60 protein-coding genes and 1 pseudogene (1 of these 61 running past the window's edge) are annotated in these 55,388 nt (G+C 75.3%); 34 read left to right on the top strand and 27 right to left on the bottom strand.

Annotation, left to right across the window (positions count from 1 at the left end; translation table 11 throughout):
* Positions 1-183 carry the 3' portion of a hypothetical protein gene (locus ACI782_RS09920; protein WP_456908604.1) on the top strand. It extends 174 nt beyond the left edge of the window, so the window shows 183 of its 357 coding nt (coding positions 175-357); the start codon falls outside the window, past its left edge; its stop codon occupies positions 181-183.
* Here the strand turns inward: ACI782_RS09920 and ACI782_RS09915 are convergent.
* Together ACI782_RS09915 and clpS are read right to left on the bottom strand one after the other, a co-directional pair.
* Positions 122-619, bottom strand: a complete 498-nt coding sequence (locus ACI782_RS09915) for a DUF2017 family protein (protein WP_456908603.1) — start codon at positions 617-619, stop codon at positions 122-124. The two genes, ACI782_RS09920 and ACI782_RS09915, sit on opposite strands and share 62 nt — an antisense overlap.
* On the bottom strand, positions 616-912 hold the full coding sequence (clpS, locus tag ACI782_RS09910; RefSeq protein ID WP_456908601.1) for an ATP-dependent Clp protease adapter ClpS: 297 nt from the start codon (positions 910-912) through the stop codon (positions 616-618). The genes ACI782_RS09915 and clpS overlap by 4 nt, the downstream gene beginning before the upstream one ends.
* 67 nt (positions 913-979) lie before the next feature.
* On the opposite strand from clpS, the gene ACI782_RS09905 reads away from it, so the two are divergent.
* Positions 980-2,263: a nicotinate phosphoribosyltransferase gene (locus ACI782_RS09905; protein WP_456908599.1), complete on the top strand. Its 1,284-nt coding sequence runs from the start codon at positions 980-982 to the stop codon at positions 2,261-2,263.
* A gap of 16 nt (positions 2,264-2,279) precedes the next feature.
* Complete coding sequence (locus ACI782_RS09900; protein ID WP_456908597.1) at positions 2,280-2,855, top strand: nicotinamidase; 576 nt, start codon at positions 2,280-2,282, stop codon at positions 2,853-2,855.
* A gap of 194 nt (positions 2,856-3,049) precedes the next feature.
* On the opposite strand, the gene serB is transcribed toward ACI782_RS09900, so the two are convergent.
* From serB to ACI782_RS09880, 4 genes are all read right to left on the bottom strand, one after another.
* Complete coding sequence (gene serB, locus ACI782_RS09895; protein WP_456908595.1) at positions 3,050-4,306, bottom strand: phosphoserine phosphatase SerB; 1,257 nt, start codon at positions 4,304-4,306, stop codon at positions 3,050-3,052.
* A gap of 132 nt (positions 4,307-4,438) precedes the next feature.
* Complete coding sequence (gene ctaD / locus ACI782_RS09890; protein ID WP_456908593.1) at positions 4,439-6,190, bottom strand: aa3-type cytochrome oxidase subunit I; 1,752 nt, start codon at positions 6,188-6,190, stop codon at positions 4,439-4,441.
* A 104-nt stretch (positions 6,191-6,294) separates the two neighbouring features.
* On the bottom strand, positions 6,295-7,125 hold the full coding sequence (locus ACI782_RS09885) for a putative RNA methyltransferase (RefSeq protein ID WP_456908591.1): 831 nt from the start codon (positions 7,123-7,125) through the stop codon (positions 6,295-6,297).
* A 41-nt stretch (positions 7,126-7,166) separates the two neighbouring features.
* Entirely contained in the window at positions 7,167-7,670 is a 504-nt protein-coding gene (locus tag ACI782_RS09880; protein ID WP_456908589.1) for a metallophosphoesterase family protein, read from the bottom strand.
* Between the two features lie 82 nt (positions 7,671-7,752).
* Between ACI782_RS09880 and ACI782_RS09875 the strand changes: the two genes are divergently transcribed.
* Entirely contained in the window at positions 7,753-9,348 is a 1,596-nt protein-coding gene (locus tag ACI782_RS09875) for an MFS transporter (protein WP_456908587.1), read from the top strand.
* A 58-nt stretch (positions 9,349-9,406) separates the two neighbouring features.
* Here the strand turns inward: ACI782_RS09875 and ACI782_RS09870 are convergent, their stop codons facing one another.
* The 3 genes from ACI782_RS09870 to ACI782_RS09860 form a co-directional block, all read right to left on the bottom strand.
* Positions 9,407-10,372 (bottom strand): cytochrome c oxidase assembly protein, encoded by a 966-nt coding sequence (locus ACI782_RS09870; protein ID WP_456908585.1) that lies wholly within the window; start codon positions 10,370-10,372, stop codon positions 9,407-9,409.
* Between the two features lie 121 nt (positions 10,373-10,493).
* On the bottom strand, positions 10,494-11,411 hold the full coding sequence (locus tag ACI782_RS09865) for a cation diffusion facilitator family transporter (protein ID WP_456908583.1): 918 nt from the start codon (positions 11,409-11,411) through the stop codon (positions 10,494-10,496).
* Between the two features lie 298 nt (positions 11,412-11,709).
* On the bottom strand, positions 11,710-12,804 hold the full coding sequence (locus ACI782_RS09860) for a M23 family metallopeptidase (RefSeq protein WP_456908581.1): 1,095 nt from the start codon (positions 12,802-12,804) through the stop codon (positions 11,710-11,712).
* 291 nt (positions 12,805-13,095) lie between these two features.
* Here ACI782_RS09860 and ACI782_RS09855 point away from each other — a divergent pair, with 291 nt between their 5' ends.
* The 4 genes and pseudogenes from ACI782_RS09855 to ACI782_RS09840 all read left to right on the top strand — a co-directional run bounded on the left by ACI782_RS09855 (position 13,096) and on the right by ACI782_RS09840 (position 16,546).
* Entirely contained in the window at positions 13,096-14,277 is a 1,182-nt protein-coding gene (locus ACI782_RS09855; RefSeq protein ID WP_456908578.1) for an alcohol dehydrogenase catalytic domain-containing protein, read from the top strand.
* 164 nt (positions 14,278-14,441) lie between these two features.
* Positions 14,442-15,641, top strand: coding sequence for an MFS transporter (locus ACI782_RS09850; RefSeq protein ID WP_456908576.1), 1,200 nt, complete (start codon positions 14,442-14,444; stop codon positions 15,639-15,641).
* Positions 15,642-15,744: 103 nt separating this feature from the next.
* Positions 15,745-16,080, top strand: a pseudogene (locus ACI782_RS09845) (aldo/keto reductase); the annotation flags it as partial.
* Between the two features lie 58 nt (positions 16,081-16,138).
* Entirely contained in the window at positions 16,139-16,546 is a 408-nt protein-coding gene (locus ACI782_RS09840) for an aldo/keto reductase (protein WP_456908812.1), read from the top strand.
* A 4-nt stretch (positions 16,547-16,550) separates the two neighbouring features.
* Here ACI782_RS09840 and ACI782_RS09835 read toward each other — a convergent pair whose 3' ends face one another.
* The gene (locus tag ACI782_RS09835) at positions 16,551-17,885 is read right to left on the bottom strand and encodes a D-arabinono-1,4-lactone oxidase (RefSeq protein ID WP_456908574.1); all 1,335 of its coding nucleotides are present in this window, start codon (positions 17,883-17,885) and stop codon (positions 16,551-16,553) included.
* A 113-nt stretch (positions 17,886-17,998) separates the two neighbouring features.
* Here ACI782_RS09835 and ACI782_RS09830 point away from each other — a divergent pair, with 113 nt between their 5' ends.
* A complete protein-coding gene (locus ACI782_RS09830) occupies positions 17,999-19,219 on the top strand; it encodes an amino acid deaminase/aldolase (protein WP_456908572.1) in 1,221 nt (406 codons plus the stop codon).
* Between the two features lie 36 nt (positions 19,220-19,255).
* Here ACI782_RS09830 and ACI782_RS09825 read toward each other — a convergent pair whose 3' ends face one another.
* The 3 genes from ACI782_RS09825 to ACI782_RS09815 all read right to left on the bottom strand — a co-directional run bounded on the left by ACI782_RS09825 (position 19,256) and on the right by ACI782_RS09815 (position 21,628).
* Complete coding sequence (locus ACI782_RS09825) at positions 19,256-19,654, bottom strand: hypothetical protein (protein ID WP_456908570.1); 399 nt, start codon at positions 19,652-19,654, stop codon at positions 19,256-19,258.
* A 116-nt stretch (positions 19,655-19,770) separates the two neighbouring features.
* A complete protein-coding gene (locus ACI782_RS09820; protein WP_456908568.1) occupies positions 19,771-21,390 on the bottom strand; it encodes an ABC-F family ATP-binding cassette domain-containing protein in 1,620 nt (539 codons plus the stop codon).
* 43 nt (positions 21,391-21,433) lie between these two features.
* A complete protein-coding gene (locus tag ACI782_RS09815; protein ID WP_456908565.1) occupies positions 21,434-21,628 on the bottom strand; it encodes a three-helix bundle dimerization domain-containing protein in 195 nt (64 codons plus the stop codon).
* A gap of 191 nt (positions 21,629-21,819) precedes the next feature.
* On the opposite strand from ACI782_RS09815, the gene ACI782_RS09810 reads away from it, so the two are divergent.
* Both ACI782_RS09810 and ACI782_RS09805 read left to right on the top strand, forming a co-directional pair.
* On the top strand, positions 21,820-23,115 hold the full coding sequence (locus ACI782_RS09810) for a phosphoribosyltransferase family protein (protein ID WP_456908563.1): 1,296 nt from the start codon (positions 21,820-21,822) through the stop codon (positions 23,113-23,115).
* A gap of 7 nt (positions 23,116-23,122) precedes the next feature.
* Positions 23,123-24,244: a CapA family protein gene (locus ACI782_RS09805; RefSeq protein WP_456908561.1), complete on the top strand. Its 1,122-nt coding sequence runs from the start codon at positions 23,123-23,125 to the stop codon at positions 24,242-24,244.
* Here ACI782_RS09805 and ACI782_RS09800 read toward each other — a convergent pair.
* Genes ACI782_RS09800 through ACI782_RS09785 form a run of 4 tightly spaced genes read right to left on the bottom strand, consistent with a single transcriptional unit; the run spans position 24,229 to position 26,168 of the window.
* Entirely contained in the window at positions 24,229-24,660 is a 432-nt protein-coding gene (locus ACI782_RS09800) for a DUF1801 domain-containing protein (RefSeq protein WP_456908559.1), read from the bottom strand. The two genes, ACI782_RS09805 and ACI782_RS09800, sit on opposite strands and share 16 nt — an antisense overlap.
* A 10-nt stretch (positions 24,661-24,670) precedes the next feature.
* Positions 24,671-24,796, bottom strand: a complete 126-nt coding sequence (locus tag ACI782_RS09795) for a hypothetical protein (RefSeq protein ID WP_456908557.1) — start codon at positions 24,794-24,796, stop codon at positions 24,671-24,673.
* Between the two features lie 30 nt (positions 24,797-24,826).
* The gene (locus ACI782_RS09790) at positions 24,827-25,405 is read right to left on the bottom strand and encodes a class I SAM-dependent methyltransferase (RefSeq protein WP_456908555.1); all 579 of its coding nucleotides are present in this window, start codon (positions 25,403-25,405) and stop codon (positions 24,827-24,829) included.
* Between the two features lie 13 nt (positions 25,406-25,418).
* The gene (locus ACI782_RS09785; protein ID WP_456908553.1) at positions 25,419-26,168 is read right to left on the bottom strand and encodes an SDR family NAD(P)-dependent oxidoreductase; all 750 of its coding nucleotides are present in this window, start codon (positions 26,166-26,168) and stop codon (positions 25,419-25,421) included.
* Between the two features lie 322 nt (positions 26,169-26,490).
* Here ACI782_RS09785 and ACI782_RS09780 point away from each other — a divergent pair, with 322 nt between their 5' ends.
* The 6 genes from ACI782_RS09780 (at position 26,491) to ACI782_RS09755 (ending at position 33,144) form a co-directional block, all read left to right on the top strand.
* Positions 26,491-27,396 carry a hypothetical protein gene (locus ACI782_RS09780; protein ID WP_456908551.1) on the top strand — a complete coding sequence of 302 codons (906 nt, stop codon included), beginning with the start codon at positions 26,491-26,493 and terminating at the stop codon, positions 27,394-27,396.
* Between the two features lie 88 nt (positions 27,397-27,484).
* Complete coding sequence (locus ACI782_RS09775) at positions 27,485-29,005, top strand: hypothetical protein (RefSeq protein WP_456908549.1); 1,521 nt, start codon at positions 27,485-27,487, stop codon at positions 29,003-29,005.
* Between the two features lie 101 nt (positions 29,006-29,106).
* The gene (locus ACI782_RS09770; RefSeq protein ID WP_456908547.1) at positions 29,107-29,643 is read left to right on the top strand and encodes a GNAT family N-acetyltransferase; all 537 of its coding nucleotides are present in this window, start codon (positions 29,107-29,109) and stop codon (positions 29,641-29,643) included.
* 35 nt (positions 29,644-29,678) lie between these two features.
* Positions 29,679-30,740 (top strand): winged helix DNA-binding domain-containing protein, encoded by a 1,062-nt coding sequence (locus tag ACI782_RS09765; protein ID WP_456908544.1) that lies wholly within the window; start codon positions 29,679-29,681, stop codon positions 30,738-30,740.
* A 49-nt stretch (positions 30,741-30,789) separates the two neighbouring features.
* Complete coding sequence (locus ACI782_RS09760) at positions 30,790-31,761, top strand: aldo/keto reductase (protein WP_456908542.1); 972 nt, start codon at positions 30,790-30,792, stop codon at positions 31,759-31,761.
* 78 nt (positions 31,762-31,839) lie between these two features.
* Complete coding sequence (locus ACI782_RS09755) at positions 31,840-33,144, top strand: MFS transporter (RefSeq protein ID WP_456908810.1); 1,305 nt, start codon at positions 31,840-31,842, stop codon at positions 33,142-33,144.
* Here ACI782_RS09755 and ACI782_RS09750 read toward each other — a convergent pair.
* A complete protein-coding gene (locus ACI782_RS09750; protein ID WP_456908540.1) occupies positions 33,059-33,544 on the bottom strand; it encodes a hypothetical protein in 486 nt (161 codons plus the stop codon). The genes ACI782_RS09755 and ACI782_RS09750 overlap by 86 nt on opposite strands.
* A 252-nt stretch (positions 33,545-33,796) precedes the next feature.
* Here ACI782_RS09750 and ACI782_RS09745 point away from each other — a divergent pair, with 252 nt between their 5' ends.
* Positions 33,797-35,227, top strand: coding sequence for an FUSC family protein (locus tag ACI782_RS09745; protein ID WP_456908538.1), 1,431 nt, complete (start codon positions 33,797-33,799; stop codon positions 35,225-35,227).
* Positions 35,228-35,236: 9 nt separating this feature from the next.
* On the opposite strand, the gene ACI782_RS09740 is transcribed toward ACI782_RS09745, so the two are convergent.
* The 4 genes from ACI782_RS09740 to ACI782_RS09725 form a co-directional block, all read right to left on the bottom strand.
* Positions 35,237-36,199 (bottom strand): ABC transporter substrate-binding protein, encoded by a 963-nt coding sequence (locus ACI782_RS09740; RefSeq protein ID WP_456908536.1) that lies wholly within the window; start codon positions 36,197-36,199, stop codon positions 35,237-35,239.
* Positions 36,200-36,267: 68 nt separating this feature from the next.
* On the bottom strand, positions 36,268-36,717 hold the full coding sequence (locus tag ACI782_RS09735) for a nitroreductase family deazaflavin-dependent oxidoreductase (protein WP_456908534.1): 450 nt from the start codon (positions 36,715-36,717) through the stop codon (positions 36,268-36,270).
* Positions 36,718-36,726: 9 nt separating this feature from the next.
* Positions 36,727-37,971: a glutathionylspermidine synthase family protein gene (locus tag ACI782_RS09730; RefSeq protein WP_456908807.1), complete on the bottom strand. Its 1,245-nt coding sequence runs from the start codon at positions 37,969-37,971 to the stop codon at positions 36,727-36,729.
* Positions 37,972-38,104: 133 nt separating this feature from the next.
* A complete protein-coding gene (locus ACI782_RS09725) occupies positions 38,105-38,500 on the bottom strand; it encodes a hypothetical protein (RefSeq protein ID WP_456908532.1) in 396 nt (131 codons plus the stop codon).
* Positions 38,501-38,642: 142 nt separating this feature from the next.
* On the opposite strand from ACI782_RS09725, the gene ACI782_RS09720 reads away from it, so the two are divergent.
* The 3 genes from ACI782_RS09720 to ACI782_RS09710 all read left to right on the top strand — a co-directional run bounded on the left by ACI782_RS09720 (position 38,643) and on the right by ACI782_RS09710 (position 41,324).
* On the top strand, positions 38,643-39,500 hold the full coding sequence (locus ACI782_RS09720) for a formate/nitrite transporter family protein (protein WP_456908530.1): 858 nt from the start codon (positions 38,643-38,645) through the stop codon (positions 39,498-39,500).
* A gap of 76 nt (positions 39,501-39,576) precedes the next feature.
* Complete coding sequence (ypfJ, locus tag ACI782_RS09715) at positions 39,577-40,491, top strand: KPN_02809 family neutral zinc metallopeptidase (RefSeq protein WP_456908528.1); 915 nt, start codon at positions 39,577-39,579, stop codon at positions 40,489-40,491.
* Between the two features lie 71 nt (positions 40,492-40,562).
* Positions 40,563-41,324, top strand: coding sequence for an enoyl-CoA hydratase/isomerase family protein (locus tag ACI782_RS09710; protein ID WP_456908526.1), 762 nt, complete (start codon positions 40,563-40,565; stop codon positions 41,322-41,324).
* 166 nt (positions 41,325-41,490) lie between these two features.
* Here ACI782_RS09710 and ACI782_RS09705 read toward each other — a convergent pair whose 3' ends face one another.
* Positions 41,491-42,330 carry a siderophore-interacting protein gene (locus ACI782_RS09705; protein ID WP_456908524.1) on the bottom strand — a complete coding sequence of 280 codons (840 nt, stop codon included), beginning with the start codon at positions 42,328-42,330 and terminating at the stop codon, positions 41,491-41,493.
* Positions 42,331-42,721: 391 nt separating this feature from the next.
* Here ACI782_RS09705 and ACI782_RS09700 point away from each other — a divergent pair, with 391 nt between their 5' ends.
* From ACI782_RS09700 to ACI782_RS09645, 12 genes are all read left to right on the top strand, one after another.
* Complete coding sequence (locus ACI782_RS09700) at positions 42,722-43,603, top strand: hypothetical protein (protein ID WP_456908522.1); 882 nt, start codon at positions 42,722-42,724, stop codon at positions 43,601-43,603.
* A 3-nt stretch (positions 43,604-43,606) separates the two neighbouring features.
* The gene (locus ACI782_RS09695) at positions 43,607-44,182 is read left to right on the top strand and encodes a phage holin family protein (RefSeq protein ID WP_456908520.1); all 576 of its coding nucleotides are present in this window, start codon (positions 43,607-43,609) and stop codon (positions 44,180-44,182) included.
* A gap of 38 nt (positions 44,183-44,220) precedes the next feature.
* Positions 44,221-44,919 carry a DUF3618 domain-containing protein gene (locus tag ACI782_RS09690; protein WP_456908517.1) on the top strand — a complete coding sequence of 233 codons (699 nt, stop codon included), beginning with the start codon at positions 44,221-44,223 and terminating at the stop codon, positions 44,917-44,919.
* 243 nt (positions 44,920-45,162) lie between these two features.
* Complete coding sequence (locus ACI782_RS09685; RefSeq protein ID WP_456908515.1) at positions 45,163-45,552, top strand: response regulator transcription factor; 390 nt, start codon at positions 45,163-45,165, stop codon at positions 45,550-45,552.
* Positions 45,549-46,805, top strand: coding sequence for a sensor histidine kinase (locus tag ACI782_RS09680; protein WP_456908513.1), 1,257 nt, complete (start codon positions 45,549-45,551; stop codon positions 46,803-46,805). The genes ACI782_RS09685 and ACI782_RS09680 overlap by 4 nt, the downstream gene beginning before the upstream one ends.
* A 175-nt stretch (positions 46,806-46,980) precedes the next feature.
* Positions 46,981-47,592: a TasA family protein gene (locus tag ACI782_RS09675; protein WP_456908511.1), complete on the top strand. Its 612-nt coding sequence runs from the start codon at positions 46,981-46,983 to the stop codon at positions 47,590-47,592.
* A 41-nt stretch (positions 47,593-47,633) separates the two neighbouring features.
* Positions 47,634-48,260 (top strand): signal peptidase I, encoded by a 627-nt coding sequence (locus ACI782_RS09670; RefSeq protein WP_456908509.1) that lies wholly within the window; start codon positions 47,634-47,636, stop codon positions 48,258-48,260.
* Complete coding sequence (locus ACI782_RS09665) at positions 48,257-48,931, top strand: response regulator (RefSeq protein ID WP_456908507.1); 675 nt, start codon at positions 48,257-48,259, stop codon at positions 48,929-48,931. Before ACI782_RS09670 ends, ACI782_RS09665 begins: the two co-directional genes overlap by 4 nt.
* Positions 48,932-49,215: 284 nt before the next feature.
* The gene (locus tag ACI782_RS09660) at positions 49,216-49,830 is read left to right on the top strand and encodes a TasA family protein (protein WP_456908505.1); all 615 of its coding nucleotides are present in this window, start codon (positions 49,216-49,218) and stop codon (positions 49,828-49,830) included.
* A gap of 41 nt (positions 49,831-49,871) precedes the next feature.
* Positions 49,872-50,486: a signal peptidase I gene (locus tag ACI782_RS09655; RefSeq protein ID WP_456908504.1), complete on the top strand. Its 615-nt coding sequence runs from the start codon at positions 49,872-49,874 to the stop codon at positions 50,484-50,486.
* Between the two features lie 124 nt (positions 50,487-50,610).
* The gene (locus tag ACI782_RS09650; RefSeq protein ID WP_456908502.1) at positions 50,611-51,207 is read left to right on the top strand and encodes a hypothetical protein; all 597 of its coding nucleotides are present in this window, start codon (positions 50,611-50,613) and stop codon (positions 51,205-51,207) included.
* 68 nt (positions 51,208-51,275) lie between these two features.
* Complete coding sequence (locus ACI782_RS09645) at positions 51,276-51,710, top strand: fibronectin type III domain-containing protein (protein ID WP_456908500.1); 435 nt, start codon at positions 51,276-51,278, stop codon at positions 51,708-51,710.
* 66 nt (positions 51,711-51,776) lie between these two features.
* Here ACI782_RS09645 and ACI782_RS09640 read toward each other — a convergent pair whose 3' ends face one another.
* Positions 51,777-52,475, bottom strand: coding sequence for a response regulator (locus tag ACI782_RS09640; protein WP_456908498.1), 699 nt, complete (start codon positions 52,473-52,475; stop codon positions 51,777-51,779).
* Positions 52,476-52,724: 249 nt separating this feature from the next.
* Between ACI782_RS09640 and ACI782_RS09635 the strand changes: the two genes are divergently transcribed.
* Positions 52,725-53,984, top strand: coding sequence for an acyltransferase family protein (locus tag ACI782_RS09635; RefSeq protein WP_456908496.1), 1,260 nt, complete (start codon positions 52,725-52,727; stop codon positions 53,982-53,984).
* Positions 53,985-54,039: 55 nt separating this feature from the next.
* On the opposite strand, the gene ACI782_RS09630 is transcribed toward ACI782_RS09635, so the two are convergent.
* Genes ACI782_RS09630 through ACI782_RS09620 form a run of 3 tightly spaced genes read right to left on the bottom strand, consistent with a single transcriptional unit; the run spans position 54,040 to position 55,249 of the window.
* Positions 54,040-54,582: a class I SAM-dependent methyltransferase gene (locus tag ACI782_RS09630; protein WP_456908494.1), complete on the bottom strand. Its 543-nt coding sequence runs from the start codon at positions 54,580-54,582 to the stop codon at positions 54,040-54,042.
* 5 nt (positions 54,583-54,587) lie between these two features.
* Positions 54,588-54,728: a hypothetical protein gene (locus tag ACI782_RS09625; protein ID WP_456908492.1), complete on the bottom strand. Its 141-nt coding sequence runs from the start codon at positions 54,726-54,728 to the stop codon at positions 54,588-54,590.
* Entirely contained in the window at positions 54,725-55,249 is a 525-nt protein-coding gene (locus tag ACI782_RS09620; RefSeq protein WP_456908489.1) for a hypothetical protein, read from the bottom strand. The genes ACI782_RS09625 and ACI782_RS09620 overlap by 4 nt, the downstream gene beginning before the upstream one ends.
* Between the last annotated feature and the right edge of the window lie 139 nt (positions 55,250-55,388).

Below are 55,388 nucleotides of genomic sequence, written 5' to 3'. Positions count from 1 at the left end.
TTCGCGCTCTCGGTGATCGTGCTGGTCTCCACGGTCGGCGCACTGGTCCGCGGCGTGGAGCTGCACGGGATGGTCTCGGTCCTGTTCGCCCTGGACGCGCTGCTCGTCGCGCTGGTCCTGCTCACCTTCGGCCGGCGCGACCGGCGGCGAGTGCGTCGACGAGTGACCCCTGCAGGCCGGTGAGCCAGTAGTAGACCGCCAGCTGCTGGCCCTCGTCGCTGCCGAGGTCCTCCGGCGGCTCGGTGTCCTCGGTGACGTCGAGCCGGGTGCCCAGCGCCAGCCGGAGGTCGTTGCTGGTGCGCAGCCACGCCGCCGCCTGGTCGGGGTCCAGCCGCACCGGCCCGCCGTCGGGCGGCAGGGTGGCGCGCACCGTGGCCAGGTCGTCGGCCTTCCCCGAGCGCAGCCCCGCCTCGGTCATCTCCCGGTAGTCGGCGGACAGCTCCGGGTCCCCGCGGTGCCCCTCAGGGAGCAGCCGGGCGATCACCGGGTCCCCGCTCACGTCACCGGCGTCGGCGGTGAGCAGCTGCTCGAGCTGGTCGAGGAGCAGCGCGACGATGTGGGCCTCGGCCGGTTCCAGCCGGGCCACCACGTCGTCCCCCTTGCGGCGGAACGGCCTCATGAGTCCCGCTGGAAGCTGGCCCACAACCCGTAGGCGTGCAGCCGGCTGGTGTCGTGCTCCATCCGCTCCCGGGGCCCGGAGCTGACGATGGCCTTGCCCTCGTGGTGCACCTGGAGCATGAGCGTGGTCGCCGTCGGCTCGTCGTAGCCGAACAGCTCCTGCAGCACGTAGGTCACGTAGCTCATGAGGTTGACCGGGTCGTTCCAGACGATGGTCACCCAGGGCCGATCGAGGTCATCGCGCTCCTCGACGGTCTCTTCGGGCGTCCGTGCTGGCGCGAGGGGTCCGGCCACGCCCTCACCTTAGGACGCGGGCCGCTCGGCGGGTCGGCACCGCCCCACCGGCCTAGGCTCCGAAGCCATGTCGACGGGTTCTGCCCTGCTCACCGACCGGTACGAGCTCACGATGGTCGCCGCCGCGCTCGCCGACGGCACCGCCGACCGCGACTGCGTCTTCGAGGTGTTCGCCCGCCGCCTGCCGCACGGCCGCCGTTACGGCGTGCTGGCCGGGACCGGGCGGCTGCTCGAGCAGCTCCCCCGCTTCTGCTTCTCCGACGAGGACCTCGTGTCGCTGCGGGACCAGGGCCTGACCGACGAGCGGCTGCTGGACTGGCTGGCCGACTTCTCCTTCAGCGGGGACGTCGAGGGCTACGCCGAGGGCGAGCTGTTCTTCCCGACCTCCCCCGTGCTCACCGTCCGGGCGTCGTTCGCCGAGGGGGTGCTGCTGGAGACGCTGATCCTGTCGGTCCTCAACCACGACAGCGCGATCGCCTCGGCCGCCGCCCGGATGGTCGGCGCCGCCTGCGAGCGGCCCTGCATCGAGATGGGCTCGCGGCGCACCCACGAGGAGGCCGCCGTCGCCGCCGCGCGCGCCGCGCACCTGGTCGGCTTCACGGCGACGTCCAACCTCGAGGCGGGCCGCCGGTACGGCGTCCCCACCACCGGCACCAGCGCGCACGCGTTCACGCTGCTGCACGACGACGAGGTCGCCGCCTTCCGCGCGCAGGTCGCCGCCCTCGGCGTGGGGACGACCCTGCTGGTCGACACCTACGACGTCGACCAGGGCATCCGCACCGCCGTCGAGGTGGCCGGGCCCCGGCTCGGCGCGATCCGGCTGGACTCCGGCGACCTGCCCACCCTCGCAACGCACGCGCGGGAGCTGCTGGACTCCCTGGGCGCGACCGGCACACGGATCATCGTGACCAGCGACCTCGACGAGTACGCCATCGCCGGGCTCATGGCCGCGCCGGTCGACGGCTACGGCGTGGGCACGTCCCTGGTCACCGGCTCGGGCGCCCCCACCGCCGGGATGGTCTACAAGCTGGTCGAGCGCGACGGGGTCCCGGTGGCCAAGAAGGCGGAGGGCAAGTACTCCGTCGGCGGCCGCAAGAACGCCGTCCGCCGGCACGACGAGTCCGGGACGGCGACGGCGGAGGTCATCAGCAGCGCGCCGATCACACCCCGGGACGGCGACCGGGACCTCGTCGTCCCGCTGGTGAAGGGCGGCACGGTGCTGAGCTCGGCCACGCCGGCCGAGGCGCTGGCCGAGGCGCGCGCCCACCACGAGCGGGCGCGCGCGGCCCTGCCGCAGGAGGCCTGGGCGCTCTCCCGCGGGGACTGCGCCATCGAGACGGTCACGTCCTGACCGGGGAGGTACCACGATGACCCGCGCACTGGTGGTCGTCGACGTGCAGAACGACTTCTGCGAGGGCGGCAGGCTCGCCGTCGCCGGCGGGACGGCGGTCGCCGACGCGATCAGCGCCCACGTCCGGGCGCACGCCGGCGAGTACGCCCACGTCGTCGCCACCCGGGACCACCACGTCGACCCCGGCGACCACTTCCACGAGCAGCCGGACTTCGTCGAGACCTGGCCGGCCCACTGCGTCGCCGGCAGCGAGGGTGTCGAGCTGCACCCCCGGCTGGACCGGGAGCCGATCGCGGCGGTCTTCGACAAGGGGCACTACTCCGCGGCCTACTCCGGGTTCGAGGGCAGCTCGGGGGGCGTCGCCCTGGCCGACTGGCTGCGCGAGCGCGGGGTCGACGCCGTGGACGTGGTCGGCATCGCCACGGACCACTGCGTCCGGGCGACCGCGCTCGACGCCGTCCGCGAGGGCTTCGCCACCCGGGTGCTGCTCGCCCTCACCGCCGGCGTGGCCCCGGAGACCACCGACGCCGCCCTCGAGCAACTGCGGACCGCGGGCGTCGAGCTCGAGGGGAAGGTCCACCAACCCGGCTGAGCGAGGCGACTGACGCTCGGCAAGAGGGGAACGGCAGGCAGCCGTGTGGACCGGTCGCGGGGGCCCGGAGGGCCGCCCGACCGGGACACGGGCAGCGGCTCCACGGCGCAGGGCACGGCACCTGGCCGCGGTGTCGCCCGGAGGGCGACGATGTGATCGCCGCGGTGTCGCCCGGAGGGCGACGGTGTCGTCGCTCAGGTCGCGTCGAGGACCTCGTCCCGCGTGAAGCCGAGCACCTGCAGGACCGCGTCGAGGTAGGGCTGGTTGAGCGCGGTGTGCGCCTGCTCGCGGACGTAGGGCTTGGCGTTGAAGGCGATGCCCAGCCCGGCCGCGTTGAGCATGTCGAGGTCGTTGGCGCCGTCGCCGACGGCCACGGTCTGGTCGAGCGGGATGCCGTACTCGTCGGCGAAGCGGGCCAGCGCGCGGGCCTTGCCGGCGCGGTCGACGATCTCCCCCACCAGACCGCCGGTGAGCTTCCCGTCGGCCACCTCCAGGGTGTTGGCCGCGGCGAAGTCCAGGCCGAGCTGCTCGGCGAGCGGTTCGGTGATCTGGGTGAAGCCGCCGCTGACGATGCCGCAGCGGAAGCCCAGCCGCTTCAGGGTCCGGATCAGCGTGCGCGCCCCCGGGGTGAGCACCAGGGCCTCGCGCACCTCGTCGAGCACCTCCACCGGCAGTCCGGCGAGGGCGGCCACCCGCGCGCGCAGCGACTCGGCGAAGTCGAGCTCGCCGTTCATCGCCGCGGCGGTGAGGCGCGCGACCTCGGCCGCCCGGCCGGCGCGCGCGGCCAGCTCGTCGATCACCTCCCCGCGGACCAGGGTGGAGTCGACGTCGAGCACGATGAGCCGCTTGCTCCGCCGGGTCAGGCCGACCTGCTCCACGGCGATGTCCGCGCCGGTCCGCGCCGCCACCGAGCCCAGCGCCGTGCGCAGCTCGGTGGCCTCCGCGCCGGAGACGGTCAGCTCGAAGCTCACCACCGGGTAGTCCGACAGCCGGCGGATGGCGTCGATGTTGCCGCCGAGGCCCGCGACGGCCGAGGCGGCCCCGGCGACCGCGGCCGGCGGGACCGGCCGGCCCAGCACGATCACGTGGTGCGCGCGGCTGTTGGACCGCTTCTCCTCGTCCACCGAGTCGACCTGCACCTGCATGCCCGTGGCGTCGGCGACCTCGGCGGCCAGGCGGGCCAGGCGGGCGAGGAACTCGGCGTCGTCGACCGGCGGCCCGCCGTCCAGCCGCACGGCGGTGACCTCCACGCCGAGCACCAGCTGGCCGTGGACGACGACCTGCTCCACGTCGACCACCTCGATGGCCCGCCGCCCGTCCCCGGCCTCGGCCAGCGCGGTGAACAGCCGCGCGGTGACACCGGGCCGGTCCAACCCGGTGACGGTCAGCAGGGCGCGCGGCGTCTCGGGTCGGGGGTCCGGCGGCGTGCGGGGGGCGGGGTCGAGCGGCACTGCCCCATCGTGCCGCACACGCGGCGACGCCCCGCCGGCCGGGCCGACGGGGCGTCGCTGTGGATCGTGAAGGGCCTGGCCCCCTGCAGGGTCCCGACGCGAGCCTGCGAGCGGCGGGGGGCAGGGGTCTTCTCAGGTGGGGTCGGGGTCCCTGCTCCCCTGCCGAGCGCCACCGGTGAGGCCGATCTCGCCGGCGTACGGCTCGTGCCGGCCGCCGACGTGCTTCTCCCGCTCGAGCCGCTCGAGCAGGTGCGGGTAGTGCGCCTCGAACGCCGGGCGCTCGGAGCGGATCTTCGGGATCTCGGTGAAGTTGTGCCGCGGCGGCGGGGACGACGTCGCCCACTCCAGCGAGTTCCCGTGGCCCCAGGGGTCGTCCCGCAGGGCCAGGGGCCCGAACCGCCAGGACTTGAAGACGTTGTAGAGGAACGGGATGGTCGAGGCGCCGAGCACGAACGAGAAGATCGTCGAGACCGTGTTCAGCGTGGTGAACCCGTCGGTGGGCAGGTAGTTGACGTACCGGCGCGGCATGCCCTCGTTGCCCAGCCAGTGCTGCACCAGGAACGTGCCGTGGAAGCCGATGAAGGTCAGCCAGAAGTGCAGCTTGCCGAGGCGCTCGTCCATCATCCGGCCGCACATCTTCGGGAACCAGAAGTAGATGCCGGCGTAGGCGGCGAACACCACGGTCCCGAAGACGACGTAGTGGAAGTGGGCCACGACGAAGTAGCTGTCCGAGACGTGCCAGTCCAGCGGCGGGCTGGCCAGCAGCACACCGGTCAGACCGCCCAGGAGGAAGGTGACCATGAAGCCGACGGAGAACAGCATCGGCGTCTCGAAGGTCAGCTGCCCCCGCCACATGGTGCCGATCCAGTTGAAGAACTTGATCCCGGTCGGCACGGCGATGAGGTAGGTCAGGAACGCGAAGAACGGCAGGAGGACCGCCCCGGTCGCGTACATGTGGTGCGCCCACACCGTCAGCGACAGACCACCGATGGCCAGGGTCGCGAAGACCATGCCCTTGTAGCCGAACAGCGGCTTGCGGGAGAACACCGGGATGATCTCGGTGACGATGCCGAAGAACGGCAGCGCGATGATGTAGACCTCGGGGTGCCCGAAGAACCAGAACAGGTGCTGCCACAGCATGGCGCCCCCGTTCTCCTCGGAGTACACCAGCGCCCCGAGCTGGCGGTCGGCCAGCAGCGCGAACAGCGCGGCGGTGAGGATCGGGAAGGCCAGCAGGATCAGGACGCTGGTGACGAGCGTGTTCCAGGTCATGATCGGCATCCGGAACAGCGTCATGCCCGGCGCCCGGAGGCAGACGATCGTGGCGATGAAGTTGACGCCACCGAGGATCGTGCCCAGACCGGAGACGGCCAGGCCCGCGATCCACAGGTCGGCGCCGGCACCGGGGCTGTTGGTGACGTCGGACAGCGGCGTGTACGCGAACCAGCCGAAGTCGGCCGCCCCGGCGGGGGTGAGGAAGCCCGCGACCGCGATCGAGCTGCCGAAGAGGAACAGCCAGTAGGAGAAGGCGTTCAGCCGCGGGAACGCGACGTCGGGCGCGCCGATCTGCAGCGGCATGACCAGGTTCGCGAACGCGAAGAACAGCGGCGTCGCGAAGAACAGCAGCATCACCGTGCCGTGCATGGTGAACAGCTGGTTGTACTGCTCGGGCGAGAGGAACTGCAGCCCCGGCCGGGCCAGCTCGCCGCGCATGAGGAGGGCCATGAGGCCGCCCACCATGAACCAAGCGAACGAGGTGGCCAGGTACATGAGGCCGATGGTCTTGTGGTCGGTGGTCCGCAGCAGGTTCGAGAGCCGCGAGCCCTTCTCGACCTCGCGAGCCGGGCTCGGCCGGCTCACGATCGGCGCCGGTGCGATCGTCACCGTCGCAGCATAAGCGGTGCCCGTGGGACACCTCCCGTCGACGGGGGGAGGCGCGCCGTTCCCAGCCGCGCCGCCGTGACCGCGCCGTGACCGCACGCCCCCCGTCAGCCGACGAAGGCCCAGGTGGTGACGTCCACCGACACCGTCACCGGGGACCGCTCGGGCAGCCGGTCGACCGCCGCGGCCAGCGCCTCCGGGGTCAGGTGGCGCGCGTGCGGGCCCATGCCGACCAGCGTGCGCACCGCCGTCCGGTCGAGGTCCAGCCGCTCCCGGTGGCCGCCGGCCGCCACCTGCCGCAGGTGCGGCTCCAGGGTGGCCGCGAGCCGGCGTCCCTTCTCGGGGTCGACGCGCAGCAGCCCCAGCGGGCCGACCAGCTCGGCGAGGTGGTCGGCGGCCGGGGTGACGACGACGACCCGGCCGCCGGGGCGCAGCACCCGGGCGATCTCGGGGCCGCTGCGCGGGGCGAAGACGACCAGCACGCGGTCGACGGCGGCATCCCGCACGGGCAGCCGCGCCCAGGCGTCGGCGACGACCGCCAGCGCCCGCGGGTGGGCGCCGGCGGCCCGGCGCGCGGCGTACCGCGAGGAGTCCAGGACGAGCCCGACCGCGTCGGGCAGCCGGTCGAGGACGCCGGCGAGGTGCTGCCCGGTGCCGCCACCGAGGTCGAGCAGTTCGCCGGGCGGGCGCTCCCCCGCGAGGACGGCGTCCCCGAGGGCTCGGGTGATCCCGCCGTAGTGGCCCGCGGCGAGGAAGGCCACCCGATCGGCCACCATCTCCGCCGTGTCGCCGGACGGCGGCACGTGCCCCGGGGGCAGCAGCGTGACCTGCCCCTGCCGCGCCCGGTCGAAGGAGTGGCCGGCCGGGCAGCGCAGGCCGGTGGCGCCCGGCATCGCCGCCAGCGGGCCGCCGCACACCGGGCAGGCCAGCAGGTCCACCGCCCGAGGAGGCCACGGCCGCCGGCTGCCGGACCCGGCGGTCACCGCACGACCGGGTGGAAGGTCACGTCGTGCAGCGCGCCGTCGTCGGCGACCGCCGTGACGAAGGTGCCGTGCGGCTGGCGGCGGCGGTCGGTCGGCGACCCGGGGTTGAGCAGCCGCAGCCCCGTCGGGGCGGTCGTGTCCCAGGGGATGTGGCTGTGCCCGAAGACGAGCAGGTCGGCGTCGGGGAACCGGGCCGCGCAGCGGGCCTCCCGGCCCTTCTTGTCCCCGGTCTCGTGGACGACGGCGACGCGGATGCCCGCGATCTCGGCGCGGGCCACCTCGGGCAGCCGCTCCCGCAGCGCCCCGTGGTCGTTGTTGCCGTACACCGCGACCAGCCGGCGGGCGCGCTCTTCGATCCGGTCGAGGAGCGCGACGTCCACCCAGTCGCCGGCGTGCACCACGACGTCGGCTGCGTCGATGGCCGCCCACAGGGCATGAGGTAGGTCACGCGCGCGCTTGGGGACGTGCGTGTCCGAGGTGAACACCAAGGAGGACGGCACGAGCCCATGCTCGCAGGCGGCTATCTTGCGGCAGCCGACGATGCCGTCACCCACTCCCGCACGACCTCCCGAGGACTCCCCCATGACTGACCCCACGTCCACGCGCGCCTCCGGCGCCGGCCACGTCGGCGAGGAGCCGTACCCGAGGCGGTGGCTGGCCCTGGGGGTCATCGCCATGACCGTCCTGCTGGTCATCCTCGACGCGACGATCGTCAACATCGCGCTGCCGGCCGTCTCCGCCGACCTGGGCATCACCGCGGCCAGCCAGCAGTGGATCGTCACCGCCTACACCCTGACCTTCGGCGGCTTCCTGCTCCTCGGCGGGCGGATCGCCGACTTCTGGGGCCGCAAGCGCACCTACCTGGTCGGCGCGGCCGGTTTCGCCATCGCCTCCGCGCTCGGCGGCGTCGCGCAGAACGAGGGCATGCTCTTCGCCGCCCGCGCGCTGCAGGGCGTCTTCGGCGCACTGCTGGCCCCGGCGTCGCTGGCGCTGCTCACCGTGCTGTTCACCGACGCCAAGGAGCGGGCCAAGGCCTTCGGCGTCTACGGCGCCATCGCCGGCGGCGGCTCGGCCGTCGGCCTCCTGCTGGGCGGTGTCCTCACCGAGTACGCCGACTGGCGCTGGTGCTTCTGGGTGAACCTGCCCGTCGCGCTGCTCGCCGTGGTGCTGGCGATCCCGATCGTCCCGGAGAGCAAGGCCCCTGGCGACACCCGCTACGACATCCCCGGGGCGGTGCTCGTCACCCTGGGCCTGGCCTCGATCGTCTACGGCTTCACCCGCGTCGCGGAGGCGTCGCAGACCAACTCGATCGAGGCCGCGGAGGCCAACGCCCGGGCCGCGGCGCAGGGCAACCCCGCGCTGGTCACGCCCGCGAGCGGCTGGACGGACGGGCTCGCCTGGGTCTTCATCGTCGCCGGCCTCGTGCTGGTGGCGCTGTTCGTCCTGCTGGAGCTGCGGACCCGCAACCCGCTGCTCCCGATGCGCATCGTCCTCGACCGGAACCGCGGTGGGGCCTACCTGACCTCGACGCTGGTGGGTGCCGGGCTCATCGGGGCGTTCTTCTTCCTCAGCCTGTACTTCCAGCAGGTGCTCGGGTACGAGCCGGTCGTGGCCGGCCTGGCCTCGCTGCCGACCACCCTCGGCGTCTTCATCTCCGCCGGGGCGGCCAGCGCGCTCGTGCCGCGGATCGGACCCAAGCCGCTCATGGTCCTGGGCGGTCTGCTCGCCGCCGCCGGGCTGTTGACGCTGTCCTTCGTCGGCCTCGACACGGGCTTCTGGCAGCTGCCCTTTCCCGGCCAGCTCCTCCTGGGCCTGGGCCTCGGCTTCACCTTCGTGCCGCTGTCGAACCTGGCGCTCGTCGGCGCCGGCGCGCACGACGCCGGTGCGGCCAGCGCCATGCTCAACGCCACCCAGCAGGTGGGCGCCTCCATCGGCACCGCCGTCCTGGCGTCGCTGTCGGTCGGCGCCATCAGCGCCTACGCCGCCGACGCGCTCACCTCGGGTGCGAACCCGCAGGACCCGGCGGTGGCCCTGACGGCGCAGGTGGAGGGCTACACGACGGCCTTCACCTGGGCCTCCGCCCTGCTGGTGGTGGGCGCGCTGGTCTCCGCGGTGCTGATCAAGGCCACCAAGGAGGACCTGCCCGCCGAGGGGGACGCCGTCGTCCACGTGGGCTGACCGGCCCACCGCGCGCGACGCCGTCCTCCCCGGGCTCGGGGAGGGCGGCGTCGTGTCGTCAGCGGCCGGTGCTCCGCGCGGCGAGGGCCCGGAGCCGCTCGTTGTAGGCCTGCAGCTCGGCGTCCTCGGTGCGCAGGGCGGCCCGGTCGAGCCGCCTGGCCGTGCGCTCCTCCGACCCCATCCAGGAGAAGAGGACGATCGCCATCACGAAGACCGTCGGCAGCTCACCGAAGGACCACGCGATGCTGCCGGCGGTCGACTGGTCGGCGAGCGGGTCGACGCCCCAGCCGGCCGGCGGGGTGGCGAAGGTCCGCACGACCAGCGAGCCGGCCATCATGACCGCGACGCCGAAGAACGCGTGCAGCGGCATCGGGATGAGCAACTCGAGCATCCGGCCCCCGTGGCCCGTGGTCCGCGGCCACGGGTCCTGGCTGAGGATCGGCCCGAAGAAGAGCAGCCCGGTCACGGTGAAGTGCGCCAGCATGAACTGGTGCCCCACGGGGTTGCCCATCAGCGCGTCGAAGACCGGCGTGAAGTAGACCCCGTAGAGGCTGCCGAGGAACAGCGGCAGCGTGAACAGCGGGTGCGACAGGAGCCGCGCGATCCGGCTGTGCAGCCCGTCGAGCAGCAGCGCCCGCGGGACACCGGCCAGGCCCCTGCCGCGCGGCAGCGTGCGCAGCGCCAGCGTCACCGGGGCGCCGATGAGCAGCAGCAGCGGCGAGATCATCGACAGCACCATGTGCTGGGCCATGTGCACGCTGAACAGCACCATGCTGTAGCCGTTCAGCCAGGTGCCCGTGACGGCGAACAGCGACAGGCAGCCGGCGATCCACGACGCCGTCCGCCACCACGGCCACGCCACGCCGGAGCGGCGCAGCACCACGAGCGCGGTCAGGTACCCGACCACCCCGAGCAGGCTCAGGACGGCGAGCACCGACCACGGCTCCAGGTGCGGCAGGAACATCCGCCCCCAGGTCGGCGGTTCGGCGGGCACCCACATGCCCGAGTGGTGACCGTGCTCCACCGAGAGCGCCTCCTGCCCGACCGACGAACTGCGCCTCCACTGTCCCACCTGGTGACGTACCGGAGCGGCCACCCTTCAGGGGCCCTCCGCCTGAGCCTGCGAGGGGGAAGGTGGTCCTCCGTCAGTCGTGGACGGGCGCCTCGTGCCCGGCGTGGGTCGCGGCCTCCAGCTGGAAGGTGCAGTGCTCGACGTCGAAGTGGCCGGCCAGGCACGCGCAGAGGTCGTCGAGCACCCGGCCGCCGTGCCCGGCCTCGAGCGCCTCGTCGGTGACGACCACGTGGGCCGAGAGCACCGGCAGGCCGGAGGTGATGGTCCAGGCGTGCAGGTCGTGGACGTCGAGCACGCCGTCCACCCCGAGGACGTGTGCCCGCACCTCGTCGAGGTCGACACCGCGGGGCGCGGCCTCCAGCAGCACGTCCACCGCCTCGCGCAGCAGCGACCAGGCGCGGGGCAGCACCAGCGCGGCGATGAGCAGGGACGCGACGGTGTCGGCGGGGGTCCAGCCGGTGGTGGCCACGACGACGGCGGCGGCGATGACGGCGACCGAGCCGAGCGCGTCCCCGAGCACCTCGAGGTAGGCGCCGCGGACGTTGAGCGAGTCCTTCCGGCCGCGGTGCAGCAGTGCCAGGCCGCCGAGGTTGACCACGAGGCCGGCCGCGGCGACGGCGAGCATGACGCCCGAGCCGATCTCCGGGGCGTCGCCGATCCGGCGGACCGCCTCCACCACCACGTAGCCGGCCACCCCCACCAGCAGCAGGCCGTTGGCGACCGCGGCGAGGATCTCCACCCGCTGCCAGCCGAAGGTCCGCCGTCCGCGGGCGGGGCGCTGCGCGAGCGAGACCGCGCCGAGGGCCAGCGCCACGCCGAGCGCGTCGGTGGCCATGTGGCCGGCGTCGGCCAGCAGCGCCAGCGACCCGGACACCGCGGCGCCGACGACCTCGGCGGCCATGACCGCGACGGTCAGGCCGAGGACGACGGCCAGCCGCCGGCGGTACCCCGCCGACGCCGTCGCCGGGGCGTGCGTGTGGCCGTGCCCCATGAGCCCATCCTCCCCGTGGTCGCTGCGCCTCTGGAGTGTCCCGCAACGCAGGGCGCCCTCCGCCCGGGCGGAGCCGGGAGGAGGGCGCCGGGCGGCCCCGCTGCAGGGTCCCGCCCCGAGCCTGCGAGGGGTCAGACGGCCCCGTCCGGGGCACCGCCGCGAGCCTGCGAGCGGTCGAACGGCCCCGTCCGGGGCACCGCCGCGAGCCTGCGAGCGGTGGGGAGGACGGGGTCCTTCCTGGGGTCCTTCCTGGGGTCCTTCTGGGGGTCCCTTCTGAGGTCCTTCTGGGGACCCTCTCTCAGATCTGGACGCCGCGCTCCCGCAGCCACGGCAGCGGGTCGATCTTCTGACCGTTGATGCCACCCACGTGCACCTCGAAGTGCAGGTGCGGCCCGGTGGACCGGCCGCGGTTGCCGAGCAGCGCGATCGTGTCGCCGGCGCGGACGACCTGCCCGGGCGTGACGAGGATCTGCTCCATGTGCCCGTAGACGGTGACGTCGCCGTTCTCGTGCTGGATGTAGACGGCGTTGCCGTAACCGCTGGCCGGGCCGGCCTCGAGGACGATCCCGTCCACCGCGGCGTACTCGGGGGTCAGCATGGGCGCGGCGAGGTCGATGCCCGCGTGCAGGGTGCCCCAGCGGGCCCCGAAGGTGCTGCTGAGCCGGGCGCCGGCGACGGGCAGCACGGCCTGGGGCCGGGCGGCCTCCGCGGCGGCCTCGGCGGCCAGCCGGTCGGCCTCGACCTGGGCCTGCGCGGCGGCGGCCTGCTCGGCCTCCCGGGCGGTGCGGCTGGCGGTCACCTCCTGCAGCTGGGCGGTGTCGTCGGCCGCGACGGCGGCGGACTGCGCCTGGGTGTCCAGGCCGAGTTCCGCGGCCACGCTCACCGACTGGCGGGCCGACCCGGCCTCGGCCTGCGCGGTCGGGTCACCGACGGTGAACAGCCCGAGACCGGCGGCGCCGACGAGGGCGGCGGCCAGGTACATCGCGGGACGGCGGTGCCGCGCCGGCGGCACCGTGCGACGGGTGCGGCCGCGTCGCCGGCCGGCCGCAGCGGGCTCAGTGGGCTCGGCCACGGCGTGCGGGCCGGCCGGGTGGGTGTCCTCGGCGCGGACCTCGGGGAGGTCGATGCCGGCGCGGGCGACGGCCTCGGCCAGCCCCGTGAGGCCGGCGAGGTCGGTGACCTCGGCCAGTTCGCGCGCCGGCCGGTCCCCGGGCGACTGAGGAGCGGTGTCCCCCGACGGCTGCACATCCCCCGTGCGCTGCGTCGAGGTGGTCTGGGTCGACGTCTCCGTCGCGGGCTGCCGCCGGGAGGACGGGGCCGCGGCCGGGATCTGCGCGCCCGGGACGGGCGCCGACCCCTCGGTGAGGAGACGGTCGGAGTGGAGCGGAGTCATGCACCTGGCTTCCGGAGGGGACAGGGTCGTCGTGCGGTGCCCGGGGGAGCGGGCGGGGCCCATGTAAACACGTCGTTATCGTTTCGTGATGGGAATACAGGGGTACTGACCTGCGGTTTCGTGATCCGCGCCACAGGACCACAACGGTGTCGTTCAACGTTGTGTATATCGACCGTCACGCTTCGTACCTGACGCGCCGTGCGCGACCCATTACAGGAGCGATCCAGGTCACGACAAGGGCAGGAGGGCTCTGATGAAGCCCTTGACAGCCCGACCGGAGGAGCAGTCTCCATGCGCGCAGTGACCTGGCACGGCCGTGCCGACGTCCGGGTGGACACCGTCCCGGACCCGACGATCCAGGAGCCCACCGACGTCGTCATCGAGGTCACCTCGAGCGGCATCTGCGGGTCGGACCTGCACCTGATCGAGGTGATGGCGCCGTTCATGACCGTGGGCGACGTCATGGGCCACGAGCCGATGGGCGTGGTCCGCGAGGTCGGCTCCGAGGTCACCGCGGTCAAGCCCGGTGACCGGGTCGTCGTCCCCTTCAACATCTCCTGCGGCACCTGCTGGATGTGCTCGCAGGGGCTGCAGTCCCAGTGCGAGACCACGCAGAACCGCGACCAGGGCTTCGGGGCCTCGCTGTTCGGCTACACGAAGCTCTACGGGCAGGTCCCCGGTGGCCAGGCCGAGTACCTGCGGGTGCCGTTCGGCAACACCCTGCCGATCAAGGTCCCCACGGGCCTCCCCGACGACCGCTTCGTCTACCTCTCCGACGTCCTGCCCACCGCGTGGCAGGCGGTCCAGTACGCCGCCGTCCCGCCGGGCGGCACGCTGCTGGTCCTGGGTCTGGGCCCGATCGGCGACATGTGCACCCGCATCGCCCACCACCTGGGCATCGAGAAGGTGTATGCGTCCGACGTCGTCCCCGAGCGGATCGCGCGGGCCGCCGCGCGCGGCACCGAGGTCATCCGGTCCACCAAGAAGGACGACGTCGTGCAGGCCATCCAGGACGCGACCGACGGCCGCGGCGCGGACGCGGTGATCGACGCCGTCGGCATGGAGGCACACGGATCGCCGTTGGCCTCCCTCGCGCAGAAGGCGACCGCCGTGGTGCCCGACGCAATCATGGAGAGGGTCATGCAGGTGGCCGGCGTCGACCGCCTGGCCGCGTTGAACACCGCCATCGACGCCGTCCGGCGCGGCGGGACCATCTCGCTGTCGGGCGTCTACGGCGGCGCGACCGACCCGCTGCCGCTCATGCGGATGTTCGACAAGCAGATCCAGCTGCGCATGGGCCAGGCCAACGTGTGGCGCTGGGTGCCCGACATCCTGCCGATCCTCACCGAGGGGGACCCGCTCGGCGTCGACGACTTCGCCACCCACCACGTGCCGCTCGAGCAGGCGCCGGAGGCCTACGCGAACTTCCGGGAGAAGAAGGACGGCGCGGTGAAGGTGCTGCTCACGCCCTGACGCCCCGCGCCCGCCCCGGACGTCGGGTGTGAGGAGACCCACCCGACGTTCGGGGCATGCCGCGGCGGGGCATGGACTTGCCCTGAGAGAGGGTCGGAGCCGACCCCGGCAGGACGACGCAGTCCGAGCCACACCCGCAGTCGTCGTCCCCAGGAGTCCGCCCCGTGCCCCGTGGCCTGCTCGCCCTCGCCATCGGCGCCTTCGGCATCGGCACCACCGAGTTCGTCGTGATGGGCATGCTGCCCGAGATCGCCGACGGACTCGGGGTCTCGGTGTCCGCCGTCGGCATGCTCATCTCCGCCTACGCGATCGGCGTGGTCGTCGGCGCGCCCACGCTGACCGCGCTGGGCGTGCGCTTCTCGCCCCGCCAGACGCTGGTCGGCCTCATGGTCGTGTTCGTCGTCGGCAACGCGCTGTCGGCGCTGGCCCCGACCTACGAGACCCTGGCCGCCGCCCGCGTGCTCGCCGCGCTGGCCCACGGCTCGTTCTTCGGCGTGGGCGCCGTCGCCGCGCGCCGGCTGGTCGCGCCCGACCGGGCCGCCCAGGCCATCTCGCTGATGATGGTCGGCCTCACGCTGGCCAACGTGGTCGGCGTGCCGCTGGGCACCTTCGTGGCCCAGCAGACCAGCTGGCGGCTGGTGCTCGGCGCCGTCGCGGTGATCGGCCTGGTCACCATCGCTGGCCTGCTGGCCTGGCTGCCCCGCGACCTCGGCGAGCCCGGCGACCTGCGCAGCGAACTCGCCGCCTTCCGGCGCGGCCAGGTGTGGCTGGTGCTGGGGCTGACGATGGTCGGCTTCGCCGCGCTGTTCGCCGTCTACAGCTACGTCAGCCCGATCCTCACCGAACTCGGGGGCATCCCGGTCGGATGGGTGACGCCGGTCCTGGCGCTGTTCGGCATCGGCACCACGGTGGGCACCCTGGTCGGCGGCCGGTTCGGGGACCGCTTCGGCTTCTCCTTCGTCGCCGTCGGCCTGGTGGGCACGGCCGTCGTCCTGGTCGCCTTCGCCTTCCTGGCCCGGACGCCGGTCGCCGCGATCGCGTTGCTGGTGCTGTTCGGGGCCATCGCCTTCTCCCTCGGGCCGGTCGTGCAGAACGGCGTCATCGAGGCCGCCCAGGTGCGCGGCGGCAGCCTGGTGTCGGCGGCCAACCAGGCGGCGTTCAACGTGGCCAACGCCGTCGGCGCGGCGCTGGGCGCGCTGGTCCTCTCGCTCGGGATGGGCTACACCGCCCCGATGTGGGTCGGCGCGGTCGTCGCACTGGTCGGCGCCGCGATCGCCGTCCTCGCCCGCTCGGGAGGACGGGTCGAGGTCCCGGCGGCCCTCGACCCGCGGGTCGCCGACGAGGTCTGCCGCACCGCGGCCTGAGCCGGTGCGGGCCGGGGTGGGGCCCGGTCAGGACGACGACCGCGGAGCGGTCCGGACGGTCCCCCTCGGCGACCGGTCGGTGCACCGGCTCGGCTACGGCGTGATGCAGCTCGCCGGCCCGCACGTCATGGGTCCGCCCGCCGACCGGGACGCCGCCGTCGCCGTCCTGCGCCGCGCGGTGGAGCTCGGCGTGGACCACGTCGACACCAGCGACCACTACGGCCCGCACGTCACCAACGAGGTCATCCGCGAGGCGCACCCCCTACCCCGAGGGTCTGGTCGTCGTCACCAAGGTGGGGGCCCGGCGGACGCCGGACGGCGGCTGGCCCGAGGCCCTCTCCCCGACGAGTTGCGCGCGGCGGTCGAGGACAACCTGCGCAACCTGGGCGTGGACGCCCTGGACGTGGTGAACCTGCGGATGCCCGGGTTCTCCACGCCGGTGGAGCGGTCGCTGGCCGAGCCGTTCGAGGCCCTCGCGCAGCTGCAGCAGGGGGGCTCTGATCGGGCACCTGGGGGTCAGCAGCGTGACGACGCAGCAACTGGCCGAGGCACAGGCGATCGCGCCCGTGGTCTGCGTGCAGAGCCACTACAACCTGGTGCACCGGCGCGACGACCCGATGATCGACGCGCTCGCCCGCGAGGGGATCGCCTGCGTGCCCTGCTTCCCGCTCGGCGGGTTCACGCCCCTGCAGTCGGCCGCGCTGGAGACGGTGGCCCGCCGACTGGAGGCCTCCCCCATGCAGGTCGCCCTGGCCTGGCTGCTGGCCCGCAGCCCCGACGTGCTGCTCATCCCCGGCACCTCGTCGGTCGCCCACCTGGAGGAGGACCTCACCGCGGCCGCGCTCGTGCTCGGCCCCCGTGAGCTCGAGGAGCTCGACGCGATCGGCGGCGCGCCCGCGGCGTGAGGGGTCAGCGGTCGGGTGCCGGGCCCAGCACCCGGTCGAGGTGGTCGTTGGCCAGGACGCCGGTGGGGTCGAGCCGGTCGCGGACGGCGAGGAACTCGTCGAAGCGGGGGTAGCGGGCCCGGAGCAGGTCGGCGTCCAGGCCGTGCAGCTTGCCCCAGTGCGGCCGGCCGCCGACCGCGCCGGCGATCGCCTCCAGGGCGGCGAACCAGGGGCCGGGGTCGGTCGCGGCCGGGACGTGGGCGGCGACGTAGGCGGTGTCGCGGCCGGAGGCGGTCGACAGCGGGATGTCGTCGGCCGCCGCCAGCCGCACCTCCACGGGGAAGGCGGTGCGCCAGTCGCCGGCCTCGTGCACCCGCTGCAGCTCGGCCAGCACGGCGGGTGCGTCGCGGCGCGGGACGGCGTACTCCATCTCCAGGAAGCGCACCCGCCGGCGGCTGACGAAGACGCGGTGGGAGTGGTCGGTCCAGCTGCGGGCGCCCAGCGCGCGGGCGGAGGCGCGGGCCAGCGGCGGCACCAGCGCGGGCACGCGCCGTCCGGCCGCGACCACCCCGGCGAAGGCGGCGTTGGCGAGCACCTCGTCGTCCCACACCGCCCGCCACCGCGGCAGCGGGTCGAGCCCGCCGGCCAGCGGGACCCGGGTGTTGCACTTGACCAGCGTCGCGTCGGTGTGCGGGAACCAGTAGAACTCGACGTGGTCGGTGCAGGTCATGAGCTCCTCGAAGCCCCGCAGCGCGGTGGCGAGCCGGCCCGGCCCCTCGACCGCGTGCAGGGCGAAGGCCGGCTCGGCCTGCAGGGTCACCGCCGTCACCACGCCCAGCGCGCCGAGCCCGACCCGGGCGGCGGCGAACACCTCGGGGTGGGTGTGCGCGTCGCAGTGCAGCAGCTCGCCGGCCGGGGTCACCAGGTCCAGCGCCCGCACCTGGGTGGCCAGCCCGCCGAACCGGGCCCCGGTGCCGTGCGTGCCGGTGGCGAGCGCACCGGCGACGGTCTGCCGGTCGATGTCGCCGAGGTTGGTCAGCGCCCAGCCGGTGCGGGCGAGCTCGGCGGTGAGCCGGTACAGCGGCGTCCCCGCGCCGACGGTGACCAGGCCGTCGTCGCCCATCGAGACACCGCACAGCTCGTCGAGGACCAGCGCGACGTCCTCGGGCCGCCCGATGGCGGAGAAGGAGTGACCGCTGCCGACGGGTCGCACGCGCCTGCCGGCGTCGGCCGCGGCGGTCAGGACGGCGGCCACCTCGTCCGGCGAGGACGGGCGCGCCACCGCCACGTCGGCCCGCTGGTTGCCCGCCCAGTTGCGCCACCGTCGGACGTCCGCGGGAACCGCCGGTCCAGCCGTCACCCCGACCTCCTCCGCCGCGATCGGTCCCCGGCACTCTGCCCGGGCGGGACTGTGCAGGTCAACGGCCCGTCCGGGGGTTGACCCTCCGCTGTCGGGCGGCCACGCTCGCCCGCGTGACCGCCGTCCGCCAGCCCTCGGTCGAGGCGGCCCGGGCCCGGCTGGACCGCGCCACCGCCGACCTCGACCCGCCCCTGGCCGTGGTCGACCTCGACGCGCTCGACGCCAACGCCGCCGACCTCGTCGCGCGGGCCGGCGGGCGGCCGATCCGGGTGGCGAGCAAGTCGGTGCGCAGCCGGGCCGTGCTGCGCCGGGTGCTGGCCCGGCCGGGCTTCGCGGGCGTGCTCGCCCACACCCTCGCCGAGGCGCTGTGGCTGACCCGCGGGGACGAGCCGGTCACCGACGACGCCGTCGTCGCCTACCCGTCGGTGGACCGGGCGGCGCTGCGACGGCTGCTCGACGACGAGACGGCCGTGGCACGGGTGACGCTGATGGTCGACTCGACCGACCACCTCGACCTCGTCGACGCCGTCGTCCCGCCCGGACGGCGGCCGGCCGTGCGGGTCTGCCTCGACGTGGACGCCTCGCTCCGGGTCGGCCGGGTGCACGTCGGCGTGCGCCGCTCGCCCGTGCACGAGCCCGCACAGGCCGCCGCCCTCGCCCGGGCCGTGGCGGGCCGCGCGGGGTTCCGGCTGGTCGGCCTCATGGCCTACGAGGCGCAGATCGCCGGCGTGCCCGACGTACCCCGTGGCCGCCCCGCGCGCGGCCTCGCCGTCCGCGGGGTGCAGGCGCTCTCGGCCCGCGAGCTGGCCGGCCGGCGCGCGGCCGCGGTCGCGGCGGTCCGGGCGGTGGCGCCGCTGGAGTTCGTCAACGGCGGTGGCACGGGGAGCCTGGAGCGGACGGCGGCCGACTCCGCGGTGACCGAGGTGGCGGCCGGCTCCGGGCTCTACTGTCCGACCCTCTTCGACGGGTACCGCGCCTTCGCCGCCCGCCCGGCCGCGCTGTTCGCCCTGCCGGTGACCCGGGTGCCGGCGCCGGGGACGGTGACCGTCGCCGGGGGCGGCTGGATCGCGTCGGGTCCGGCGGGTGCGGACCGGGTCCCCTCCCCCGTCTTCCCGTCGGGGCTGCGGCTGCTGGGCACCGAGGGCGCCGGGGAGGTGCAGACGCCGCTGCGCGGGCCGGGCGCGGCGCGGCTGCGGGTCGGCGACCGGGTGTGGTTCCGGCACGCCAAGGCCGGGGAGCTGTGCGAGCACGTCGACGTCCTGCACACGCTGGCCGGGGACGCGCTCGCCGGCGCCGTCCCCACCTACCGCGGTGAGGGACGGGCGTTCGGCTGACCGCCCGCAGAGCGGGCGGCGCCATCAGCGCGCGGGTCAGCCCTCCGCGTTGCCCGCGAGGGCCCGGGCCGCGGCGGCGTCGGCCGCGTCGAACCCGATCTCGCCCACGGCGCCGCGCCGCGCCGCCTGGCCGTCGATCCACCGGCGGTGCGCCTCCCACGCCGACTGGCGGGTGGTGCCCAGCGCCTGACCGATCTCGGCCCAGGAGGCGCCCGCGGCCCGCGCCGTCCGCACGGTGAGCTGCCGGCCCTGGCCGGCCCGGCGGGCGATCACCTCCCCCAGCGCCAGCAGCTCCAGCGCCTCGGCACGCTCCAGCGGGCGCGGCCCGCCGGCGTCCTCGGGATCGGCCAGCGAGTCGCGCGCCCGCAGCTCCTCGTACCGGCGGACGGCGGTCTGCAGCGTGTGCTCCCGTTCGAGCGTGTCCACGTCGGCCATGCACCCAGCATGCGTCAGGCCACCCTGACAGTCAATGGAACGACCCCCTGCCCCTCGCCACTCGCCAGCTCGCGTCGGGACCCTGCCGGGGGCCAGGACGGGGCCGCGCGGAACGGCTACCGGGTACGGGCCACCCGTGCCTCGTCGAACACCGGCTCGGCCGACTCGTACACCCGGCCGTCGGCGCCGAAGACCAGGAACCGGTCGAACGAGCGGGCGAACCACCGGTCGTGGGTGACGGCGAGCACCGTCCCCTCGAACGCGGCCAGCGCCTCCTCCAGCGACTCCGCGGAGAGCACGTCGAGGTTGTCGGTCGGCTCGTCGAGCAGCAGCAGGGTTGCGCCGGAGAGCTCCAGCAGGAGGACCTGGAACCGCGCCTGCTGCCCGCCCGAGAGCGTCCGGAACAGCTGGTCGCCCTGGTCGGCCAGCCCGTAGCGGCGCAGCGCGGCCATCGCCCGGCCGCGGTCGACCCCCGGCCGCCCCGGCTCGCCGTGCCAGAGCAGGTCGACCAGCGTGCGGTCGAGCCACTCCGGGTGGGCGTGGGTCTGCGCGAAGGAGCCGGGGACGACGCGCGCGCCCAGCCGCCAGGAGCCGGTGTGTGCGACGTCCTGCCCGGCCAGCAGCCGCAGGAAGTGCGACTTGCCCGCGCCGTTGGCCCCGAGGACGCCGACCCGGTCGCCGTACCAGACCTCCAGGTCGAAGGGGCGCATCAGCCCGGTCAGCTCCAGCTGCTCGGCCATCACCGCCCGGACGCCGGTGCGCCCGCCGCGCAGCCGCATCGCCACCCGCTGCTCCGGTGGGCGGTCCGGTGGTGGCCCGGCCGCCTCGAACCTCGCCAGCCGGGTCTGCATCGCCCGGTAGCGGGAGGCCATGTCCGGCGAGTTGGCCGCCTGCTGCTGCAGCGTGCGGACCAGCTCGACCAGCCGCTGGTGCTCCTCGTCCCAGCGCCGGCGCAGCTCGGCCAGCCGGTCGTGCCGCGCCGTCCGGGCGTCGGCGTAGGTCGCGAACCCACCGCCGTGCACCCACGCCGTCCCGCCCTCGACGGTGACCACCCGGTCGGCGACGCGGGCCAGCAGCTCGCGGTCGTGGCTGACGAACAGCACCGTCTTGCGGGTCTCCAGCAGCCGCTGCTCCAGCCAGCGCTTCCCGGGGACGTCGAGGTAGTTGTCCGGCTCGTCGAGCAGCAGCATCTCCTCGGGCCCGCGCAGCAGCGCCTCGAGGGCCAGCCGCTTCTGCTCCCCGCCGGACAGCGTGGACAGCTCGCGGTACTTGCAGCGGTCGTAGGGGACGCCGAGCGCGGCGACGGTCACGGTGTCCCAGGTGACCTCGGCGTCGTACCCGCGGGCGTCGCCCCACTGCGCCAGCGCGTCGGCGTAGGCCAGCTGGGCGGCGTCGTCGTCGGTCTCCATGAGGGCGAGCTCAGCGGTCTCGACGGCGTCCCAGGCGGCGCGGACGGCGGGCGGGGAGAGGTCGACGAGGAACCGCTGGACCGTCGTGTCGTCGCGCACCGAACCGATGAACTGCCGCATCACGCCGAGCCCGCCGCTGCGGGCCACCGCCCCGGCCTCGGGCACGAGGTCACCGGCGACGATCCGCAGCAGCGTCGTCTTGCCGGCGCCGTTCTCCCCGACCAGCGCCGCGCGGGCGCCCTCCCCGATGCGGAACGAGACCTCGTCGAGCAGCACCCGCCCGTCGGGCAGGGTGTGCCGTACCCCGGTCACGTCGACGTAGCCCACCCGGACATCGTCCGGACCGCCGCAACCGCGTTTGCGCGTGGGGTCAGGCCACCGACAGCAGCCGCTCCCGCGCCAGGCGCTCGACCAGCTCCGGCAGTGCCGTGGCGGGCACCCCGCTGAGGTCCCGCCGGCAGTTGCGCACCACGGTGCCGATGACCTGCGGCCGCAGCCGCGGGTGGAACTCGTCGGCCAGACGGGCGACGGCCTGGTCGACGGCGGGGTCGTCGGTCACGGTCATGCGCGAGCGCCTCCATGCGGGCCCGGGATGCGGAGGGCGGGCAGCCAGCTGCACCCGCCGTCGGTCCCCACAACCGTGACGGGGCCGCCCGCCCGAGACCAGGGACCTAGGTCACAGCAGCTCCATCCGTGACCAACGTCCCCTGTCGGCGGCCCCGGCGGGCGCGCAGCATCGCAGGCGGGAGGTGGCTCGTGCCGTTCACCGACCGCCGGGACGCCGGGCGGCGGCTGGCCCGGCGCCTGGACGTCCTGCGCGGGAGCGACGTCGTCGTCCTCGGCCTGCCCCGCGGCGGGGTGCCCGTGGCCGCCGAGGTGGCCCGCGCCCTGGGCGCGCCGCTGGACGTCGTCGTGGTGCGCAAGCTGGGTGTGCCGGTCCAGCCGGAGCTCGCCATGGGCGCCGTCGGCGAGGGCGGCGTCACGGTGGTCGACCGCCGGGTCGTGGCCCTTGCTGGTGTCGGGTCGGCCGAGCTCGCGCGGGTGGAGGAGCGGGAGCGGGCCGAGCTGGACCGGCGGGCCCGCGCGTTCCGCGGCGACCGGCCGCCGGTGCCGCTCACCGGCCGCACGGCGGTCGTGGTGGACGACGGGATCGCCACGGGGTCGACCGCGCGGGCGGCCTGCGCGGTGGTGCGGGCACAGGGCGCGGCCCGGGTCGTCCTCGCCACCCCGGTGTGCGCCCGTGAGGGCGCCCGCTCGCTGGAGCCCGAGGTCGACGAGCTGGTCTGCCTCGAGGTCCCCCGCTGGTTCGCCGCGGTGGGCCAGTTCTACGCGGACTTCCGCCCGACCGCGGACGCCGAGGTGGTGGCACTGCTGCAGGCGGACCGGCCCCCGGCCCCCGCCGGGGACGCCGAGGAGGTCGCGGTGCCGGCCGGGTCGGTGCGGCTGGCCGGCACCCTCACCGTGCCGCCGGGCGCCCGCGGGCTGGTGGTGTTCGTCCACGGCAGCGGCAGCAGCCGGCACAGCCCGCGCAACCGGTACGTCGCCGGGGTCCTCCACGAGGCGGGGCTCGGCACGCTGCTGTTCGACCTGCTGACCCCGGCGGAGGAGGCCGACCGCACGAACGTCTTCGACATCGCGCTGCTGGCCACCCGCCTCGGCGAGGTCACCGCGTGGGTGCGCGCCCGCCCCGGCGCCGACGGGCTGCCGATCGGCTTCTTCGGCGCCAGCACCGGCGCGGCCGCGGCGCTGGTGGCCGCCGCCGATGACGACGGCGTGGCCGCCGTGGTGTCCCGCGGCGGCCGGCCGGACCTGGCCGGGCCGCGGCTGGGCGACGTCCGCGCGCCGACGCTGCTCGTGGTGGGCGGCGCCGACGAGCAGGTGCTCGAGCTCAACCGGCAGGCGGCGGACCGGCTGCGGTGCACGCACCGGCTGGCCGTCGTCCCGGGCGCCACCCACCTGTTCGAGGAGCCCGGCACGCTGCAGACTGCCGCGGAGCTGGCCCGCGACTGGTTCGTCGCCCACCTGGCCCGCACGCCCGAGCACAGCGGCTGAACACGTCGTGCCCGACCGGTCGGTGACGCTGTTCCTCAGCGGCGACGTGATGCTCGGGCGCGGCGTCGACCAGGTGCTGGCCTGCCCCGCCGACCCGGAGCTGCGCGAGCAGGTCGTCCGGGACGCCCGCACCTACGTCCGCCTCGCGGAGGAGGCGCACGGGCCGATCCGCCGCCCGCTGGACCCGGCCGCGCCGTGGGGCGACCTGCTCGCCGTGCTCGACGCGGCGGCGCCGGACGCCCGCGTCGTCAACCTGGAGACCAGCGTGACCGCCGACGGGGACTTCGCGCCCGGCAAGCCGGTCTGCTACCGCATGCACCCGGCGAACCTGCCCTGCCTGGCGGCCGTGCGGCCCGACGTGTGCGTGCTGGCGAACAACCACGTGCTCGACTTCGGGCCCCGCGGCCTGGCCGACACCCTCGAGGCGCTCGCCGCTGCCGGCCTGCGCACGGCCGGGGCGGGAGCGGACGAGGACGCCGCGTGGGCGCCGGCCGTCGTCCCGCTGCCCGGCGGCCGCCGGCTGGTGGTCACCGCCTTCGGGACGCCGTCCAGCGGCATCCCGGCGGACTGGGCGGCGACCGGACGGCGGGGCGGGGTCGCCTTCCTCGACCGCCTCACCGACGCCGCCGCGGACCGCGTCCTCGCGCTGGTGGCGGAGGTGCGGCGCCCGGGCGACGTCGTCGTGGCCTCGGTGCACTGGGGGTCGAACTGGGGCTGGCCGGTGCCGCCGGGGCAGGCGCCGTTCGCCGCCCGGCTGGTGGACGGCGGGGTGGACGTCGTGCACGGCCACTCCTCGCACCACCCGCGCCCCGTCGAGGTGCACCGCGGCCGGCTGGTGCTGTACGGGTGCGGCGACCTCGTCGACGACTACGAGGGCATCGGCGGCCACGAGCACCACCGCCCGGACCTGCGGGTCGCCTGGCTCGCGACCCTCAGGCCGGACGGCGACCTGGCGGAGCTGCGCGGAACGGTCTTGCGGGCCCGGCGGATGCGGCTCGAACGCGCGCCGTCGGCCGACGCGGCGGAGCTGGCCGAGCGGCTCGCCCGCGCCGGCGGCCGGACGGCGCTGCGGCTGCGGCCGACGCCGGACGGCGGGCTGGTCGGCCGCCCGGATCAGGCGGCGGTGTAGGCGTTCCGCCCGGCCGCGGTCGCGGCGACGGCGTCCCGGAGCAGGGCGTCGAGCTCGGTCCGGTCCACCTTCTCCAGCGAGGTGAACCGGATGCAGCTCTTCCCGCAGGAGACCTTCCCCAGCCGCTCGGCCCTCGCCTCGGGCAGGTACCCCCCGTCGACGACGGCGCAGACGTACAGCGACAGGTGCCGCTTCTGCGCGGCCAGCGCGATCAGCGGCCAGGTGGTGGTCTCCCTGGCCGACTTCGGCCGATACGGCATGAGGCCGTAGCCCAGCACCCGGCCCGAGCCCATCGGCACCAGCTGCCGGTCGATGCCCGGTGCGGCGGCCATCACGAGCGCGTCGGCCGCGCGCAGCTCCGCCTCACGCGGGCCCGCCGCGGCGAACCACTCCTCGATGTCCTCGGACTCGGTCACCGGCTCCTCCTCAGCCCAGGGCGATGGACAGGACCGTCGCCGCCGCCGCGAGCACCAGGGCCAGCACGACCACCGCCGCCACCAGCCGGCGCCGCCGCTCGGCTCGGGGCCCACCGGCACCACCCATCCCCATCACGGCCGCACCGTACCGCCGACCGGTGACCGGTCAGCTGCTCCGCCGTCCCCACAGCAGGGTGTCCAGGGCGGTGCCCGCCGGGGTCTCGCGGCGGACCTGCTCGAGCCGGTCGACGTCGAGCAGGTCGCCGACCGGCGCCAGCCGCTCGACGCTGGCCAGGATCGCCGGGTCCTGCGGACCGCCGACGCCGCGCGCCGCGTTGTCCACGTCGTGCCCGAGGACGAGCATTCGGCCGCCCGGGCGCAGCCAGCCGACCGCCCGCCGCAGCAGGGCGGTGGTGTCGGGCTCCGGCAGGTGCAGGTAGGCGACGAGCACCAGGTCGAGCGAGCCGGGGGCGGCGTCCCAGGTGAGGACGTCGGCGGTCACCCAGGTGACCCGCTCGGCGCCGGGCCGGGCCCGCCCGCGGGCGAGCCCGGTCGCGGAGAAGTCGACGGCGGTCACCCGCCAGCCGCGCTCGGCCAGCCACAGCGCGTGGCGGCCCTCCCCCGCCGCCAGGTCGACCGCCGCCCCGGGCGGCAGGTCCGCCAGCAGCTCGGCCACCAGCGCGTTCGGCCCCGGCGACCACTGCTGCTGCTCGGCGTAGCGCGCGTCCCAGTCCGCTGCCTGCACGCGGGGCAGTCTGTCAGTGCAGGACCATGCCGCCGGCGACGTTGAGCGCGTCCCCGGTGAGGTAGTCGGCGTCGCTCGAGGCCAGGAACAGCGCCGCGCGGGCGACGTCCTGCGGCTCGCCGAGCCGGCCGAGCGGCGAGAGCGCCGACCACGTGGCGGCCTCGGGGCGGCTGCGCGCACCGGTGTCGGCCCGCTCGACCACGTGGCCCGGGCACAGGCAGTTGACGGTGATGCCGTGCGGGCCGAGCTCGTGCGCGGCGGCCCGGGTGAGCGCCATGACCGCGGCCTTCGACGCCGCGTAGTGCGCCTGACCGCCGCCGGCGGTGCCGCCGGGAGTCGCGACGTTGACGACCTTGCCGGCGCAGTCGTCCCCGGGCGCCCGGAAGCCGATCATGGCGCAGGCCGCGGCCTGGATGGCGATGAGCATCGACTGGGCGGGCATCGCGAAGGGCTCGCCCAGCTCGGCGGGGTCCAGCTCCAGCAGCGGCGCGAAGTGCTGCACGCCGGCGTAGTTGACCAGGACGTCGATCCCGCCGAGCCCGGCGATGGCCTTCTCCATCGCCTCGCGGGTGTCGGTGACGTCGGTGAGGTCGACGCGGTAGGACCGCCCGCGGACCTCCTCGCTCAACCGCGCGGCCTCGTCGACCCGCGGGTCGAGGACCGCCACCGTCGCCCCCTCCGCGGCGAACGTGCGCACGATGGCCGCGCCGATGTCGCGGGCGCCGCCGGTGACGACGACCCGCCGTCCGGACAGCCGCGTCACCGGGCGATCCGGCCGGGACGCGCGGAGCCGGGGTGGGCGATCGGGACCGGACCGGGACGTGCGGGGACCGGGGGGCGGTGGGTCATGGTGGGGTCTTCCGTCGGGTGCAGTCCGCGGTCCCCGGTACCCACGGTCGGCCCGCACTCACATGCTCCCGCGATCGGACCGCGACGTACCGCAAGGGCGCAGGGACGGCCACATCCGTCACGGTGCGTCACCGGCTCGGCGAGGGACCACCCGAAGGGACGACGCCTCTCGGCGAGCGGGCCCCGCGCTGCCCTTCCTAGCCTGGTGTGACCGAACGAGCACATGCGGTGAGGGGGTGGCGGTGTCCTGGGACGTGCCCGCCCTCCCGCGCGCCGGTCACCGGCGCCGCCTGCTCGCCCGGGCCGCGCTCCTCGGGGGCCTGGGTCTCGGGCTGTGGCTGCTGGGGACGTCGACGGCCGTGGCCGACGAGGCGCCCCCTCCCCTCCCCCTGCCCTCGGCACCCGCCGCGCTGGTGGAGTCCGTGGCCGAGGCGCCGCGGGTCCTGGTCGCCGAGGTCCCCCGTGCGGTGGCCGCCGTCGAGGCGGTGGCCGAGGACCTGCCGGCCGTCGCCCCGGTGACCGAGGTCGTGCGCGCGGTCGCCGAGCCCGTGGTGGAACCGATCTCCGCCGCGGTCCCCGTCGACCCGGTGACGGCGGTCGTGGAGCCGGTCACCGACGCGCTCCGGTCGTCGCTCGAGGCCGCCGTCCCGGCCGTGACCCCGCCGGTGACCGGCGGCCTCGAGCGGCCGGCGGCACTCCCGGCCGCGCCGGCCCCGGCCCTCGCCGCCGTCGCCGAGTCGCCCGCGCCGGCCGCCGAGGCGCCCGCGCCGGCGCCCGTGCCCGTGGTGGTGCCCGCCTCAGCCGACGAGCCGAGCACGGCGGCCGACCGGCCGGCCCCGGCCGGGGCCGTGGCCTCCGCGGCACCGGTCCGGGCCGCCACCCCCGCCACCGCGCAGGAGCGGGACGCGGCGCCGTCGGACCCCCCTCCGGCCACCCCCCTCGTGCCGTGGCCGGGCAGCGCTCCCGCCCCGGCGGCGGCCCCCGCCCTCGCCGGCCCGGGCGGCTCCGCCCCCGACGCCGGCAGCGCCGTCCTGGCCGCCGGCGTGCCGGCCGCCGTCCTCGTCGCCGCCCGGACCCGGAGCGCTGACGCCCGGGACGCAGCCGGCGACGTCGCCTCCGACCCGTCCTTCTCGCCCGACTGAGTGCCCCGGGCCGGCTCCCGCAGCCGGCACGGCACGCCACCGGTCCCTGCCGGGGCCGGTGTCCACTCGGACCCGGAGAGAGACAGCGATGAACAGATGGGTGCAGCGCGGCCTGCGGACCGCCCTGCTGACCGGTGGCCTCCTAGCCGCCGGAGCGGGCGTCGCCGCAGCCGACGAGAACGACGTCACGGCCGACGTGCTCGGTGTGACAGCCACCGTCCCGGTCGAGGACGGCGCCGTCGTCCGGACCCCGGTCGTGACCGGGACCGGCGAGGACCTGACCGTCGGGAGTGCGGCCGGTGACGGCCTCGTGCTCCCGGTCGACACGAACACCGGACCGGGGACGACCGTCCTCGGTGATGACGGCACCGGGGGGCTGAGCGTCCCCGTCCGCGTCACCGAGGCCGACGACACGCCGCCCGACCCCGCTGACGGCCTCACCGTCACCGTCCCGGTCAACACCTCCGGCGGCGGGACCACCGGGACCACCGTGACCGTGCCGGTCGCCACCGGGGACCTCGGCGACGTCCTGGACGGCGACCCGACCACCGGCACCGCGGTGGACGTCGACCTGACCGACCCGGTGGAGCCGGGACCGGCCGGCTCCGGGCTGCTCCTCGACCTCGAGGACACCGTGACCGTCGGCGACGACGACCCGGTGACCGGCCGCGATCGCGTCCTGGAGGCGCCGGTCTCCCTCGACGGCGACCGCCCGACCAGCGTCGACCTGCCGCTCCCCGGGACGGAGGAGGACGGCGGCCCGCTCTCCGGCGACTCCGTCGAGGTGGACCTGCTCGGCGGCAGCCGGCCCGACGAGGACCCGGACGGCGAGCCCGACCTGAGCCTCCCCGTGGGGGCCGGTGGCCTGCTCCCCGGCCTGCTCGGCGGGGACGCGGCGTCCGACGGCACCGTCGACGTCGACCTCGGCGGCGGGACCGTCGTGGCCGTGCCGGTCGACGAGGGCGGCACGGGGACCGACAGTGACCTGCTGGTCCGCATCACCCTGCCGCTCGACCTGGCCGGGCTGCTCGGCGGCGCAGGCTCCGGCACCGGCACGCCGCCCGGCGACGGCACCACCGACCCGTCCGGGAACGGCTCCGGCGACGGCTCCGACGGCGGCTCTGGCGACGGGTCCGGATCGGAGGACGGCGACGGCGACGGCACGGGCGAAGGGCCCGGGGGCGGGCAGGTGCCCGGCTCCGGCACTCCGGGCAGCGGTCCCGGCACCGGCTCGGACGGGACCGGCACCGACGGCAGCAGCACCGACGGCAGCGCCACCGGCTGGACCCGGTCCGGCGGCACGTCCGGCGGCACCGGGGCCGAGTGCGCCGGTCCGGCACCGGACACGGATGCAGCCGGCGCCGACACGGGCGGCTCGACGGCCCCGGGTGGTCCCTCCGGCAGCGGACCCGGCAGCGAGGCCGGCGGCGTCGGCCCGGCGACCGGGGACGCCTGCGGCACGGGCTCGTCCCAGGCGGTGGCGACGCGGGCGGCGACCACGGCTCCGCTCGACGGGCCGGTCACGCCCTCGGCCGGTCTCCTGGCGATGGCCGGGCTGCTGCTGACGGCCGGCCGCGGCCGGCTGTGGCGGGACCGCGCGCGGCCGTGACCGCTCCTCCGCGGTGACCGCTCCCGGCGGTCCGGACGCCCTCCCGTGGGCGTCCGGGCCGCCGGCGTGCGCGGATCCCCGGCCGGCGGGATCGTGACCGGGTGCGTTCCGAGACGACGGCCCGCCTGGTCCCCTTCGAGCCGGAGCACCTCCCGGCGGTGCTGCCGTGGTTCGACTCCCCCGAGGTCCAGCGGCGGCTCGGCGGCCGCGAGTGGCCGGAACGGGAGCTGGCGCTGCGCACCGCCACCTGGACCGAGGAGTTCCGCGGCCGGCGCGTCCTGCGCTCGCACGCCTTCGTGCTCCTCGACGAGGACCGGCCGGTGGCCCAGGTCGGCGGGGACGTCTACGACCGGTGGACGACGTGGGACCCGGCGCGGGAGCGCGTCCTCTCCGAGGACCCCCGCCGGACGATGGGCGCGGCCTACGTCGTGGACCCCGACCGGTGGGGGCAGGGCTACGGGCGGGCGGCGCTGCGCGCTCTGGTCGAGGCGCAGGAGACCGCCGACGTCGAGCAGTTCGTCCTCGGCATCGAGCCCGACAACGCCGCCAGCCTGCGCGCCGCGACCGCGGCCGGCTTCGCCTCCCTCACGACCGAGCCCGACGCCGAGGACATGGTCTACCTGCACCTGCTCCGCTGACGACGATCGTCGGACCCTCCTGCCAGGCTCCCGGCATGACGACGGCTCGCGAGCTCGCGCTGCTGCGGCTGGTGGCCCAGCGGCTCGCCGGGCCCCGGCCGGCCACGGCGGCCGACACGGTGCGCCGGCTGCTCTGCGTGCAGGCGCAGGACCTGCCCGGCGCCCTGACCTCCGTCGCCCTTCGGACGGCGCAGCGGTCGCGGGCCGAGGTGGCGGCAGCGCTGGACGCCGGGGAGGTCGTCCGCTCCTGGCCGATGCGCGGCACCCTGCACCTGGTCGCCGCGGAGGACCTGCCCTGGCTGCTGGAGCTGCTCGCTCCCCGCGCGCTGGCCGCGAGCGCCGGCCGGCGGGCCGGACTGGGTCTCACCGCCGCGGACCACGCAGCGGCTCGCGAGGCCGCGGTGGCGGCGCTGACCGGAGGCCGCCGGTGTCGCCGGCGCGACCTGCTGGCCGTCCTGACGGCGGCCGGGCTGGACGTCTCCGGGCAGCGCGGCCCGCACCTGCTCGGCCACCTCTGCCAGACCGGGGTGCTCTGCCTCGGCCCGCGCGACAGCGTCGAGCAGGCGTTCGTGCTGCTCGACGAGTGGGTCCCCGCGCCGCGGCGGCTCGACCGCGCCGAGGCCCTGGCCGAACTCGCCCGCCGGTTCGCCGCCGGGCACGGGCCGGCCACCGCCGCCGACCTCGCCCGCTGGGCCGGGCTGCCGCTGACCGACGCGCGCGCCGCGCTCGCCGCCGTCCGCCCGGGGCTGGCGGCCGTGGCCGTCGACGGCCGCGAGCACCTCCTGGCGCCGGAGACCCCCGACCTCCTGGCGGAGCACCGCGCGGAGGCAGCGGGGCTGTTCCTGCTGCCCGGCTTCGACGAGTTCGTCCTCGGCTACGCCGACCGCAGCTGCGCCGTCCCGCCGGAGTTCGCCGACCGCATCGCCCCGGGCGGCAACGGGGTGTTCCGGCCGACCGTCGTCCACGGAGGTCGGGTGCTCGGGACCTGGCGGTGGGAGGGCCGGGGCGCCCGCCGGTCGGTCGTCGCGACGCCGTTCGCCACCTTCCCCGAGGAGGTCGCGGCCGCCGTCCCCGCCGCGGCGGCGGAGCTGCCGTGACGCGGGAGCCGGGGTGGCCGCGGTCGGGGGGCCGGGGTTGGGTGGGGCCATGGACTACACGCGCCTGGGGAACACCGGCCTGGAGGTCTCGCGGCTCTGTCTCGGGATGATGAGCTTCGGCGACCCGGCCCGCGGGAACCACCCGTGGAGCCTGCCGGAGGAGGACAGCCGCCGGCTGATCGAGAAGGCGATCGCCGCGGGTATCACCTTCTTCGACACCGCCAACGTCTACTCGGACGGGTCGAGCGAGGAGATCACCGGCCGGGCGATCCGCGACTTCACCGATCGGGACGACGTCGTCCTGGCCACCAAGGTGCACGGCCGGATGCGCCCGGGGCCCAACGGGGCAGGGCTGTCGCGCAAGGCGATCCTCCGCGAGCTCGAGGACAGCCTGCGCCGGCTGGGCACCGAGTACGTCGACCTCTACCAGATCCACCGCTGGGACCCCCACACGCCGATCGAGGAGACCCTCGAGGCGCTGGACGCGTGCGTCCGCTCGGGCAAGGTGCGCTACCTCGGGGCGTCGTCCATGTGGGCCTGGCAGTTCAGCAAGGCGCTGTACCTGGCCGGCGAGCACGGCTGGCACCGGTTCGTGTCGATGCAGGACCACTACAACCTGCTCAACCGCGAGGAGGAGCGGGAGATGCACCCGCTCTGCGCCGACCAGGGCATCGGCGTCATCCCGTGGAGCCCGCTGGCCCGCGGCCGGCTGACCCGAGACCGGGACGAGTCGACCGCCCGCTCGGAGACCGACGCCTTCGGCAGCCGGCTCTACGACGAGTCCGGCGACCGCGCCATCGTCGAGCGGGTGGCCGAGGTGGCGGCCGAGCGCGGCGTCCCGCGGGCGCAGGTGGCGCTGGCGTGGGTGCTGGCCAAGCCCGTGGTCACCGCGCCGATCGTCGGGGTCACGAAGGACGCGCACCTGGACGACGCCGTCGCCGCGGTCGACCTGCAGCTGACCGACGAGGAGATCGCCCGGCTGGAGGAGCCCTACACGCCGCACGCCGTCGTCGGCTTCTGAGGGAGGACCCCTTGCAGGGGGGCCGGGCCGCGGCGGGGGCCCCCTGCAGCGGCCGAGGCCGCGGCCGGGGCCGCCGCGCTGGTCTTCCCCAGCGTCTTCTTCCCGACCGAGGCGCCGCCGGCCGGCACGCTCGCGTCGTTCTCGACCCTGTTCGTGGGGTTCGCCGCCCACCCCGCGGGCGCGGCGATCTTCGGCCACTACGGCGACCGGATCGGGCGCAAGGCGGCCCTGATCGCGACCCTCGGCCTCATGGGCGTGGCGACCGCGCTCATGGGCGTCCTGCCCGGCTGCGACACCATCGGCGTCTGGGCCCCGATCCTCCTGACCCTGTTGCGGATCGTGCAGGGCATCGGCGTCGGCGGCGAGTGGGGCGGCTCGGTGCTCATGTCGAAGGAGTGGGGCTTCCGCCGCCGGCACGGGTTCATGGCCAGCCTGCCGCAGCTGGGGGTGCCGATCGGGCTGCTGCTGTCCACCGGCGCGGTGAAGGTCATGAACGCGTGGGTGGGGCCGGACGCCTTCGACGCGTGGGGCTGGCGGGTGCCGTTCCTCGCCAGCGTGGTGCTCATCGCGATCGGGCTCTACGTCCGCCTGAAGGTCCTGGAGACGCCGCACTTCGCCCGCGTGCGCGAGCAGCAGGCCCTGGTGCGCCAGCCGGTGTGGGAGGTCATCAAGACCCAGCCGCGGGCGATCCTGTGCTCGGCGCTGGTCCGGATGGCCGAGCAGGCCCCGTTCTACCTGTTCATCACCTTCGTGCTGACCTACGGCACCGAGGAGCTGGGGCTCGAACGCGGCACGCTGCTCAACGACACGCTCGTCGCCGCGGTGGTCGGCTTCATCACGGTGCCGCTGTTCGGCCACCTGTCGGACCTGTACGGCCGCAGGCTCGTCTACGGGATCGGGGTGGTGGCCATCGGGCTGTACGCCTTCCCGTACTACGGGCTGCTGAACACCCGCAACGCCGGGCTGGTGCTGCTCGCCATCGTGCTGTCGCTGGTGCTGCACGACATCATGTACGGCCCCCAGGCCGCGCTGATCTCGGAGACCTTCGGGACCGGCGTCCGGTACAGCGGAGCGGGGCTGGGCTACCAGCTGGCCTCGATCATCGCCGGCGGTCCGGCTCCCCTCATCGCCGCGGCGATCCTGGCCGCGACCGGCTCCTCGACCTGGATCTCGGTCTACATCGTCGGGTGCGCCGTGGTGTCGATGGTCGGCCTGCTGCTCCTGCCGCCGCCGCACGCCAGCGTCCAGGAGGACGCCGAGTCCCTGGCGCGCCAGCTCGTGCACTGGGTCCAGGCGGTCAGCGGGAGAAGAGGCGGGCGAGGAAGCCCTTGCGGGCCGGCTGCCAGCCGGCGGCGTGCAGCAGGTCGAACAGCGGCTGCTTGATCCGGGACGTCTCGAACTCGTAGCTCCAGGTGTGCCCGGTCTGCCCGTGGGAGGTGGCCCGCAGCGCGGCTCCCCCGCCCCACGACCTGCCGATCGACTTGCCCTTGAACACCTGCTTGGAGCCGCCGAACTCGAGGTCCCCGCCCGAGAAGCGCACCTGGGACTCGCCCTCGGACCTGCGCTCGGTGGACGTGTAGGTGCCGGCCTGCTCGTCGAGGGTGACGGTCAGCTCGTAGTCCTGGTCGATCGTGCCCGCGGACAGCAGCCCCTGGTAGCTGACGTCGGCGACGTCCCAGGAGCCGATGACGCGGTCGCCCTCGCACCGGTAGGTGAAGGGCTGACCGGGACGGTTCAGCTCGGCGGCGATGCGGGCGCAGGTCTCGGCGGCGGAGAGCGGCACGGAGGGGTCCTCGTCGGTCGGGGGGCGGGGTCGGTCGCGCAGTGTGGACGACGTCGCGCCCGCTGACCAGGGGGACCGGGATCACGGCGGCGCCGGACCGTGGACGGCCCGCGCAGCGATGAGGATGACGGTCGTGTCCGCTGCTCCCTCCCGCGTGCGGCGGGCGCGCCCCCACCTGGTCGGTCGCCGCTGCCGGCGCTCTCCGCGCTGTGGCAGGCCGGCGGCCGCCGCGGGATCACCGCCGCGGTCTGCATGACCGTGCCGCTCGGCATCGGCGTGGCCGCGGGCCGGGCCGACCTCGGGTCCGCGGCGGCACTCGCCGCCCTGACCGCCGTCTACGGGCACGCGCTCCCCTACCGCCGCCGGGCGGTCGTCGTCGCCGCGGTCGCCGGGACTCTGACCCTCGCCGGCACGCTCGGCGCGCTGGCCGGCGGCTCCCCGGTCGCGCTCTCCCTGCTGCTCGGCGCGCTGGCCGCGGCGGCGGCCGCGGTCGCGGTGCTGTGGCGGGTGGGCCCGCCCGGGCCGCTGGGCATCGTGCTGGTCGCCGGCGGGTCCAGTGCCCTCGGCACCGGCCCGGCCGATCTGGGCCTGCACGTGCTCGCCGCGGCCGGGGGCGCCGCGCTGGCCTGGGCCGGGTGCATGCTGCCGTTGCTGTGGGACCCCACCGGCCCGGAGCGGCGGACCGTGGCCGCGGCGGACGCGGCGGTCGGCGAAGTGGAGCGGGGCGAGCTGGGCACCCAGCGGCCCGGCACGATCGCCCGCGCGATCCGCGTGGCCGAGGCCGCCGTCGGCGAGGGCAGCCGGCGGGACGACGGCACGCTGCGCCGGCGGCTGGACGAGATCGAGCAGCGGTTCGTGCGGGCGCTGCCCGAGACGCCGCGCAGCGCGGCCCCGCTGCCGGAGGCGGAGGTGCCCGACCACCGCTGGTGGCACGCGCCGTGGGCCTCCACGGCGCTGCGCATCGGCGGAGGCGCCGCCGCGGCCGGGCTCGTCGCGACCGCGCTGGGCCTGCACAGCCCCTACTGGGCGGCGACCACCGCGGTCGGCGTCCGGCTGGGCACCGACGCGCGGGCCACCCGGGCCCGGGCGCTGCACCGGGCGACCGGCACGGTCCTCGGCGTGCTGGTCGCAGGCCTGCTGATCTGGCTGGACCTGCCGATCGGCGTGGAGATCGCGCTGGTCGGCCTGCTCCAGCTGGGCGTCGAGCTGCTCATCGCGCACCAGTACGTGCTGGCCGTCTCGTTCATCACCCCGCTGGTGCTGCTGCTGGTGCACGCCGGCCGGCCCGAGGTGTCGGGGGGCGAGCTGATCGGTGAGCGGCTGGCCGAGACGGCGGTGGGCAGCGCGCTCGCCCTCGCCGTCGGGCTGTCCCTGCTGCCGCGCGCGGCCAGCCGCCGCCTGCCGGGCGCGGTGCGGGCCGCGGCCGACGCCCTGGCCGCCGCCGCCGCGGCCGGCCCGGGAACGGCGGCCGACCGCCGCCTGCACGACACCCTCGCCCACCTCAACGAGGTGGCCACCGCCGCCCGCGCCGAGCTGCTGCCCACCCCGGCGGTCACCGCCTGGACCACCCGGTCCCGCTGGGTCGCCGACCTCGGCTGGGGGCTGCTCGGCGTCCGCGCCCGCGGCGACGCGGAGCTGGCCGGCTCGCTCGCCCGCCGGGTCACCGACGAGCTGGCCCGCTGACCGGTCGGCTCAGGCCGCCAGCTGCCGGCCGATCCGCTCCAGGTCGTCGAGCACCAGCCGGGCGCCGAGCGGCCCGATCGCCAGGAACCACCGGTCGTCGTCCACCTCGAACGCGCGGCCCTGCTGCACCGATGACATGCCCTGCCACAGGCCCCCGGCGGTGATCTGGGCGGCGGCGTTGCGGCCGTCGTCCCCGTAGGCGGCGGAGAACACCAGGTCCGCGTCGGCGGAGGCGATCTCCTCCGGGCTCACCTCGACGAAGGTCTCGGCGGTGCGCTGCGCCTCGGGCCGGGCGAAGCCGACGTCGGCGAGCACCGCCCCGATGAAGGAGCCCTCGCCGTAGAGCCGCACGGCGCTGCCGTCGAGGAACCGCACCATGCTGACCTCGGTGGCCGCCGGGTCCCCGAACAGCGCGCCGACCTCCGCCGCCCTGTCGGCGTGCTCGGTCAGCAGCCGCTCCGCCTCGTCCGACCGGCCGAGGGCCTCCCCGGCCAGGCGCAGGTTCTCCTGCCACGACTCGCCGATCGACTCGGCGAACACGGTCGGCGCGATGGCCGAGAGCTGGTCGTAGACGTCGGTGTGCCGGACGGCGTTGGACAGGATGAGGTCCGGCTCGAGTGCGGCGATCGCCTCGAGGTCCGGCTCGGCGATCGTGCCCACGTTCGTGATCTCCCCGGCGTCGGCGCCGGCGTCCTCGATGTAGGCCGGCAGCGCGTCGCTGACGTCGGTGCGCACCGCGCCGACCGGGGGAACGCCGAGGGCGAGGACGGCGTCGAGCTCGCCGGTGTCGAGGACGACGACCCGCTCCGGGGTGCCCTCGATCTCGGTGGTGCCGAGCGCGTGCTCCACCGTGCGGGTCTCCGCGGTCGGCGCCGCCTCCGTCGTCCCCTCGCCGTCGGCGCCGCAGCCGGCCAGCGCCAGCCCCACCGCCACCGCGAGCACTCCCCCGCGGTACCGCCCGATCCGCTGCACGGCCGTCCTCCTCGCCTGCCGGTCCCTCCGGCACGAGGAGAACTTAGGCGAGCCTCACCTATATTTGTTCACCCGGGGTGTCGCTCGACGACGAACACCGGGATGTCCCGGTCGGTCCGCTGCTGGTACACGGCGTACTCGGGGTAGACGGCGACCGCCCGGTCCCACCACCGGTCCTTCTCCTCGCCGGTGACCTCGCGGGCGACGCCGTCCCACGGCTCGGGGCCGTCCTGCACCGTCACCTGGTCCGGGTGCGCCCGCACGTTGGCCACCCACGCCGGGTCCTTCGGCGCGCCGCCGACGGAGCCGACCATCGCGTAGGCGCCCTCGTGCTCGACCCGCATGAGCCCGTTCTTGCGGACCTTGCCGGTCTTCGCGCCGCGGGTCCAGAAGATCGCGATCGGGATGCCCGTGTCGCGCAGCGTGTTGGCCTCGCGCCCGCCGGTGGCCTCGTAGCGCTCCACCTGGTCGCGGACCCACTGCTGCGTACTGGGCTCGTAGTCCCCCTCCAGCGGCATGGCCGGACCCTATTCGGCCCGGCGCCCGACGGCCTCCGGAGCCGGGTGGTCGATGGTGTGGGGCACGAACCAGCTGAGGTTGTCGGTGATCAGCCCATCGCTCTCGCGGATGCCCAGGCCGGCCGGCTCGCCGTCGACCACCCACGCCCCGAGCACCGGGTGGTGCGGGCCGTCGACGCCCGGGAAGTCGGGCAGCGGGGCCAGCTCCTGGACCACCCACCCCTCGGTGCCGTACCCGCCGGGCTGGGCGACCTGCACTTCCCCGCCGCGCACGATGGAGACGTTGGCCCCCTCCCGCCCCCACAGCGGCTTGCGGACGTAGTCCCGCCACGAGGAGGGCATCTCGTCGGCGAAGTAGGCCGGCAGCAGCAACTGGGAGAGCTCCCTGTCGCCGCCGAACAGCTGCCACAGCACCGGCAGCAGCGCCTTGGTGCTCCACAGCATCTTGTAGACCGGCTCCACCCAGGTGGTCCCGCCCGGCCGGGCGGCGTCGGCGAGGACGGCGGCGCCGAACTCGTCCTGGACCAGCCACTCCCAGGGGTAGAGCTTGAAGACGACGTCGAGGTGGCGGCCCTGCGGGTCGTAGAAGCGTCCGTCGCCGTCGTCCAGCGCGATGTCCTCGACGACCAGCTCGATCGCCTCGTACCCGGCCTGGACGACGGTGTCCATCAGGTAGGCGACGGTCATCCGGTCCTCGCCGGAGCGCTCCTCCGACGTCCACGCCAGGTGCACGCGGGGCCGGACGCCGGTCCGCCGCTCCCAGCGCAGCAGGTTGCGCTGCCAGGCCGCGACGAGCCTCTCGTGCAGGGCGTTCCACTGGTCGGCGCCCTGGCCGGTGAACAGGTGCCAGTTCCACTGGGTGACCGCGGACTCGACCAGGCTGGTGGGGGTGTCGGCGTTGAACTCCAGCAGCCTGGGCGGGCCCTGGCCGTCGTAGCGCAGGTCGAACCGGCCGTAGACGCTGGGCGGCTCGGCCTCCCAGGTGCGCCGGACCTCCGCCCGGGCGACCGGCGGGATCCGCATGCGGTCGAACAGGTCCTGCTCGACGACGTGGTCGCCCGCGGCCACGCACATCTCGAACAGCTGCGCGACCCACCCCTCCAGCCGCTCCACCTCGGCCATCGTGAAGTCGTAGAAGGGGCCCTCCCGCCAGTAGCTGCGCTCCTCGCCGCCGGGCGTGGTGGTGCGGTTGTAGACCAGCCCCTGGGCCTCGATCTCGGCCTCCCAGCCGGGCCGGACGACGCCGGTCTCCATCCGCCTCACCCGCGTCTCTCCTCTCCCCGCGCCACTCGCTGCCATCCCTCGCCGGCCGTCGAGACCTGCGGACTCGTGGCCATCAGCGGCCGATCACCACGAGTTCGCCGGACTCGACGCGAGCCGGAGAGGCTCAGCCGCCGGCGGTACCGACCCGGCCTCCCGTGCCCGAGCCGATGCCCCCGGTGACACGGGTGCCTCCGGACACCTTGCCGGAGGCGGGCAGGCCGGCCCGCTGGCGGGCGGCGGTGTCGGTCGGGTTGATCCGGGTGCCCCCGGCGGGCAGCACGGTGCCGACCGGCAGCCCCGGGCGGAAGCCGCCCAGGTAGAGGAAGAACAGCCCGGCGCCGGGACCGCGGTAGTCGTCGTCGCAGTAGTCGTCGTCGACGATCTCGCCGTTCTCGTCGGTGCAGTACGCGACCTGCTCCTCCTCGTCGTCGTCCGTCCCGCACCCGGCGAGGAACCCGGTGGCCGCGGTCGCGAGCACCGTCGTGGTGAGGGCGCTGCGGACGCGGTTCGAGACGGCCATGTGCTCTCCCAGCTGTGTCGGGGTGTCGGCCGACCCTAGATCGACGCCGGGGGACGGTCACCTCCTCCCGCCCTCGACGAGCCGGGTCGGCCGCCGCGCACTAGCGTCCGGACCCTGAGGCCCGCTGCCGCGTGGAGGCGCGATGTCCGACCGCCAACCGCCCGAGATGGCCCAGGTCGCCAGCGAGACCGGGGCGAAGAAGGTCCACCGGTCGTGGGACCGCGTGCTGGTCAGCGCGTTCCTCGGCGGGGCCTACATCGCCTTCGGCGCGCTCGTGGCGATCACCGTCTCCTCCGGCCTGGATCCGAGCCGGTGGGGCACGCTGCCCACGCTGTTCATGGGTGCGGCCTTCACCCTCGGGCTCATCCTGGTGCTCATCGCCGGGTCCGACCTCGCCACCGGGAACATGCTGCTGGTCCCGCTCGGCGCCATGCACGGGCGGCTGCGCGGCGGCGACGTCGCCAAGAACCTGACCCTGGTACTGCTCGGCAACCTGCTCGGCGCGCTGTTCGTGGCGTACTTCCTCGCCGTCCAGACCGGCGTCATCGGCGCGCCCGGTGCGACGGGCAGCGCGGCGCTCACCCACGACCGGCTGGCGCAGATCGCCGAGGCCAAGGCGCTGCACGAGTCCCCGTGGCAGGTCTTCCTGCGGGGCGTGGGCTGCAACTGGCTGGTCTGCCTCGGCGTGTGGATGTCGCTGGCGGCGTCGTCGGTGTCGGGCAAGGTGCTGGCGGTCTTCCTGCCGATCATGGCGTTCGTCGCCATGGGCTTCGACCACGTCGTGGCCAACATGTTCTTCCTGCCGGCGGCGATGTGGGCCGGCATCCCGGACATCGGTTGGGGCGACGTGCTGCTCAACTGGGTGCTCGCGGGCCTGGGGAACCTGGTCGGCGCGGTCGTCTTCGTGGCGACGTCGTACTGGTACCTGTTCCTGCGCGACCAGCCGCTCGAGCAACCCAGCCGGACGCCGACCGGCGGGGAGGCCGCCGAGCGCGCATGACCGGGCCCCGGCCGGGGCACCGGCGCTGCGGAGGGCACCGTCTCGGCGTGCCTCACGACCGAGAGGGATGTTCTCGATGAGGTACAGCGAGGGCGCCGACCTCGACACGTCCGGCGTCCAGGACCGGCGCGGCGGCGGGTTCGGCGGCGGCCGCGGGCTGGCGGTCGGTGGCGGCGGACTGGGGCTGGTCGGCGTCGTCGTCCTCGTCCTGTTCCAGCTGCTCGGCGGCGGGGACGGCGGCACGGGCGCGGCGCTCGGCCAGCTGGGCAGCCTCGGTGAGGGGCAGACCGCCGACAACGGCCAGCTCGAGCAGCAGTGCCGGACGGGCGCCGACGCCAACGAGTCGGTCGACTGCGCGGTCGTGGCCGACATCGAGTCGATCCAGGACTACTGGACCGGCGTCCTCGGTGACCGGTACCAGCCCACCGACACGGTGTTCTTCCCGGGCTCGGTGCAGACCAGCTGCGGTGGGGCCACCAGCGGCTCGGGGCCCTTCTACTGCCCGGCCGACCAACTGGTCTACATCGACCTGTCGTTCTTCGACACGCTGCAGCAGCAGTTCGGCGCCGAGGGTGGCCTGTTCGTCAACGCCTACGTGATCGCCCACGAGTACGGCCACCACGTGCAGAACCTGCTCGGCACCAACCAGCAGGTGACCCCCGGCGAGACCGGTCCGGAGAGCGGCACCGTGCGGCTGGAGCTCCAGGCCGACTGCTTCGCCGGCGCGTGGGCCGACCACGCCGAGACGGTGCCCGACGAGTCCGGCCAGCCGCTGATCGCCGAGATCACGCAGGACGACGTCGACCGGGCGCTGGACGCCGCCGGCCGCATCGGCGACGACTTCATCCAGCGCAACCTCGGCGGCGGCACGGTCGACCAGGACGCGTTCACCCACGGCTCGTCGGAGCAGCGGCGGCGCTGGTTCACCACCGGGTACGAGACCGGCGACCCGGCGCAGTGCGACACCTTCGCCACCGACGACCTGGGCTGATGGTGGAGCGCCCCTCTGCCCCCCGCCCCTCGCGAGCTCGCGGCGGGACCCTGCAGAGGGGCCGCTTGCGGGTGGAGACCGACGGTGCGGTCGCCGTCCTGACCATCGCCCGGCCGGAGAAGCGCAACTCGCTCACCGCCGGGATGTGGGCGGCGCTGCCGGAGGTGCTGGCCGGGCCGGCGGGCGACCCGGCCGTGCGCGTGCTGGTTCTCACCGGCGAGGGACCGAGCTTCTGCGCGGGCGCCGACATCGCCGACCTGCTCGGCGGCCCGGACGCCGGGGACCCGATGGCCGCGCTGCGGGCGGACAACCTCGCCGCTCAGGCGGCGCTGCGGGAGTTCCCCAAGCCGACGATCGCCATGATCCGCGGCCACTGCATCGGCGGTGGCGTGGAGCTGGCCACCTGCTGCGACGTGCGGGTCACCGACCCGACCGGCGTCTTCGGGGTGACCCCGGCCCGGGTCGGCATCGTCTACACGCCCGAGTCGACCAAGGCGCTGCTCGACCTGGTCGGCCCCGGCACGACCAAGTACCTGCTGTTCAGCGGGGAACTCCTCGACGCGCCGACGGCGCTGCGCACCGGCCTGGTCGACCGGCTGGCCGCCGCCGAGGACCTCGAGCGGGAGGTGTTCGCCCTCGCCGAGGTGCTCGCCGCCCGCTCCGCCCTGACCCAACGCGCGGTCAAGCAGGTCGTGGCCGACCTGACCGCCGGCGGGGACGGCCGGGCCGTGGCCGACCGCTGGTACCGCGAGACGGTCGCGTCCGGCGAGCTCGCGGAGGGGGTCGCCGCCTTCGCCGAGCGCCGCCCACCGCGCTTCCCCTGGCAGGGCTGATCAGACCGCCATGCCGATGGGCGGCCTTCCGGTCCCGGTCCGCTCCTCGCTCGCTGGCGCTCGCTGCGATGCTCCCGCGACCGTCAGACCGCCATGCCGATGGGCGGCCTTCCGGTCCCGGTCCGCTCCTCGCTCGCTGGCGCTCGCTGCGATGCTCCCGCGACCGTCAGACCGCCAAGGCCTGCTCCTCGGCCTCCACCGCCGCGTTCCACTCGGTCTTCTCCGCGCGCCAGCCCTCGTCGGTCCGGCCCAGCCGCCAGTAGCCGGAGACCGACAGCAGCTCCCGGGGCACCAGGCGCTCGGCGCGCAGGAACCGGCGCAGGTCACGCACGAACCCGGCCTCGCCGTGCACGAACGCGTGCACCGAGCCGGCCGGCAGCTCAGCAGCCAGGACGGCGGCGACCAGCGCCACGCCGGGCGGACCGGCGCGGTGCACCCACACCAGCTCAGCACCGGCCGGGAGGTCGAGGTCCTGCTCCTCGGCGGCGTCGGCCACCTCGACGAACGCCCGCGCCGACGCCCCCGCCGGGAGGCGCTCCAGCGCGGCCGCGACGGCCGGCAGCGCGGTCTCGTCGCCGACGAGCAGGTGCCAGTCGGCGTCCGGGCTCGGGGTGTACGCGCCCCCGGGGCCCAGCACCTGCACGGCGTCCCCGGGCCGGGCGGCCACCGCCCACGGGCCGGCCACGCCCTCGTCGCCGTGGACGACGACGTCGAGGGTGAGCTCGCCGGTCGCGGCGTCCCACGCGCGCACCGTGTAGGTGCGCAGGCACGGCCAGAGCTCCTGCGGGTGGGTGGCCTTGACCTGCTCGACGTCGAACGGTGCCGCGTAGGGCGCGCCGGCGGGCGGCAGCACGAGCTTCACGTAGCTGTCGGCGTGCTCGGGCGCAAAGCCGGCCAGCCCCTCCCCGCCGAGCACGAGGCGCACCAGGTGCGGGGTCGGCCGCGTGGTGCGCAGCACCGTGGCCAGCCGGGGGGTGCGCGGTCGGCGCGGGGCCTGGTCGGCCATGGACGCTCCTCAGGTCGGGGAGTAAGGCGTGCCTCACCTTAGTCCGATCCGGGCGGCCGTGGGACCCCCGCACCGGACGGGCCCGTTTCGCTCTCCCGACTGCGGGTATGCGGTCACCTGCGACAACGGCGCCACCAAGACGCGGTGAGCACGACCGGCCGCGCCCTCGGACCCGGGATCCGGGGGCTCACGGCCACCGCCTCGCCTCCTCCGCCGGCCTGCGACGACGCGCCCGGCGGTCGAGCACCGCGCGACCCGGCCGCCCCCTGCGGGCAGCCGGACCCCTTGTCTACCTGCGCATTCGACTCCGACGGCCGTCTGTCGGACATGTGTGGGTGATCGCGATCTGGGTAGCGCCTGCACCGACCACGAAGCACGCCGAGGAGGAACCATGACGCACTCCATGGACACCCCGCTCCCGCCGCCCCCGTCGACGCCCGGCTCGGGCGCGACGGCCGGGACGACCACGACCGGCACGACGACCGTCGGCACCACGACGAGCACGTACGGCTCGAGCTCCCCCTCCACCACAGACGTGGCGAAGGACGAGGCCCGCAACGTCGGCCAGACCGCGGCCGAGGCCGGCAGCCAGGTCGCCTCGACCGCCGCCGACCAGGCCAAGCAGGTCGCGCAGGAGACCAAGCAGCAGGCTCAGAACCTGCTGGACCAGGGCCGTTCCCAGGTGCGCCAGCAGGCCGCCACGTCGCAGCAGCGGGCCGCCGAGGGGCTGCAGGGCATCGCCTCCCAGCTGCGCGGCATGGTCGACGGCAGCGGCACGCCCTCCGGTCCGGCCCGCGACCTGGTGGAACAGGCCACCGGGAAGGTCGAGCAGTTCGCCGGCTGGCTGCAGAACCGCGAGCCGGCCGACCTGCTGGAGGAGGTCCGCTCCTTCGCCCGCCGCAAGCCGGGCACCTTCCTGCTGGGCGCCGCCCTCGCCGGCGTCGTCGCCGGCCGGCTGACCAGCGGCGTCAAGGCCGTGCACAGCGACTCCGGCTCCGTGACCGGGCAGCACCGGGCCGAGACGGTGGGCTACGCACAGACCAACTACGTCGCCCCGGCGCCGGCCTACTCCGGCTACACGGGCACGACGACGGGCTACACCGAGACGACCGGCTACGGCGAGACGGCCGGCTACAGCGGCGCCCCGACCACGGGCACGACGCCGGTCCCGCCGCCGCCCTACGGCACCGTCCCGCCCGAGGGCGCCGCTGTTCCGCCGACCACGACGTCCGGCTGGGACGACCCGGCCCGCCAGCCCGGCCGGGGGTACTGACCGATGACGACTCCCTACTCCGGCGCGACACCGGTCGGGTCGCCGCAGGGCTACCAGGACCCGTCGCAGCAGGGCTACCCGCAGGACCCGGCGCAGGGGGGCTACGCGCAGGGCAACTACACCGTCTCCCCCGAGCAGGCCGCCACCTACGGCGCGCACAGCGGCGCCATGGGCACGCCGACCACTGCTGAAGGGCGCCCGGACGTCGAGGGCACCACGGTCGGCCAGCTGATGGGCGAGGTCGCCAAGGACCTCTCCACGCTGATGCGCCAGGAGCTCGAGCTGGCCAAGGCCGAGGTCAAGGCAGAGGCGACCAAGGCCGGCAAGGGCGCGGGTCTCATGGGCGCCGCCGGGTTCGCCGGCTACATGGTGCTGCTGTTCCTCTCCATCGCCCTGTGGTGGGCGTTGGAGAACGTGATGGACGCCGGGCTGGCCGCGCTGATCGTCGCGGTCATCTGGGGCATCGTCGCGGCGGTCACCTACGCGATGGGCCGCAAGCAGTTCAAGCAGGTGAACCCGAAGCCCGAGCGCACCGTCGACACCCTCCAGCAGGTGCCCGGCGCGCTCAAGCCCAACTGACCCGCGGCCCTCGGTCCTCTCAGACATCGGAGTTCGACATGACCACCAGCAACGACCCGGAAGCCATCCGTCGTCAGATCGAGGCCACCCAGCGTGAGCTGAGCTACGACGTCGACGCCCTCAACGAGAAGGTCAACCCCGCCCGGGTGATGGACCGGCGGGTCACCGCGGCCAAGGGCCGCATCACCCGCGCGAAGGAGAGAGTGATGGGGAGCGCCCAGAACGCCCGCGACTCGGTGATGGGAACCGCGCACGACACCCGCGCGACGGCCCAGTACCACGCGCAGAACGCGGCCGGGACGATCCAGGACAAGGCGCACAGCGCCGCCGAGTCCGTGCAGGACGCCGCCTCCTCGGCGGCGACCGCGGTGCAGCAGGCGCCGGACACCATCGTCCGGCAGGCACAGGGCAACCCGCTGGCCGCCGGGCTGATCGCCTTCGGGGTGGGCTGGCTGGTCTCCAGCCTGCTGCCGGCCACCGAGAAGGAGCGGCAGCTCGCGCAGCAGGCCGAGACGGCGGTGCGCGAGAACAAGGACGCTCTGCTCGCACCGGCCAAGCAGGCCGCGCAGGAGATCAAGGAGGAGCTCCAGCCCGCCGCGCAGCAGGCGGTGGAGGACGTCAGGTCCACCGCGCAGGACGCCGCCCAGACGGTCAAGGAGGAGGGCCGGTCCGCGGCGCAGGACGTCCAGGGCCAGGCCCAGGAGTCGCGGCAGACGGTGCAGAGCCACACCAGCTGAAGACTGGCCTCCCCGCCCCCGCCACTCGCACCCTCGCGGCGGGCCCCGGCAGGGAGGCCGCCACCACCACGACCACCGCGCCCCGCCGGGTATCCCGGCGGGGCGCGGTGCGTCGTGCAGGTCCTCCCCTGTTGGGGTGAGCAGCCGCGTCGGGATCTGCAGGACCGGGGGCGGGACGCCGAGGTCGTCCGGGAGGACACGACCGCCCGGACCGCCGGGACGCCGGACCGAGGGAGCCCGCCCGTGCCGACCGCGCCCCCGCGCGTGCTGGTCGCCGACGACGAGGACGACATCCGGGCGCTCGTGTGCCTGGCCGTCCGCCGGGCGGGCGCGACCGTGGTCGCCGACGTGGTCGACGGGACGGCCGCGCTGACCGCCGCGCGGGCCGAGCCCCCCGACCTCGCCGTCCTCGACGTGTCCATGCCCGGCGCGAGCGGGCTGGAGGTCTGCGCCGCCCTGCGCGCCGAACCGGGCACGGCCGCCGTCCCCGTGCTGCTGCTGTCGGCCGGGGCCTCCCCGGACGACGTCGCGCGCGGGCTCGCCGCCGGCGCCGACGCCTACCTCGCCAAGCCCTTCTCGGTCGCCGGGCTGGTGGCCCGCATCCGGGACCTCACCACCGGAGCGTCCGCATGACCACCGCCGAGGCCTCCCGGCCGACCGCCGACTCCCACTCGCTGCAGGCGGAGGTGGACCGGCTGCGGGCGGAGAACGCCGCCCTGGTCACCCGGATGCAGAGCCGCGACGGCGAGCTCGAGGTCGCCACCCGGATGCTGCAGGCGCGGGCGCAGACGATGACCAGCGTCATCGACGCGGTGACCGAGCAGTCGATCATCGGCACCGACGTCGACGGCGTCATCCGGGTCTGGAACCCGGGGGCGGAGCGGATGCTGGGGCTCCCCCGGGCCGCCGTCGTCCGCCGGCGGATGATCACCGACTTCCACCTGGCCGAAGAGCTGGCGGAGGCCGGTGGCGGGCTGACCGGGCTGGTGCGCACCGCTCGGGAGCAGGGCAGCGACGTCCGGGACTGGACCTACGTGACCACCGCGGGCGAGGAACTCACCGTCTCCGTCGCGGTCACCCCGCGCACCGACGACAGCGGCGCGCACGCCGGCTGGAACTTCGTCGGCACGGACATGACCGAGGTCCGGGCCACCGAGCGCATGAAGGACCAGTTCGTGAGCCTCATCAGCCACGAGCTGCGCACGCCGTTGAGCTCGATCCTCGGCTATCTGGAGCTGGTCCTGGACGACCCCGACCAGCCCCTCACCGACGAGCAGCGGCAGTACCTCACCACCGTGGAGCGCAACGCCCAGCGCCTGCTGCGACTGGTCGGCGACCTGCTGTTCACCGCGCAGGTCGACGCCGGCCGGTTCAGCCTGCAGCCCGAGGACGTCGACCTCGCCGCCGTCGTCCGCGCCGCCGAGGAGACCGCCCGGATCACCGCCGCCACGGCAGGCGTCGACGTGGCGGTGGACGTGCACGACGGCGACCTGGTCGTCCGCGGCGACGCCGTCCGGCTCGGTCAGGCCTGCGACAACCTCGTCTCCAACGCGGTGAAGTTCACCCCGCGCGGCGGCCGGGTCACCCTCACGCTGCGGGAGGCCTGGCGGACGCCGGACGGCGAGGTCGCCGACGACCCGCGGCCGGACGCCGAGCCCGTCGCCCGGCTGTCGGTCAGCGACACCGGGATCGGCATCCCCGCCGGGGAGCAGGCGCAGCTGTTCGCCCGCTTCTTCCGGGCCTCCACCGCCCGCCGCGCCGCGGTCCCCGGCGTCGGCCTGGGGCTGGCGATCACCAAGGCCATCACCACCGCGCACGGCGGCACGCTGGAGCTGTCCAGCGTCGAGGGAGAGGGCACCACCTTCACCCTCACCCTGCCGCGCTGACGAAGGACCGCGCCGGCACCCGCCGGGCACCTCGCGAGCCTCCCCGGGACCCGATCCCGCGGGAGGCTTGCGCCTTTCTTGCGGGAAGTGGACGGGGGGCCTGCGGTTCGGCCTCGAGAGTCGTCCCTGTCGCCGGAACAGCCCGTTCCGGTCCCCACGACAGGAGACGCAGGACATGAGCACCCGGAACAACCGCAACACCACCCGCAAGGTCGTCGGCTCGCTCGGCGTGATCGGCGCGGCCGCCGCCGTCGCCGGCCTGGGCACCTTCGGCACCTTCACCGACTCCACCACCCCGGTCACGACCGAGGTCGCCTCGGGCACGGTCGACATCAACCTGGCCCAGCCGGCCGCCGCGATCCCGGCGACCACCGCCAACTTCCTGCCCGGTGACTCCATGTCCCGCGCGGTCACGCTGTCGAACAACGGCAGCGCGCCGCTGTCCTCGGTCACCCTGGGCGTGACCTCCTCGACCAGCACCGTGCTGACCACAGACACGACGAACGGTCTGCGGCTGTCGCTGGAGTCCTGCTCGGTGGCCTGGACGGAGGGCGGCACCGTGTCGGCGCCGACCTACACCTGCTCGGGCACGAAGAAGGCCGTGGCGCTCGGCCCGGTCGTCAAGAACTTCCCGCTCTCCAACGTCGCCAGCCTCAACCCCGGTGGCGTCGACCACCTGGTCTTCACCATCTCGCTGCCGACCTCGGCCGACAACGCGTTCGCCGGCAAGGACAGCACGCTGAGCCTGACCTTCACCGGTGTCCAGCGCAACGGCACGGCCCGCTGACCCGACCGACCGCCGTCCCGACAGCCGTCCGGAGAGCCGCCATGACCGCCGTCCTCCCCCTCGCCGCGCCGGGGGCAGCCCACCTGCTGTCCCCGGCCGCGGAGGCGCCCCGCACCGGGAGCCTCCTCCGCCGGTCCCTGGGACTGCTGACCCGCTGGCTCACCCGGCTGCTCGTCCTCGTCGCGGTGCTGGCCTTCGCCGGCCTGGCCATCGGCCCGCACGTGCTCGGCTACCGCACCATGACCATGCTCACCGGCTCCATGGCCCCGGCCATCGACCCCGGCGACGTCGTCGTCACCACCCCCCTCGACGTCGCCGACGTCCGCGAGGGCATGGTCATCACCTACCACATCCCCATCGACGACCACCGCGTCGTCACCCACCGCGTCACCCACCGCGTCACCGACGTCACCCACGCCCCCGACGGCACCGTCACCGTCCACACCCAGGGCGACGCCAACGACAGCCCCGACCCCTGGACCGCCGTCCTGCTCGGCGACACCGCCTACCAGGTCCAGGCCGTCATCCCCGAACTCGGCCACCTGCTCACCGCCCTGCGCACCCCCTGGATCGGCCACGCCCTCGTCTACGGCGCCCCCACCCTGCTGGCCGGCTGGCTCCTGCTCAGCATCTGGCGCCCCACCCGCGACGAGGAGGACGACGCGTGAGCACGCCGCACCGTCCTCCGGCCGCCCTGGTGGTCGACGCCGACGCCGCCGACCGCGCCCGGGTCGCGCACCTGCTGCGGGTCACCGGGTGGGCGGTCTCCGAGGCCAGCGGCACCCGCGAGGCCGTGGCGCTGGCCCGGCGCGTGGACCTGGACCTGGTCGTCACCGACCTGCCGGCCCCGGCCGGCGAGGGCCCGGCCCTGCTCCGCCGGCTGCGCCTGGCCGGCAGCCGTGCCCACCTGCTCGTCGTCGCCGGGGACACCGCCCCGGAGGAGCGGACGGCCGCGCTCGCCGCCGGCGCCGTGGCCTGCCTGCCCAAGCCCGTGGGCGCCGAGATCCTGCTGGACCTGCTCCGCGGCCGGACGCCGGCTCCGCAGCCGGTGACCGAGGTCGGCGACCTGCACGACGAGGACGTGGACGCCGACGTGATGGACCGGCTGCAGGAGCTCTACGCCACCGCTCTGCCCGACCGGCTCACCGCGATCACCGACCGCGCGCGGGCCGGGGACGCACCCGCCCTCGCCCACGTCTCCACGACGCTCGCGGGGACCAGCGCTCAGCTCGGCCACCCGGAGGTCGCCGCGGTCTGCCGGGCGATCGCCCGCGACGCCCGCCGCGGCATCCTCGCCCACGACCTCGTCGTCGAGCTGCGCTCGCTCGCCCGCGCCTGAGCGAACCCCCGCCCGCCGGCCGCGGCCGACCCCCGGCGCCCGACCCACCGGCCGCCTACAGCCGCCGCGCCCCACACACCGGCCGCCCCTGTCTCCCGCGCCCGACCCACCCCGATCCCCCGTGGGCCACCCGCCCACGGACTGCTCGAAGCTCCCGCCCTGACGCCGCGGGAGCCTTGCGCCTCTCTTGCGGGAAGTGGGCGGGGGGCCTGCGGTTCGGCCTCGAGAGTCGTCCCTGTCGCCGGAACAGCCCGTTCCGGTCCCCACGACAGGAGACGCAGGACATGAGCACCCGGAACAACCGCAACACCACCCGCAAGGTCGTCGGCTCGCTCGGCGTGATCGGCGCGGCCGCCGCCGTCGCCGGCCTGGGCACCTTCGGCACCTTCACCGACTCCACGACGCCGGTCACGACCCAGGTCACCTCGGGCACCGTGGACATCAACCTGGCCCAGGGTCCGATCGCGGTCCCGGCCGGCGTCGCGAACTTCGTCCCCGGCGACTCGCTCAGCCGGGCGGTCACGCTGTCCAACAACGGCAACTCGGCACTCTCGTCGGTCACGCTGGACGTCACGTCCTCCACCTCGACCGTGTTGACGACCGACGCGACCAAGGGCCTGCAGCTGTCGCTGAAGTCCTGCTCCGTCGCGTGGACCCAGGGCGGCACCACCGATGCCCCGACGTACGCCTGCTCCGGCACGCAGCGCGACCTCATCACCGCCGGCCAGGCCGTGGGCACCGACGAGCTGGTGACCCCCAACAGCCTGAACCCGGGGGGCACCGACAACCTCGTCTTCACGATCTCGCTGCCCACCACGGCGGACAACGCCTTCCAGGGCAAGAGCAGCGCCCTGACGCTCACCTTCACCGGTGTCCAGCGCAACGGCACGGCCCGCTGACCCGACCGACCGCCGTCCCGACAGCCGTCCGGAGAGCCGCCATGACCGCCGTCCTCCCCCTCGCCGCGCCGGGGGCAGCCCACCTGCTGTCCCCGGCCGCGGAGGCGCCCCGCACCGGGAGCCTCCTCCGCCGGTCCCTGGGACTGCTGACCCGCTGGCTCACCCGGCTGCTCGTCCTCGTCGCGGTGCTGGCCTTCGCCGGCCTGGCCATCGGCCCGCACGTGCTCGGCTACCGCACCATGACCATGCTCACCGGCTCCATGGCACCGGCCATCGACCCCGGCGACGTCGTCGTCACCACCCCCCTCGACGTCGCCGACGTCCGCGAGGGCATGGTCATCACCTACCACATCCCCATCGACGACCACCGCGTCGTCACCCACCGCGTCACCGACGTCACCCACGCCCCCGACGGCACCGTCACCGTCCACACCCAGGGCGACGCCAACGACAGCCCCGACCCCTGGACCGCCGTCCTGCTCGGCGACACCGCCTACCAGGTCCAGGCCGTCATCCCCGAACTCGGCCACCTGCTCACCGCCCTGCGCACCCCCTGGATCGGCCACGCCCTCGTCTACGGCGCCCCCACCCTGCTGGCTGGCTGGCTCCTGCTCAGCATCTGGCGCCCCACCCGCGACGAGGACGACGACGCATGACCGCCGACCCCGCGACCTTGCGGATCTCTTGCGGTTCCCTCGCGGGGTGCGTGCGGTCCGGCCAGGAGAGTCGTACCTGGCCGCCGGGGCACCGAGTCCCGCACCGGACAGACAGGGAGTGACCGTGAGCGCCGTCCGCCGCACCGTCGTCCTGCTCGTCCTCACCGTCGCGGTGATCGTCGGCGCCCCGCTGCCGGCGCAGGCCCTCTTCGCCGACACGACCGCCGTGGCGACCACGGTGGGGACGCGGACCGTGCAGCCGCCGACCGGCGTCCGGGTGGACACCGAGTGCACCACGACGACGACCGTGATCGAGCAGACCTACACGGTCAACCCCGGCCTCGGGACCACCACGCGGACCAGCTACAGCGAGGCTCGGTCCACGGCCCCCAGCAACAGCAACGTCGAGAGCGACACCACGACGACGACGTGGACGAGCGCCGTCGACTACACGACCACGCGGACGATCAAGGACACCGAGCTCTACGCCACCGGCAAGTGGAAGGCCAGCGCGACGCCCGGCGTCACCGGGTACCGGCTGGCCGCGATCCTCAACAACGGCTGGACCTACCCCCTCGAGGACGCCGGCCCGACCGCGACGACCGTGACCGGGCACTACGACGCCGAGGTGGTGGACCTCCAGGCCCGCCTGGCGATGGTGACGCTCACCAGCTACGGCTGGACGGCGAACTCCGAGCTGAGCAACGTCGTCACCTGTTGACCGCACGCGGTCCCCGCGCCCGCCGCACGAACACACCCGATCCCGGAACCGATGGAGAGGAGGAGCCCGTGAACACCGTCCGTCGCACCGTCACGGTGCTGGTCCTGACCATGGTGGTCGTCCTCGTCGGCAGCATCTCGGCGTCGGCTGCCTACCGGGACACCGTGACCGTCGGCCAGGTGTCTGTGACCACGCCCACGATCAGCGCGCCGGCCACCGTCTCGGCGACGAAGAACTCCTGCTCGAACGCCCGCTGGATGGGCGTGACCGTCGCCTGGCAGCCCAGCACCTCATCCCGGATCAGCGGGTACCAGGTGACCGCCTACCGGGACGACGGGCGCGTCTACCCGGTGGACACGGTCGGTGCCGGCACCACGTCGGTGACGACCACCTTGGACAAGCACGACGGCCCCGTCACGTCGTACACGTTCACCGTGACCACGACGACCGCCTACGGCTGGACCAGCACCGAGTCCCTCCGCTCCGGGACGGTCACCTGCTGACCCCGCACAGCCCGGCGGGCCCGGACCTCATGGGAGGTCCGGGCCCGCCGTCGTGCCGGGACGAGGTCAGGCGACCAGCCGGTAACCCACCCCGCGGACGGTGCGGATCTCCGGGGAGCTGAGGCCGGCGGCCTGCAGCTTGCGGCGGAGGTTGGACATGTGCGCCTCGACCAGGCGGACGCTGCCCTCCCAGTCGGTCTGCCAGACCTCGCGCAGCAGCGTCTCCCGCTGCAGCACGCGACCGGGCCGGGAGGCCAGGGCGGCGAGCAGGTCGAACTCGGTGCGGGTCAGGTCGACGACGGCGCCGTCCACCCGGACCTCGCGGCTGTCCTCGTCCACCTCGAGGTCGGCGAGCCGGAGGACGGACTCCTCGACCGGGGCCGGACGGGGCTCCGGCACGCGCGGACGGCGCAGCATCGCCTGCACGCGGGCGACGAGCTCGCGGGGCGAGAACGGCTTGGCCATGTACCCGTCGGCGCCGACGGCCAGGCCGATCAGCAGGTCGACCTCCTCGGCGCGCGCGGTGAGCATGAGGACGTAGCACTCGCTCTCGGCACGGATCTGCCGGCAGACCTCGGTGCCGTCCGCGTCGGGGAGGCCCAGGTCCAGGACGACGACGTCCGGCACCGCGCGCCGGACCTCGGCCAGTGCCTCGGCACCGGACGCGACCGCACGGACGTCCATCCCCGCCCTGCGCAGGACCGTGCAGACCAGTTCCCGGATCTCCTCGGTGTCCTCCACGACGAGCACGGACTGCTCGGCCACGACCTTCCTCCATCCGCTCCGCTGGTGGGACTCCGGCGACGGAGCTCCCGTCACCTGAGCGGGTGATCGGCCCCGCGCCGGACCCCCTTGAGCGGTCCGGCGCGGGCTCCCCCGAAGGGAGGAGGCGCGACCGAAGCGTGAGTCCGGTCACACCGGTCGTGTCCTGAGCAGCCGGGATGACGCAGCGTCGCGTCTGCATCACGCCGTTCCCGTGCGGGCCCGGGACGCGGCTCCTAACGTCGACGCGCGATGGCGTCGGCAGCGGGCAGCGTGGAGCAGGACGCCCTGGCTCGCCGCCCGGCACCGGGTGGACGGCGGCTCGACCTCGACGTCGTCCGCGGCCTGGCGATCCTGCTCGCGCTGGGCTGGCACTTCAGCCGCCACCCCAGCGGAAACGCCGTCCTCGACACGCTCCAGTGGCCCGGCCGCACCTTCGGCTGGGCCGGCGTGGACCTGTTCTTCGTGCTCAGCGGCTTCCTCGTCGGCCAGCTCGTGCTCCGTGAGCACCGGCGGACCGGCCGGTTCGACGGGGTCCGGTTCACCGCCCGCCGCGCGCTGAAGCTGTGGCCGGTCCTCTACGTGTTCCTCGCCGTTCAGGTGGTCGCGGGGCCGGAGCCGTGGGACACCTACCTGTGGCAGAGCGCGCTGCACGTGCAGAACTACGCCGGCACGTCCCTGGTGCACCTGTGGTCGCTGGCCGTCGAGGAGCACTTCTACCTGGCCCTGGTCGTCCTGTTCCCGCTGCTGACCCGGCGGGGACGCAGCCCGCGACTGTTCGTCGGCCTGCTGTGCGGCGTGCTGGTCGCAGCCCTGGCACTGCGCGTGGCGGGTACCGCCGCCGGCCTGCACGACGTGACGGTGCAGTGGCGCACCCACTTCCGCGCCGACTCCCTGGCCGCCGGGGTGCTGCTGGCCGTGGTCGCCGTCCACCGGCCCGCGGTGTACGACCGCCTGCTGCGCCGGCGGTGGCTGTGGGCCGCCGGGCTGGTCCTCGGCGGGTGGTTCCTCGCCACGGTCGGCAAGGAGGGCCCGCTCGGGCAGACGCTGGGCTACACCATGGCCTACCTGACCGCGGCGGCACTCCTCCTGCTCGTGCACCGGGCTCGGTGGGTGCCCCGTGCCCGTCCGGTGACGGCGCCCCTGGCCGCGCTCGGCCGCTACTCGTACGGCGTCTACATCTGGCACATCGCCGCGGCGGAGTTCGTGCTCGGCCGGCTGCCGGGTGTTGCCTACGCGTCCTGGAGCCCGCTCGAGCAGGCGCTCAAGTACGGGTCGGCGATCGTCGTGGGCGTCGCGGCCACCCTGCTGGTGGAGCGGCCGGTGCTGCGGGCGCGCGAGCGCTGGCTCCCCGGCCGGACGACGACGCCGGCCGGGACGCCCGCCGTGGAGGCGCCGTCCGGGACGCCCGCCGCGGAGGCGCCGGCCGGGTGGAGTGTCGGGCCGGCGCTGCCCGCTCTCCGGCGGGCGCCGCACCCGCCGGAGCGGGAGTCCTCGCTCGTCCCGCGCTGACGCGCCGCGACGACCCGGACGGCGACGACCGGGGCGGCCGCGACGACCGGGGACGTCAGCACCCGCCGGCCACCGCCCGGGGGCGACGGTGCAGCCGGACCGCGGCCGACCCGATCGGCGTGGCGGGGCGCCGGGACACGCCGTCGACGACGAGACCGTGCCGGGCGGCGTGCGCGGCGACCGCGTCCACCACGGCGACCTCGGCGCCCGGCCGCATGACCGAGAAGGCCACCACGACGCGACCGCCGGGGGCGAGCACGCGGTCGACGACGGCCCAGGTCCCCGCGGCGTCCGGATCCCAGAACGCCCGCACGTCGAACGAGACCACGACGTCGAACGCCGCGGCGCCCAGGTCGGCGTCGAGCAGGGGTGTCGACTGCAGGCGGATCCGGCCGGCCTCGAGCGCGGCGCGGTTGCGCCGGGCAGCCGCCGCGACGCCGGCCGCGGACCGGTCGACCCCGACGACCTCGGCTCCGCGGTCGGCGAGCAGCGCGACGAGGGCGCCCGGGCCGCAGCCCACCTCGAGCACCCGCTCGCCGGGCTCGGGCGCGACCACGTCCGCGGCCCAGGCCATCCGCTCCGACGGTGCAGCAGCCACGGCGCTCAGCTCGGCCGGCACGGGCCCGGGGGCAGGACAGCCCCGACCCGCGTGGAGACGACGTCCAGCACGTCGGCCGGCACCAGGACGTCCGGGGCGGTGTGCAGGTCGAGCAGGGCGTCGGCTCGGCCGAGGAGATCGATCACGGTGCCGAACCTAGAGGCACCGGGGACGGCGCAGCTCCGCTGACCGCCGTCACGCCGCTGGAGCCAGTGCCGCACGTGGTGGGCGGGCAGCCGGGGCGGGCACAGCCGCCGTCACGACGGAGCAGGGCACGGCGTTGCGCGCGGGTGGCCAGTCGTCGGGCGCGGCCCACCGCCGGCGGCTCCCGGCCGGCCGCGAGCATCGTCACGACGGTGGCCTCGCAGAGCATGCGGCGCACGTCCGCGGGCTGCAGGGCGGGGCCAGCCTCGAGGTGAGCCCGCCCCGCAGCGGCGTCGTCGGCGAGGACGGCCGCACCGGCGTGCACGACCCGCTCGGTCTGCGAGGCAGTGGCCTCCAGCGCGAACTCCAGCAACTCGGCCTCGGTCTCCGGCTCGGCGACGCGGGTCAGTGCGCGCACCTTGGAGTAGGGCAGCCGGCCGGCCGCGAACGCGGCACCGATCCGCGGTGGGACGATCAGTGCCCGGGCCACCCGAACGTGCTCGCGCGCGGTGCCGGGAGACATGCCGCACTGCCAGTGACAGTTCCTGCAGGTCAAGCCGTCGAGGGGGGGGGGGGGGGGGCGGGGGGCGGGCGGGGGGGGGGGGGGGGGGGGGGGGGGGGGGGGGGGGGGGGGGGGGGGGGGGGGGGGGGGGGGGGGGGGG

This window comes from Geodermatophilus sp. SYSU D00703, assembly GCF_054050155.1.
This window is presented reverse-complemented; position numbering and strand designations above follow the sequence as displayed.

Bases quoted from the DNA above. Each gene is read 5' to 3' on its own strand.
- ACI782_RS09705 (WP_456908524.1), bottom strand. From the start codon at position 42,330: ATGGCCGACCAGGCCCCGCGCCGACCGCGCACCCCCCGGCTGGCCACG.
- ACI782_RS09655 (WP_456908504.1), top strand. From the start codon at position 49,872: ATGACCGCCGTCCTCCCCCTCGCCGCGCCGGGGGCAGCCCACCTGCTG.
- ACI782_RS09745 (WP_456908538.1), top strand. From the start codon at position 33,797: ATGACCGTGCCGCTCGGCATCGGCGTGGCCGCGGGCCGGGCCGACCTC.
- ACI782_RS09690 (WP_456908517.1), top strand. From the start codon at position 44,221: ATGACCACCAGCAACGACCCGGAAGCCATCCGTCGTCAGATCGAGGCC.
- ACI782_RS09635 (WP_456908496.1), top strand. From the start codon at position 52,725: ATGGCGTCGGCAGCGGGCAGCGTGGAGCAGGACGCCCTGGCTCGCCGC.
- ACI782_RS09700 (WP_456908522.1), top strand. From the start codon at position 42,722: ATGACGCACTCCATGGACACCCCGCTCCCGCCGCCCCCGTCGACGCCC.
- ACI782_RS09725 (WP_456908532.1), bottom strand. From the start codon at position 38,500: ATGGCCGTCTCGAACCGCGTCCGCAGCGCCCTCACCACGACGGTGCTC.
- ACI782_RS09720 (WP_456908530.1), top strand. From the start codon at position 38,643: ATGTCCGACCGCCAACCGCCCGAGATGGCCCAGGTCGCCAGCGAGACC.
- ACI782_RS09765 (WP_456908544.1), top strand. From the start codon at position 29,679: ATGACGACGGCTCGCGAGCTCGCGCTGCTGCGGCTGGTGGCCCAGCGG.
- ACI782_RS09760 (WP_456908542.1), top strand. From the start codon at position 30,790: ATGGACTACACGCGCCTGGGGAACACCGGCCTGGAGGTCTCGCGGCTC.
- ACI782_RS09735 (WP_456908534.1), bottom strand. From the start codon at position 36,717: ATGCCGCTGGAGGGGGACTACGAGCCCAGTACGCAGCAGTGGGTCCGC.
- ACI782_RS09875 (WP_456908587.1), top strand. From the start codon at position 7,753: ATGACTGACCCCACGTCCACGCGCGCCTCCGGCGCCGGCCACGTCGGC.
- ACI782_RS09900 (WP_456908597.1), top strand. From the start codon at position 2,280: ATGACCCGCGCACTGGTGGTCGTCGACGTGCAGAACGACTTCTGCGAG.
- ypfJ (WP_456908528.1), top strand. From the start codon at position 39,577: ATGAGGTACAGCGAGGGCGCCGACCTCGACACGTCCGGCGTCCAGGAC.
- ACI782_RS09860 (WP_456908581.1), bottom strand. From the start codon at position 12,804: ATGACTCCGCTCCACTCCGACCGTCTCCTCACCGAGGGGTCGGCGCCC.
- ACI782_RS09660 (WP_456908505.1), top strand. From the start codon at position 49,216: ATGAGCACCCGGAACAACCGCAACACCACCCGCAAGGTCGTCGGCTCG.
- ACI782_RS09695 (WP_456908520.1), top strand. From the start codon at position 43,607: ATGACGACTCCCTACTCCGGCGCGACACCGGTCGGGTCGCCGCAGGGC.
- ACI782_RS09825 (WP_456908570.1), bottom strand. From the start codon at position 19,654: ATGGCCGACGTGGACACGCTCGAACGGGAGCACACGCTGCAGACCGCC.
- ACI782_RS09815 (WP_456908565.1), bottom strand. From the start codon at position 21,628: ATGACCGTGACCGACGACCCCGCCGTCGACCAGGCCGTCGCCCGTCTG.
- ACI782_RS09865 (WP_456908583.1), bottom strand. From the start codon at position 11,411: ATGGGGCACGGCCACACGCACGCCCCGGCGACGGCGTCGGCGGGGTAC.
- ACI782_RS09620 (WP_456908489.1), bottom strand. From the start codon at position 55,249: ATGTCTCCCGGCACCGCGCGCGAGCACGTTCGGGTGGCCCGGGCACTG.
- ACI782_RS09775 (WP_456908549.1), top strand. From the start codon at position 27,485: ATGAACAGATGGGTGCAGCGCGGCCTGCGGACCGCCCTGCTGACCGGT.
- ACI782_RS09680 (WP_456908513.1), top strand. From the start codon at position 45,549: ATGACCACCGCCGAGGCCTCCCGGCCGACCGCCGACTCCCACTCGCTG.
- ACI782_RS09855 (WP_456908578.1), top strand. From the start codon at position 13,096: ATGCGCGCAGTGACCTGGCACGGCCGTGCCGACGTCCGGGTGGACACC.
- ACI782_RS09675 (WP_456908511.1), top strand. From the start codon at position 46,981: ATGAGCACCCGGAACAACCGCAACACCACCCGCAAGGTCGTCGGCTCG.
- ACI782_RS09730 (WP_456908807.1), bottom strand. From the start codon at position 37,971: ATGGAGACCGGCGTCGTCCGGCCCGGCTGGGAGGCCGAGATCGAGGCC.
- ACI782_RS09905 (WP_456908599.1), top strand. From the start codon at position 980: ATGTCGACGGGTTCTGCCCTGCTCACCGACCGGTACGAGCTCACGATG.
- ACI782_RS09670 (WP_456908509.1), top strand. From the start codon at position 47,634: ATGACCGCCGTCCTCCCCCTCGCCGCGCCGGGGGCAGCCCACCTGCTG.
- ACI782_RS09915 (WP_456908603.1), bottom strand. From the start codon at position 619: ATGAGGCCGTTCCGCCGCAAGGGGGACGACGTGGTGGCCCGGCTGGAA.